Origin of the sequence: Lachnoclostridium sp. An181, from assembly GCF_002160325.1 — a bacterium.
In the GTDB taxonomy this organism is placed as follows: domain Bacteria; phylum Bacillota; class Clostridia; order Lachnospirales; family Lachnospiraceae; genus An181.
Genome location: NZ_NFKJ01000010.1, coordinates 57,672 through 105,471, shown reverse-complemented (window position 1 = coordinate 105,471; position 47,800 = coordinate 57,672). Strand labels below are relative to the sequence as shown.

Sequence of the window (47,800 nt, the reverse complement as noted above, 5' to 3'; positions counted from 1 at the left end):
CCATGACCTGTATTCACAGGATAATGATACGTCCCAGAGGTGGTTTTGCTCATAGGAATGAGATTGGTTGAGATACCAGCGGAGCTTTTCCAGAGCCGTCTGTCTGCTTATACAATGAAATACGCATATTGGATAAGCCATTTTGCGTATGCTGAAAATAGATAACCTTAGAAAGGAGAATAGTAAAAATTGGCAAAAAAAGAAGCAGTCCAATATACAGTTGAACGAGAATTTCTCTCTAAAATTACTGTAGAAGAATTACTTGTCCGTATCGTCAGAAAGCACTTGAAAAGCCCGTATTTATGGGAAAAATCGGTATGAAAGCAATAGGAAAATGCCGTGTTTTATGGTATAATATTACTATAGGTACGGCAGTTGAATAGGTGTAATAGATGAAACTTCAAAAGGTTTTAAACTTATTTAACGTAGCTATTTATATCAGATTATCAAGAGAGGATGGCGATAAGGAAGAAAGCGACAGTGTAGGAAATCAGCGAAAACTTTTAACAGAATATGTGAGCAGACATGACGACTTTATCTTATATGATATTTACATTGATGACGGCTATACAGGTACAAATTTTAATCGTCCGGCTTTCCAGAAAATGATTGCGGATATTGAAGATAAAAAAGTAAATTGTGTAGTCGTGAAAGACTTGTCTCGTTTTGGAAGAGATTATATCGACACAGGAAGATATCTGGAGAGAATATTTCCAGAATTGGGCGTCCGCTTTATATCAGTATCAGACAATATCGACAGTATCAAACAGGCATATGATATGTTGCTTCCTATTAAGAATATCTTCAATGAGCAGTATGCCAGAGATATTTCAAATAAAATTCAAGCAACTGTAAAATCAAAACAGAAAGCGGGAGAATTTATTGGAGCATTTACAAGCTATGGATATAAAAAATCTCCTGTGAATAAAAATAAGCTGGTAATTGATGAATACGCTTCGGAAGTTGTAAAACGCATATTTGCTATGTATGCACAGGGAATTGGAAAGCAAAGCATTGCAAAACAACTAAATGCAGAAGGTATTCTTTGCCCGTCGGAATATAAAAAACTGAATGGGGAGAATTACAAAAACTGTAATCGTCTGAAAACCACTTCTTATTGGACATATTCTACTATCAACACCATGTTACATAATGAAATGTATATAGGGAATATGATACAGGGAAAGAAACATCAACGTATGCGTGGCAAACAACACAAGGTCGATAAAGAGAACTGGGTACGGGTGGAAAATACTCATGAGCCGATTATAGATCGGGACACATGGGATAAGGTTCGAAAGCTCTTATCAAAAAAGCACCGAGATATAGATTTGGAAACAAACAAAAATATCTTTGCTGGCTTTATCAAATGTGGCGACTGTGGACGCTCCATGATGAAGAATTTCTGGCGACGTGCCGACGGAAGCAAGTCATATTCATTTTACTGTGGTACTTACAAAAGAAGCGGTAAAGACTACTGCACACCACACACTCTCCCGTTTCAAGTATTAAATGATATTGTTTTGGGTGATTTGAAAGCAATTATCCGCAATGTGGAGAATTTGCAGGAGCTTATAAAAAAGCAGTCTTGTACTGAATTGAAGATAAAGAACTCGACAAACACAGAACTGATAAAAGTAAAGGCAGAGCTTGAAAGAGTGAAAAAGCTGAAAAAATCAATCTACGAAGATTATAAAGACGAGTTGATTTCTAAAGAAGAATATCTTTCTTATCGAGAGGACTATCAACAAAAGGAAGCGCTTTATTCTAAACAAATTGAAACGCTGGAAGCGAAGAAAAAGGAAACTGTTACAGAAGATGTTTTTGAGACGCCATGGTTAAAACGATTGTTGGAACTGAAAGACATTGAAGAGCTTGACAGAGACATTGTGGTTGAGATGATAGACGAGATAACAGTATATGAAAACCGCAAAATAAAAATTCGTTATAACTTTGGAGATGAACTGGAACATTTATTTTCAAACGTGTACAGCGTTGACATGGAGAAAAAGGCTATCTAATTTCAGCACAATTCTTATTCCCTTTATTTTCTTAGGGAAAAATACAACACTTGCGCTAATAACAACCAGCACATGGAGGAAGAGATCCGGGGGCTGTATACAATGGACGGCAGGAAAAGGATGATGCACTTGCGCTTGTCCTGGCTGTTGGGCAGATACTTGAGGATCGCGGGCTGGATGTGGAATACACAAGGACAACAGATGTTTATGAGTCACCGTACGAAAAAGCAATGGAGGCTAACGAGTCTGGGGCGGACTTTTTTGTGTCCATTCACCGCAACTCAAATCCAACGCCAAATTCAGCATCAGGTGTGGAAACGCTTGTCTACAATAAAGATGGAATCAAATATGAAATGGCACAGGCTATCAATCAAAATATGGAGACACTGGGATTTCGGAATCTTGGAGTGAAGGAGCGCCCGAATTTGGTGGTGCTGAAACGGACGAAGATGCCTGCACTGCTTGTGGAGGCAGGTTTTATCAATTCTGATACGGACAATGAACTATTGGACGATAATTTTAATGCTGTTGCACAGGCCATTGCAGATGGAATTTTGCAGCCCCTCGGTATTTCGGCTGATGGCGTGGGAGGAAGGGCAGACTATGCTGTGCAGACAGGCGCTTTCAGAAATCGTAACTATGCAATGAATCTTTTGAATGAACTTTTAGAGGAGGAATACCCGGCCTACCTGGAGGAAGGAAACGGTCTTTACAGGGTTTTGGTCGGAAGTTATGAAACATTGGATGAGGCCGCTGCCATGGAAAGGCGCCTGAAACAGGACGGATTTCAGACAGTGATCGTGAATGTAGCGCAGTGAAACGTAATGTAACGTAAAAAAGGCGCATGCAAAGCAGCGGCAGAGCCTTTCTCCTTGCGCCGGGGCAAAAGGAAACGTATAATAGAACAAAAACAAAAGACAACGGAGGGAAATGGATGAAGGAACATTTGGACTTTAAACAAAAACTCTCGGAAGTACTGGAGTGTGCCAGAATAAACGGCGGCAGGATCACTACAGAAGAGGCCGAGAAAATATTTGAAAATGAAAACTTATCGGATGAGCAGATGGCGCTGGTGTTTGACTATCTCAATGCTCAGAAGATCATTGTCAAAGGATATGAGAAGAAAGGCGGAGTGATCCGGGAAACAGAAGAGATTTCCATGCAGCCGGAAGAGGAGGCGTTCCTTGCAAGATATATGCAGGAAGTTTTTCGGCTGCAGCCGGAGCAGGAGGGAGAAAAGGAAAAGTTGTTTTTGCTCTTAAAAGACGGAGATGAAAGTGCAAAAGAAAGACTTTTACAGTTGTACATGGGCAAGGTTGCAGACATTGCAAAAGAGCTGTATCAGCCGCAAATTTTCTTTGGGGATCTAGTGCAGGAGGGAAATATGAATCTTCTTTTGGCCCTTGAAAATGTGAATGACATTGATAAAGTCGACGAAACCATCTGTCAGGAGATACGCCAGGGAATTTTAGCGTTCATTGAAGAACAGACCGAGACTGGAAAGAAAGAGCGGAAAATGGTTCAGAAGGTAAAAGAGCTGGATGAGGCGATCACAAAACTTACAGATGAGCTTGGGAGAAAAGTCATGATAGATGAATTGATGGAAGAGATGCATCTGACGGAAAGGGAGATCAAAGATATTATGCATCTGACCGGGGAGGAGCCGGAAGAAGAACAATAAACGATAGAAAATTCACCAAAATCTCACAGAGTGGCAGGTGTCTGCAGTTATGGCGTGCTTGCGGACAAGGACACCGGAAAAACAGAAGAGCAGGCAGCGCAGGAACAGTGGGTAGAAGAAATTGAAGACCGGCAATAGAGACAAAAAAGAGGATGCAATTTAGGCATCCTCTTTTGTTTCGTCTGTTAATGGGGTTTTGAATCCTTCCGGAAGAAACACATGCACGCGCTCAACGCGGTTTTTGTCCAGTTTGTCAACTTTCAGGCGAATATGAGTTTCTGTTTCAATCTCGTCTCCTTCTTCCGGAAGACGATCAAGCTGCTCGATGATAAAACCGCCCAGGGAGTCATAATCTTCTGATTCAAGTCCCAGGCCAAGCTCATCATCCAGATCGTCCAGGTTCATGGAGCCTTCTACAGAATACTCCAAAGGTCCGATCTTTTTGATATATTCTTCTTCCTCTTCATCGTACTCATCGTGGATTTCACCAACCAGCTCCTCGAGGATATCTTCAAGGGTGATCAGTCCTGCAGTCTCTCCGTATTCGTCCAGAACGATCGCAATGTTGAAGGATGCATCCCGCATCTCCACAAGAAGTTCAGATATATTTTTATATTCATAAGTGAAATAAGGTTCGCGTAAAATATCACGAACATGAAAATCTTCCTTTTTATCAAAAAGAAGAAGGTCTTTCATGTTGATCGTTCCGATGACGTTGTCTGTTGTGCCTTCAAATACGGGAAGCCTTGTGAATTTGTCCTCCCGAAAGATATCGAGGAGTTCCCCGTAGCTGCTCTCCACATCCGCAAATGTGACGTGCACGCGTGGGACCATGACATCTTTTGCCTTTGCATCACCTAAATCGAAAACATTGTAGATCAGTTCTTTTTCTCCGGATTCAATGACACCATCTTCATGGCTGACGTCAAGAATGGTCCGAAGTTCTGTCTCAGTCATGGACGTGTTCCTCGCATTTGGATTAACGCGAAGGAGGAATAAAAGTCCTCTGGACATTCCATTGATAATGAATATAAACGGAGTCATGATCAGCATGATAAAATGAATGACCGGCGCGTAAGCAAGCGCGATTTTTTCCGCGTGGACAGTGGCCATGGTCTTTGGTGTGATCTCTCCGAAAAGAAGGATCAGCAATGTGATGATAAAGGTACCTGCACTCACCCAGACTCCGCCAAAACGATAGGCAACAGTGGCTGTGATGGAAGCTGCTGCAGTGTTGACAAGGTTGTTTCCGATCAGGATGGCACTGAGCATTTTTCCGGAATTGGCGGTGATGCTAAGCACAAGGTTTGCACGCTTATTTCCTTCCTCGGCAAGTGTACGCATACGAATCTGGCTGACAGATACAAGCGCGGTCTCTGAAGAGGAAAAAAAGGCGGAAAGCCCAAGCAAAATCACCAGAATAATAATTTGTCCGACGACACTCGAGTCCAATGATATATTCACTCCTTTTTAATAAAGATATACAGATTTACTATATCCTATTTTATACGATTTTGCAATTATTTTATCATGTCGTCCATCTGCGGTTGAATTTCACGGAACGTTGTTGTATTCTAAAGAACAGAAAAACAAAACAGGAGAGAAGGTATATGGTATTGGATTTTGAGCAGAGGCTGGCAGGCCTGATGGACGGGGAGAGAATCAAAAAGGATGAGCCCATGAAAAAGCATGTGACGTTCCGCGTGGGGGGAAACGCAGATTATTTTGTGACTGTGAAAAACGCCGATGAAATAGCAGCTGTCATCAATCTTTGTAAAGAAGAGAAGGTTCCGTATTTTATTATGGGAAACGGCAGTAATCTTCTCGTCGGGGACAAAGGCATCCGGGGCGTTGTCATCCAGATTGCAAAGGATATGAATGAGATTGAGGTGGATGGTGAGACTATCACGGCCATGGCAGGCGCCCTGTTGTCAAAGATTGCAGGCGCAGCATTAAATGCAGGGCTTACAGGTCTGGAATTTGCATCCGGCATCCCGGGTACACTGGGAGGCGCTGTGGTGATGAACGCAGGGGCTTACGGCGGAGAGATGAAGGATGTGCTTGACATGGTGCGTGTGCTGACACCTGAAGGAGAAATTCTGGAGCTTGGAAAGGATGCATTAAAGCTTGGATACCGGACAAGTGTGGTGGCAGAAAAAAATTATATTGTCCTGGATGCAAGAATTGTATTAAAAAAAGACGATAAGGAAAAGATCCGGGAATATATGGAAGATTTAAAGGGAAGGCGTACTTCCAAACAGCCTTTGGAATATCCAAGTGCAGGCAGCACGTTCAAAAGGCCGGAAGGGTATTTTGCAGGGAAACTTATTGACGATGCAGGACTTCGCGGGTTTGCACTTGGCGGAGCTCAGGTATCCGAAAAGCACTGCGGGTTTGTGATCAACAAGGATAATGCAACAGCCCTGGAGATCATCAAACTGATCGAAGAGGTTCAAAAAAGAGTGAAGGAAAACTCCGGTGTAGCGCTGGAGACAGAAGTAAAGAAAGTGGGAGAATTCTAAGGATGAAATTGGTGATAGTGACAGGGATGTCCGGAGCCGGCAAGAGTACGGCGCTGAAGATGTTGGAGGATGCAGGATATTTTTGCATCGACAATCTGCCGGTGCAGCTGATACCAAAACTTGCGGAAATCCTGTGTGTGCCGACAACAGAGATGAATAAAGTTGCCCTGGGAATTGATGTGCGAAGCGGAGCAGGCTTAAAAGAGATGGAGAAAACACTTGAGGGCCTGGAAAAATCTTCTTTGAAATATCAGATCCTGTTTCTGGATGCAAAGGAAGATGTGTTGGTAAAGCGATATAAGGAGACAAGACGCAGCCATCCGCTTGCAAAAGACGGGCGCGTGGACAAGGGCATTCAGGAAGAAAGGAAATTTCTATCTTTTTTGAAAGGAAAAGCGGATTATATCATTGACACGAGCCAGCTTTTGACAAGAGAACTCCGGAAAGAGATCAATCACATTTTTGTGGATGAAAAAAATTATAAAAACTTATACATTACGATCCTGTCCTTTGGGTTTAAATACGGAATTCCTTCGGATGCGGACCTTGTCTTTGACGTCCGTTTCCTGCCAAATCCATATTATATTGAAGAATTAAGACCGCTTAGCGGCAACGACGTTCCTGTACATGAGTATGTCATGAACAATGAAAAATCCAAACAATTTCTGGCGAGACTGACAGATATGGTAAATTTTCTCATTCCAAACTATATTGCCGAAGGTAAGAATCAGCTTGTCATCGCTGTCGGATGCACAGGAGGAAAGCACCGTTCCGTCACACTTGCCGATGAGCTGTATAAAAATCTTCTTGGCGAGGAAGACTTTGGACTGAAGATAGAACACAGGGATATAGAAAAAGATGCGATCACAAAAGCGAAGTAGGCTGCGGAGGGAACTATGTCATTTTCAGGAGAGGTAAAGGAAGAGCTGTCCAGACAATGGAACAGGGCAAGGCACTGTCAGATTGCAGAGCTTTCTGCTATCATCAGCATGTGTGGAAATGTAATTTTTGACAGCAGGAATCAGATGAGGTTAAAGATTCAAACAGAAAATCTCTCTGTTGCAAGAAAATGCTTTACTTTAATACAAAAAGGTTTTAATATAAGAACTGATGTCGCGGTTAGGTATAACTGTGAGAAAGGAAGTATTTCTTATCTGGTTGCTGTCGGAAATCCCCAGGATGCATCCCGCATCATCCAGGCAGTGAAACTGAAGGGGACGGACGGAGAAATCCGTGAGGAACTTTCCATTGTGCGCAATATTGTTATCCAAAATGCCTGTTGTAAGAGAGCGTTTTTAAGAGGGGCGTTTCTTGCAGGGGGCTCCATGAGTGATCCGCATAAAGCATATCATTTGGAGATTGTGTGCGCCAGCGAAAAGAAAGCTGAGCAGATTCAGCAGATCATGAAAAGCTTTGAGATGGATGCGAAAATCGTAAAGCGGAAAAAGGTATATGTTGTGTATTTAAAAGAAGGAACGCAGATTGTGGATGCGTTGAATATTATGGAAGCACATGTTGCACTGATGGAATTTGAAAATGTCCGCATTCTCAAGGAGATGAGAAACACAGTAAACCGTAAGGTGAACTGTGAGACAGCGAATATCAACAAAACTGTGTCGGCAGCTGTAAAACAACTGGAAGATATCAAATACATCCAAAATACAATTGGTTTTGAAAAATTGTCGGATGGATTGAGGGAGACGGCAATTGCCCGCCTTGGACATCCGGATGCAACTTTGAAAGAATTAGGGGCTTTACTGACTCCACCAGTCGGGAAGTCCGGAATAAACCACCGGCTTAGAAAATTGAGTGAGATTGCCGGAAAAGTGCGGGAAAGCAAGGAGGTACTATTATGATTAAGAAAGCAATTATGGTAAAAGGTGAAGAAGGACTTGATGCGAGACCTATAGCCTTGTTGGTACAGGAGGCAAGCAAATATACCAGCCAAGTCCACATTGAGATTGAAAATAAAAAAATCAATGCCAAGAGCATTATGGGAATGATGAGCCTGAAGTTGGCAGGCGGTGAAAATCTTACAGTAGTAACAGAAGGGACAGACGAAGAAGAGGCAGCACAGGGAATCGAAGCTTTTTTTGAAAAAGTAAAAAAATAGTGAAAACACGGGGTGGTGCAAACAATGAACAAGAGTTTTGCAGCGCCCTTTTCCATACAGGGGAGGAAGGAGGCTTATGAAAAAGTTACTTTTTGTGTACAATCCAAACGCAGGAACAGGAGCCCTGAAACAACATTTGATGGATGTAATCGATATTTTTGTGAAAGCAGGGTACGAAGTGACTGTTTATCCGACACAGAAATACCGGGATGGTTATCACAAAGTTAAAAATTTCGGAGATGAGTATGAGCTGCTCGTGTGCAGTGGAGGAGACGGGACTTTGGACGAGGCTGTCAGCGGAATGATGAGAAGAGATAAGAAGATTCCGATCGGCTATATTCCGGCAGGTACAACAAATGATTTTGCAAACAGTCTGCATATTCCAAAGGATATACGAAAAGCAGCGGATGTGGCTGTGAACGGAAAGGCGTTCCGGTGTGATGTAGGAAAATTCAATCACAATACATTTGTGTATATTGCGGCTTTCGGGCTTTTTACGGATGTCTCCTATCAGACAAACCAGCAGATGAAAAATGTCTTAGGTCATCTTGCGTATGTGCTGGAAGGGACCAAAAGGCTTTTTAATGTAAAGTCTTACCATATTAAGGTGAACTATGATGGGCATGAGCTGGAGGACAATTTTGTGTTTGGCATGGTGACAAATTCAAAATCTGTCGGGGGATTCCGCAATATGATAGGAAAAAATGTGGTCTTTGATGACGGTGTGTTCGAGGTGACACTCATCAAGATGCCGAAAAATCCGCTGGAACTGCAGGAGATCATTGCAGCCCTTCTTGTAGAACAGGTTAATACAAAGCATATGTATACATTTAAGGCCGCAAAAATCCATTTTGAATCTCTGGAGGAAATTCCCTGGACACTGGACGGAGAATTTGGCGGAGACCATGACACGGTTACCATTGAAAACGAGAAACAAAAGCTGGAGATCATGGTGGATCCGGAGGCAATGGAAGGTCTGAGTGCATATGCTGTGGAGAAACTGCAGGAAGAAAAATAAAAAATTAAAAAAAGTACTTGCATATTCGACAAAACTGTATTATAATATGCAAGTACGAGTGAGACGGCCCCATGGTCAAGCGGTCAAGACGCGACCCTCTCACGGTCGAATCAGGGGTTCGATTCCCCTTGGGGTCATTATATAACGCCGGCAATCTGAAAAAGATTGTCGGCGTTTTTTATATAAAAATAAGAGGAGATTTAACTTACTTTTGATATCCATTGAATCTGTCTTTAAAAATTCTCTGCTATACTTTTTGGGAATTAAAAGTTTAGGAGGGAAGAGATGGTTTCAATACAAAAACACAAAGCAGAGATCCTACTGGGTATCCTGGCCATTCTTTTTGTGGCAGGGGTGCTGGTTTGGAATGGGAGGATTCAAAAAAACTATAAACACTACAACAACACAGATATCACTTATGTGAAAGGAATTGTAAAAGAAGTGTCCAACGATGAGCTGGAGAAGGATAAGACAAATGACAACCGGTATCTTGGGGCTCAAAAGGTAAAGGCAGAGGTGCTGGAAGGGAAATATAAGGGCGAGATTGTCGAGATTGAAAATTATCTCACTGCGTCCAGCAATGTGTTTGTGGAGCCTGGGACAAGGGTGATTTTATCCCAGGATGATCCCAAGGGAAGTGAGCCGTATTTTTTAATATACAACTATTATCGTTCGCCGTTTATTTACGGTTTTGTGATCCTTTTCTTTCTTATGATGATCTTGATAGGAGGGTTCAAAGGCATCAGAGCTATATTGGGACTTGCATTTACACTGTTCACCATTGTCCTGTGGATGATTCCCATCATATATATGGGATATTCCCCGGTGTTGGCTGCAATTGCGACTGTAGTGATCACCACTGCGGTAACTTTATTGTTCCTCAATGGATTTAGCAGGAAAACATTGTCTGCCATTATTGGAACCGCGCTCGGCGTGCTGCTTGTAGGGGTGATTTTTGCAGGTATCTCCTATTTCCTGCATATTTCCGGGTATAATACGGATGAGACGGACTTTATGGTACTGATAGCGGGAAATACGAAACTTAAGATAGCGGAGGTACTCTTTGCGGGAGTGCTCATCTCATCGCTCGGCGCGGTCATGGACGTTGGCATGTCTATCGCATCTGCTATCTACGAGGTGCTCGAAGTGAACAGGGAACTTACGGCAAAACAGCTTTTTATGTCCGGCCTGAATGTGGGGAAAGACATGATCGGAACGATGAGCAATACGTTGATACTTGCTTTTACAGGAAGCGGGCTTTCCACACTTCTTGTGCTGACGGCATATGGGATTAAGTACCATCAGTTTATGAGTTCGGATTTTCTTGCCATTGAAGTGGGACAGGGCCTTTCCGGGACAATGGCGGTCATTCTGACTGTGCCGATCACATCTGTGGTATCATCTTTCCTATATAAAAGAAAAATAGGATAATGATAAAAAAGAAAGTAAAGTGGCCGGATTGGACATGTTTTACTTTCTTTTTTGATTTTTGGACTTATTTTACAGAAAAAGAAAAAAGAGGGAAAAGAATTAACTTACGTTTTACGGCGGGCAAATAAAACGATGACAATCATCCGGTACAATCCAGAGTGTAAGAAAAAACAAGTATACAAAAAAGGAGAGAAAATGGCGATGAAAAAGATGACAGTAAAGAAATTATGTGCCATTGTGCTGACTATGGCAACATTGACATCACTAAGCGGCCCATCCTTTGTACAGGCAGCGGACAATGTCCGGACTGTAAATGAGACAGGGGCAGGTGAATCACCCGAAAAGTCGCAGGAGACAATGGATGAACCTATGGCAGCCAACGGTATAATCGCTGAGGACGGAGAGACGGAAGACATTGTAAGCAGCCAGGCAGATGTAAGTTTTGGTGTTGTCTCAGACACCCATGTGACAGCCGCAAAAGCAACTGAGCAGGCAAGACTGAAAAAAGCGTTTCAGTTTTACAGCAACTCAGGTGTGGACAGTATGGTTGTGGACGGTGACCTGACAGACACAGGAGCGCAGTCCGAGTATGATACATGGAAAGAAATCAAGGACGAAAACCTGACCATTCCATTGATCGCAACCATGGGAAACCACGAGGGAAACAGTGCAGACAGATTTATCGCGACAACAGGAAATAAACCAAATGACCACAAGGTGTTAAATGGATACCATTTCATCACAGTGAGCCCGGGCAGCGGGACATTGGATGAGGAGACAGGAAAGGCAAGTTCTCACGGCGGCGGAAATTACAGTTATGTCACATCCTGGTTAAAGGAACAGATGGACGCCGCGTACGCGGATGACCCGAATAAACCAATCTTTGTATTCTTCCACCACCCTATCAAGAATACATTCTATGTGTCAAATGAATGGTATGGAAGCGGCCTGGATGATTTCTTTAAAGATTATCCGACAGCAGTGACCTTTTCAGGACATATCCACAGTCCGAACAATATGCCAACAAGTATCTGGCAGGACGGGGGATACACGGCAGTCAACACCGTAACCTTATCTTACATGGAGATGGAAACGGGAATGATTTATGGTAGTATCCCGCCTAATGCAAGCCAGATTGCGCAGGGACTTGTTGTGGAGGCAGACGGCAGCAGGGTGACGATCAAAAACTACGACTTCCTCGCAGACCAGTGGATTCCACAGACATGGACATTTGATGTAAAAGATACGCTTCCTTATACAGATGACAGGCAGGAGAACGCTAAGGCTCCATACTTTGACGAGGATGCAAAACTGACTGTCAGCAATGTTACGGACGACAGCGCTGATCTGACATTCACACAGGCAAAAGTAGCTGAGAACAATGTGGGAGATATCGTGCATTCCTACAGATATGATTTTATCAACACGAAGACCGGAAATGTTGACAAGACATTTAAGACATGGTCCAATTACTATTTACTTCCGATGCCGGAAACAATGGAGCAGACAGCGCCTGATCTGGAGCCGGGAACGTCTTATGAAGTGCAGATCCACGCGATCAATGCATATCAGCAGGTGAGTGAAAATTATCTTTCCGCCAATTTTACGACAACCGGACAGTCTGACAGTGAGCCGGGATTTGACGATATGATCTTGGGCGTCCCAAAAGCGGACATGCTGGATGTGGATTTCTCCGGCGGACAGGCTTTAGATCATTCAGAAAAAGCACATGCTCTGGAGGGCAGTGATGGCTCCAACATTGGTATGAGCGAAGAACTTGGAAAAGAGACAGCAGTATTTACCGGCAAGGCATCAGAGGCATTCCGGGCACCTTGGTCTGAACAGGACTATGACAAGATCAACGACGGATTCACTTTGGAATCTGTGTTTAAAGTAGATGAATTTTCCGGAAGTTACGTGGATTTATTCGGCAACATGGAGTCTGCGGGAATTGGCTTTGAGATTTCAAAGAGCAGCGAGAGTGGAAAAGCGAATCTGGAAGGATGGGTACATTTAAATGGTTCCTACAAAATTCCGACAGCATCCGCAGGGCTTGAGTATGGAAAATGGTATCATGCAGCATTGACATACGATGGCAAAAAAGTGACTTTGTACCTGAATGGCAAAAAAGCTGCCAGTATAAATGCGACAGGAGAAGTAAAAACTCCGCCTAATGCATCCAGATACTATGTTATCGGCGGAGACAGCGGTTCCAACGGAGGCGTACAATCTCCGATGGTGGGAGAAATTTCCACAGCGCGCATTTATGGCGAGCCATTGAGTGCAAAACAGGTAAACATGCTGGCAAACAGAGATCTGACAACCCTCGATAAACAGCAGCCGCTCATCCAGGTGGCAGCAGAGCCGGCGGCAAATGGAACAGAAGGAAGGGAGTATGTGATCCCGGCTGCAAAGGCAGCGGACAACAGCACGATCGTGACATTGAAAGCAGTGGTCACAGACCAGACATTAAATGAAGTGCTGGTGATCGGAGGAGAGAAAAACGAGACAGAAGAGACTACATTTGTGCCGGAGGCGGGAACATATAAGCTGACCTACACAGCAGTGGATAAAGCGGGGAATGTAAGAGATATGACTTATACCATCTCTGTGGATGGAAAAGAGGCGGATCAAGTGTCCACAGCAGTGCTGGAGTACGCGCTGGAACTTGCAGATAATGCAGACACACAGGGAGTGCTGCCTTCTGTAGTGGCAAAATTTGAGGCGGCCCGTGACAAAGCACAGGCGCTCCTTGAAAAAGCTCAGTCAGGGGATCCATCGATCACCCAGGAAGATATCGATGAAACCTGGAAGGAACTGATTACATGGATGCAGTATTTCTCGTTTAAACAGGGAGAAAAGACAGACCTCGCAAAAGTCATTGCACTTGCACAAGGGTTGAATCTTGACAACTATCTGGAACAGGGACAGGAAGAGTTTTTGACAGCGCTTGAGGCTGCAAAAAAAGTACAGTCTGATGAAAATGCTATGCAGGAAGAAGTGGATGCAGCCTGGAAGGAGCTTTTAAATACAATGGCGGATTTGAGGCTGAAACCAGATAAAAGTGCCCTGGAACAGTTGATCGGAAAAGCAAAGGATATGAGTATGGAAGGCTGTGAAGAAGAGATCGCAGACAGGTTTGGTGTGGTCCTTGCTAAAGCAGTTGCTGTGTATGACAATGAACAGGCAACAAAAGAAGAGGTGGACGGCGCAGTGAAAAACCTTGAGGCATCCATCAAAGAGGTGGAGGAATCAGGAGAGCTGACGGTCAAGGCAGAAAAAGAAGGGACAACAATATTGAGTGCAAATGTATCAGGAAACACAGAAAGTAGTGGAGAGGTAAATAATCAGAAAACTTCTGCGGTTAAGAGTGTAAAGACAGGGGACACCACTGCGGCAACGGCTGCCCTGGCAGTAATGCTGATGGCGGCTTTGGCAGCAGGATGGTCTTTCGCCAGAAAAAAGAGAGTATAACAGAAACAGGATATGAAAAAACAAAGAGGAGCCGTATCTGATACGGCATCCTCTTTGTTTGTTTCTTGACATTTTTTGTTACGTCTGTTACCTTATTGGAGATAAGGGTTAGAAATAGCTAACTACGGAGGAGAAAATGGATCAACTAAAATTGAGAGTACTCATCTGTTTTTTTGATTTGGAGGCCAAGGACTGCAGTGTGACAAATCTGGCACAGCTTTTGGGGGAAGAAAAATATACTATAAGCCGTACCATGGGCGCGCTGGAAAAATCCGGGTATCTGGACAGAACAAATCGAAGAAGACCGTTTTTGACAAAAGCAGGTGAGCAGGCGGCAAAACGATATAAAGACAGGCTTGACATTGCTCTTGAGTATCTGCTGCATGAGGGAATTGGGCAGGCAGATGCAAAAAAAGATGCAATTTTTATGGCTCTTTGTTGTACGGATGAAACCTTTCAAAGGCTCAGGGAAAAGGAAGGCTGTGGAAGGGTAAAGATGATGTTTCGTGACGGGACAACATTTGGCGGCGAAAAGCTGTGCAGGTACTGGGAGAATGGAGTATACCATCTGCCGTTTATGATGTACACAAATATAGAAAACGGACATATTTCCAGATGGAATCAGGAATTTGCACATCCGGGGCTTTTGGAGATCAAAAACAGGATTGGAATTGTCCAGATTCGGGTATCTTTTGAAAAAAGGTATACCAAGTTTTGGTACTGGGATGGAGAAAATTACAGAAATTTTGAGAGGAATGGTTCCGTCCTGCTGTTTCCTGCCAAGTTTCTTCGGTTTATCAGTATTGGAACTGAAAAGGGCAGAATGCTCCACGGTGAAGTGCAGGTAAAAGTGCAGGAACACGGTGCGGAAGAAGTTCTGAGCCTGACAGTGTTTATTTTTTGATAAATGTTGCACGGCTGCAACAATGAAAAGAGAGGGCGAAAAGTAAGTTGAAACTAACTTTCTGAGAAAATGTAGCAGCCCTGCAACAAAGTTGAGGTTTGACAGGGAACAAAAGTATGTTATACTACACATCGCTTAAAGGCAGCGGAAGGTTGCTTTTTTTAAACTACATAAGTTAGTGACAACAAACTACTCATATGTAAAGGAGGACAAATATGAGAAAGAGATTCATCAATAGCAGGCCCCTTAAAAGAATCTGTGCGGTTGCCATGGCGGCAGCGCTGACTGTGGGGATGTTCCAGGGGACAGGCGTAAAGGCTGCAGAAAAGGAAAGTAAAGGCGCAGCATTTAAGATGGAGGCTGCAATCACAAATCTGGAAGCAGACATGGGCAGTGCACCTCCGATGATCGCGGAGCAGGTGAAGGGACCATTTAAAAAGGCGCTCGGCGACACCGCAATCGTGGAGGTTAAGGCGGACGGCAGTAAGTCAGCTATTGTAACAACAAAAGAGATGAGCATTATGGGAATTGCCGTAAACATTTCCAATATCAAAGAAGGTACCGTACTTTCCGAAAAGACAAATGCATCAGGAACCCAGGTACCGGATCAAGTCTCTATTCCGCTGACAGACAACAGCGGAACATATGCTTTGCATGTCAATGTAGACTTTATGGGCTCTGTGAATATTACAGCCACATTAAGCCTTGATCTGTCAGCAGTTTTGGAAAAGGAAACATTGGAAAACAAACGTGTCGAGGCAAAGGCTGAACTTGAAAAGTTAAACAGCTTGAAAGAAGAAAACTATACTCCGGAAAGCTGGAAAAAAGCATGGAACATGATCAATGCGATGAAACAGCTTGCAGATTCAAAGGATGCAACTCTCAAAGATCTGGAAACGGTCATCACAGGGTGCAAGGTGGGGATTCCACAGATACTAGTTCCTGTTGGGAATGTGGATTTTACAGAACTTTTAAATGCTCTCAACAGTGTGCCGAATGATCTAAGCCAATATACGGATGAATCTGCAAAAAAAGTAAGCGATGCAAAAGAAACAGCACAGAAACTGTACGATGCAGGCGCAGATACCGTAAATCAGGAAGAAGTCAATGCAGCCGCAGAGGCTCTGAAAATGGCGATTGCAGATCTGCAGTACAAAGATGCCGACTACAGCAAAGTGGATGAGGCGCTCTCAAAGATCCCTGCAGATCTTAGCAAGTATACAGACGAGACAGTGAAAGCTGTAAACGATGCAAAGGCAGCGGTCAAGAGAGGCTTAAAGATCAATGAGCAGGCAAAGGTGGACAAAATGGCATCCGCGATCCGAAATGCAGTGAATGGTCTGAAAGAAAAAGAAACAGTGGATGATACAAAAAAACCACAGACAGACACAGGAAAGGTTGACAAAAACAATCTTTCTGACGGAATCTATGAAGTTCCGGTGTGGCTGTGGCATGCCACAAACAATGCGCCGTCAATGGCAGCAGACTCTGTAAACAGTACAGCCCGCATTGTTGTAAAAGGCGGGAAGGCGACCATGTATATCTACACAAAACAGATGACAATGGGAAATATCACCGCAAGTCTTCAGGAGATGAAAGTGGAAGGTAACAATGGAAACTACACAAGTGCAAAAGTGGAGAGTAAAGATGCAAATGGAAATCCGACTTGTTTCTCCTTTGCACTTCCTCACAAAAATGAGTACATCAAAGTGAAAGTAAATCCGCATGTGGCGATCATGGGAAACCAGGATATTGATGCGAGGATCCGTGTGGACTACACAGGCCTCAAGCTTGTATCCAAAGATGCGGAAGATACAAATGTAAATGTAAAAGAACCTGCAAAAGGCAGCGTTTACGGTGCGTCCAATGCTCCAAAGACAGCAGACGGTATGGATATGAGTATCCCGCTTGTGACCTTGCTTGCAGCAGGAGCAGTGCTTGTTGCGCTGGTGAAAAAAAGACAGGTTGGTTTGAGGTAAAGAGATGAAGAACAATATTGCAAAGAAATGGATAAAAAAATGGATTTGCAGTGCAGTTGCAGCGGCGGCCCTGATGGCGGCTGCTGTACCTGTTTATGCACTGGACGATGGAGCTTATACGGTGGGAAGGACAACCTCCTATGCCAATCCTGAGACTGGAAAGACTGTAGATGGGGGCACCAACATTGCGCTCGGCGACAGCATGTGTGCAGGCATTGTGGAGGAGACGGCCCTTGTAGAACAGTCTTGGGGCAAAACCTATGTGACATTGGGATTTGGGCTGATGTCGAATATTTCTAATGTTGCAGTACAGGTGCAGGATACGGATGGTACTTATAAAGATGTGGAGATCACAAAGACGGGCAGCTGTGAAAGAGATGGGGACAGGTGCGATCACTATCGGTTTGAAGTGGTTTCTCCTGATCTGTATATCAGTCCAAAACTGTTTGTGGATCCAATGGGAAGGGAAGTGCAGTTTTTTGTCAAACTGGACATGGCATCCGCATCAGCAGGGACCGGAAATTTTGTCAGTGAGATGGTGAAACCGGCTGGAGAAACAGAGACGACCGATACAAATCAGGCAGCGAAAATAAATGAGACAGAAGAACAAAAGCAAGAGCAGCCGGAAACAGAAACGCAGGAACAGGAAGACAAAGACACTGCCCAAAAACAGGAAGAGAAAAAAGAAAAGAACAAAAACACAGTCTGGCCAGCATTTGGAGCGGCAGTGGCAGTTGTTGCAGCTGCAGGCATTGTCCTGTTTGTAAAAAAGAGGAAATAGAAACATGAAGATACAATGGAAATGTGCAGTTTTGCTGGTCGCCGCGGTCGGGATGCTTTGCGGCTGTGTGGACCAGTCCAAGGGGAGCCAGGATGCAAAATCCAAGACAAGGATCGTGGCGACTTCGGTTGCAACATGTGAAATCCTGGATAAGCTTGGTGTGGACGATGTGGTGGGCATTCCAAAGACAGAGAGCTATACCATTCCGGAAAGGTATGAGGGAATTGACAATGTGGGATCTCCGATGGCTCCGGATATGGAGATCGTGAAATCTCTAAAGCCGACCATTATCCTGACTCCAAACTCCCTGGAGGGAGAACTGAAACCAAAATACGATAATATTGGCGTGGAGAGCTACTTTCTGGATCTGAAGAGTACGGAAGGTATGTATAAATCCATTTTGGAACTGGGAGACATGTTTGGGAAGAAAGAAGAGGCAAAAAAGCTGAACAAAACATTTGAGGAGTACAAAGCAAAGTTTCAGGAAAAATATTCCCAGACCAAGAAACCGAAAGTGCTCCTTCTCATGGGACTTCCCGGCTCCTATGTCGTGGCCACGGACAGCAGCTACAGCGGAAGTCTTGTCAAACTTGCCGGTGGCGTCAATGTGTACGGCGATGGGGATGGACAGGATTTTCTGAATGTGAATCCTGAAGACATGGTAAAAAAAGACCCGGACATCATTCTTAGGACTTCCCATGCCATGCCAAAACAGGTAAAGGCTATGTTTGCGGAGGAGTTCAATACAAATGACATCTGGAAACATTTCCGTGCGGTCCAGGAGGGAAAAGTCTATGACCTGGACAATGCAAAGTTTGGGATGAGCGCCAACTTTGCGTATCCGGAAGCACTGGAAGAATTAGAGACTATTTTATATCAGTAAGAAAAAGAGGTGTTGTATGAAGATTGTATACGTAGTATTAGGGTGCATTTCCCTTGGAATCGGGGCGATTGGGGCGGTGCTGCCGCTTTTGCCGGCATTTCCGTTTCTTTTGCTTGCAGCATGGTGTTTTGCCAAGAGTTCAAAGAGACTGCACGACTGGTTTGTGGGAACAAAGCTGTACAAAAAGAATTTGGAAAGCTATGTGAAAGGAAGGGGGATGACCATGCGCACGAAAATCAGGATCATTGTGGTCGTGACACTCACCATGAGCGTGGGATTTCTTATGATGAGCAGTGTGCCGGTGGGAAGGATCGTTTTGGCCTGTGTGTGGGTGTTTCACCTTTACTATTTCCTTGGCAGAGTGAGGACTCTTGAAGAGGAAACAGAGTAAACATTGGTCAAAATGCTGTGTTTTTTCTCTTATTCTTAAAAAAATCAAATTAATGTACTAAAGTTTTAATGTGTTTATAAAAAAAATGTGCTTTGTTTTGATTTTTGAAAGGTTATGAGTTATAATAGGAAACATGAAAACAGATTTTTAGATTTCAGGAATCGGAGGAGAAACATATGTTAGTATCAGCAAAAGAAATGCTTGAAAAAGCAAAAGCAGGACACTACGCAGTAGGTCAGTTCAACATCAACAACTTAGAGTGGACAAAATCCATTTTACTTACAGCTCAGGAGCTCAACTCACCGGTTATCCTTGGCGTTTCCGAGGGAGCAGGAAAGTATATGGCTGGATACAAAACAGTTGTAGGCATGGTAAACGGAATGCTGGAAGAATTGAATATCACTGTTCCGGTTGCTCTTCACCTTGACCACGGCAGCTATGAAGGATGCTTGAAATGTATTGAGGCAGGATTTTCTTCTATTATGTTCGACGGTTCACACTACCCGATCGAAGAAAATGTTGCAAAGACAAAAGAACTTGTAGCTATCTGTAAAGAAAAGGGAATGTCCCTTGAGGCAGAGGTTGGCTCCATTGGAGGAGAAGAAGACGGAGTTATCGGAAAAGGCGAGTGTGCAGACCCGAACGAGTGCAAGATGATCGCAGATTTGGGAGTTACGATGCTTGCAGCCGGAATCGGAAATATCCACGGAAAATATCCTGAAAACTGGGAAGGTTTAAGCTTTGAGACACTGGATGCAATCCAGAAACTTACAGGAGTGATGCCTTTGGTACTTCACGGAGGTACAGGTATTCCGGCTGACATGATCAAAAAGGCGATTGATCTGGGAGTATCTAAGATCAACGTTAATACAGAATGCCAGTTAGCGTTTGCAGAAGCTACACGTAAATACATTGAAGAGGGAAAAGATCTTCAGGGCAAAGGATTTGACCCACGTAAACTGTTGGCTCCGGGTGCTGAAGCTATCAAAGCAACTGTAAAAGAAAAAATGGAATTATTCGGTTCTGTTAATAAAGCATAATTTCATGAGATGCAAAGGGGCATTCCAAAGGCTTGGAGTGCCCCTTTTATTAGGTGGAGAAAGGATACAAAAAGTATGAGTGATATGACAAATGTAGCAAAAATTTTTGGGGAAAATGTGTTCAATGACACAGTGATGCAGGAGCGTCTGCCAAAAAAAGTCTACAAAGATTTGAAGAAGACCATTGAAGAAGGAAAAGCACTGGATCCGGTGACGGCAGATGTGGTGGCTCACGAGATGAAAGAATGGGCGATCGAGAAAGGGGCAACCCACTATACGCACTGGTTCCAGCCGCTCACAGGTGTTACAGCGGAGAAACACGATTCTTTTATCTCAGCTCCGATGGCGAATGGAAAAGTACTTATGAGTTTTTCGGGAAAAGAGTTGATCAAAGGGGAGCCGGATGCGTCCTCCTTTCCGTCCGGAGGGCTGAGGGCGACATTTGAGGCGAGAGGATATACTGCCTGGGATTGCACCTCCCCTGCCTTTGTAAAAAAAGACCAGAATGGATGTATCCTGTACATTCCTACCGCATTTTGTTCCTATACAGGAGAAGCGCTTGACCAGAAGACACCGCTTCTGCGCTCCATGGAAGCAATCAACACACAGGCGCTGCGCTTTATCCGCTTGTTTGGAAATACGACATCTAAAAGGGTGATTCCGTCTGTTGGGATTGAGCAGGAATATTTCCTTGTTGACAGAGAAAAATATTTGCAAAGAGAAGACCTCGTGTTTGCGGGAAGGACACTTTTTGGAGCAATGCCGCCAAAAGGCCAGGAGCTTGACGACCATTATTTTGGCAGCATCCGCGACAGGATTGCAAATTTTATGAAGGTGATCAATGAAGAGCTTTGGAAACTTGGTGTGACAGCGAAAACACAGCACAATGAAGTGGCTCCGGCTCAGCACGAGCTGGCACCGATTTATGTGGAGTGCAATGTTGCTGTGGACCACAACCAGCTGATCATGGAAACCTTGAAAAAAGTAGCTTACAGACAAGGACTCCATTGTCTGCTGCACGAGAAACCGTTCGCAGGCGTGAACGGATCCGGAAAACATGACAACTGGTCTCTTACAACGGATGATGGCAAGAATTTGCTTGATCCGGGGAAAACACCTCATGAGAATATCCAGTTCCTCCTCATGCTCATGTGTGTGCTCAGAGCAGTGGACAAGCATGCAGATCTTCTGCGGGAGTCAGCAGCAGATCCGGGAAATGACTGCAGACTTGGAGCTCATGAGGCGCCTCCGGCAATCGTATCTGTCTTCCTTGGTGAGCAGCTGGAAGATGTGATGGAGCAGCTGATCGCAACTGGTGAGGCCACGCACAGCTTAAAGGGCGGAAAACTGGAAACAGGAGTAAAAACCCTTCCGGGGCTTTCAAAAGATGCAACAGACAGAAATCGTACTTCGCCGTTTGCTTTTACGGGAAACAAATTTGAATTCCGTATGGTCGGCTCCAGAGATTCTGTTGCAGGGCCAAATGTCGTGCTCAATACAATCGTTGCAGAAGCATTAAGTGATGCATGCGATATCTTGGAAAAGGCAGAAGATTTCCCGATGGCGGTGCATGATCTGATCAAAAAATATGCGGCAGAACATCAGAGAATCGTGTTCAATGGCAACGGATATTCTGAGGAATGGGTTGAAGAGGCAGCAAGAAGAGGACTGCCGAACCTGCCGACAATGGTGGATGCTATCCCTTCGCTTGTATCTGAGAAATCTGTGGAAATGTTTGAAAAATTCCATGTATTTACAAGAGCAGAGCTGGAGTCCCGTGCGGAGATCAAATATGAGGCATATGCAAAGGCGATTAATATTGAGGCGAGAACCATGATCGACATGGCCAGTAAGCAGATTCTGCCGGTTATTGTAAAATATACAAAAGACCTGGCAGATACTGTGAATGCCGTAAAAGAAGCCGGAGTGGATGTAGATGTGCAGCTTGAACTTTTGAAAGAGACGTCAGAACTTCTTCGCGAGGCAAAGAATGCATTGGAACAGCTCAAAACAGTTACGGCTAAAGCAGGAGCAAAAGAGCAGAGCGAAGTACAGGCAAAAGCATACAGGGATGAAGTTGTGCCGGCAATGGAAGGTCTGCGCGCGCCAATCGACAAACTGGAAATGATCGTGAACAAAAATGTATGGCCGATGCCATCTTATGCAGATTTGATATTTGAAGTATAAAAAATTTGGGGGCGCCGGCTTTGCCGGCGTCTCCTTTTAGAATTTCTTAAGAAAAATTAGAATAACTTAAGGAGTGCAGGGCTTGGAATGAGGCAGTAAATATGATATTCTTTGACTATAAATTTACTGGGAGGAAAAATGATGACGCGCGCTGAATTTTTAAGCAAATTACAAGATGCACTTTCCGCAGAGCTTGATGCCGGTGCAGTAGAGCGAAATGTGAGATATTACGATGAATACATTTCAGATGAAATAAAAAGCGGAAAAAGTGAGCGGGATGTGTTGGACTCGCTGGGAGATCCGTGGGTCATTGCGCGCTCCATCATTGATGCTCCGGGGAATATGTATCAAAACGAAAGTGTATTTGAGACAGTGCAGCATGAAAAACAGGAGAAGAGTCATGCAGACAGGGGAGCCAAGATTTTCTTTTTTGACAAATGGTGGCATAAGGCTTTGCTGATACTTGTTATGATTTTCATTTTGATTGTTGTTGTGTCCGTGATTACAGGTTTGCTTGCGATTGCAGCGCGGGTTGCTCTTCCGGTGATCATGGTGCTGCTGATTGTGAATTTTGTGAGGAAACACAGATAAGGAAGACAGATGTTTTGTGCAAAGTAAAAGACCGATGGGGGAGCCATCGGTCTTTTGAGGGGAGTATAAATAATTAATAAGGGGTTGCAGAAAGAATACTTTCTACACGACTAAGTATAATATAGGGGACTAAAAAAAGCAAGCTTAAAATTCAAAAACTGGCAAAATGTTCAAAATATTACAAAATTTTTTTGTGAAAACAAAGGTTGAAGTGCATAAAAAGATTCCTTGTACACATACTAGCAGTGTACCAATTGATTAGGAGGAAATGAAAATGACAAAAAACAGTAATTCAAAAAACAGCACTTCAAATTCTTATTCATCTTATGCAGACGAGCAGAACAAAAACAAAACATCCAACAAGAGCACAAATGCATCAACAAGCAATAAAGCAAAGAACGCATCCAGAAATAAAGCGTCCAACTGCTATGATGCAAACGAGAACAGCAATTACTAAATAGGATTTATGCTGGAAAGACGGAGGCAGGAGAATCACTCTTCTGCCTCCGTCTGTTGTTGACAAGCGGGAGGGGGACACGTAATATAGATATTAAGTAAATCAAAGGAGAGCCATATGGAAAAAATAGAATTGATCGCGCCGTGTCATTTTGGACTTGAGGCGGTTTTGAAACGGGAGATTTGGGATCTGGGATATGAGGTTTCCTCTGTGGAGGACGGGAAAGTTGCGTTCACAGCAAATTATGATGATATATGCAGGGCCAATGTATTTTTGCGAACAGCGGAAAGAATCCTTTTGAAAGTGGGATGTTTCCGGGCAGAGACATTTGAGGAGCTCTTTGAAAAAACAAAAGAGATTCCGTGGGAGAAATACATACCAGAGGACGGGAAGTTCTGGGTGGCCAAGGCAGCATCTGTCAAAAGCAAGCTGTTCAGCCCTTCAGATATCCAGTCCATCATGAAGAAGGCTATGGTCGAGAGGATGAAACAGAAATACCGCAAAGAATGGTTTGAGGAGACTGGGGCGGCGTACCCGCTGCGGGTATTTATCATGAAAGATATTGTGACGGTTGGTATCGATACTTCCGGGATTTCCCTGCACAAAAGAGGTTACAGACAGATGACAGCCAAAGCGCCGATCACAGAAACGCTGGCAGCGTCCCTGATCATGCTCACGCCTTGGAAAAGGGACAGGATTTTAGTGGATCCTTTCTGCGGTAGCGGTACATTTCCGATAGAAGCAGCACTCATGGCGGCAAACATTGCCCCGGGGATGAGCCGTGAATTTACAGCCGAGCAGTGGACAAACCTGATTCCGAAAGACGCATGGTATGATGCGGTGGATGAAGCGAGAGAGATGGTGGACAAAAATGTGGAAGTGGATATCCAAGGATACGATGTGGATCCAGGAGTCATAAGAGCTGCAAGAGAAAATGCGAAAAGGGCAGGCGTGGATCATCTCATTCATTTTCAGCAAAGGGATGTAAAAGACTTAAATCATTCAAAGAAGTACGGCTTTATCATCACAAATCCGCCATACGGAGAGAGGATAGAAGAAAAAGAAAATCTCCCGGTTCTTTATGGAGCTTTTGGGGAGAGTTTCCGAAGGCTTGATTCATGGTCAGCTTACATGATTACTTCCTATGAAGATGCAGAGCGCTGGTTTGGAAGAAAAGCTGACAAAAACAGAAAAATATACAATGGAATGTTGAAGACCTATTTCTATCAATTTTTAGGTCCAAAACCTCCGAAGAGAAAAATGGATGCGGAAAGGCAGGGATAGAAGATGGGAAAGAGAATTGTTTTTGCGACAGGAAATGAAAATAAGATGAAGGAAATCAAAATGATCCTTTCTGACCTTGGGATGGAAATTGTTTCTATGAAAGAGGCAGGGGTGAATGCGGATATTGTGGAGGATGGCAGTACATTTGAGGACAATGCCATGATCAAGGCAAGTGAGATTGCAAAGTATCTGCCAAATGATATTATTCTTGCGGATGATTCCGGTCTGGAGATCGATTACCTGAACAAGGAACCGGGAATCTATTCGGCAAGATATATGGGAGAGGATACTTCCTACGATATTAAGAATAAAGCGCTGCTTGAAAGAATGGACGGTGTTCCGGATGAAAAGAGAAGTGCAAGGTTTGTCTGTGCCATCGCTGCAGTACTTCCGGACGGGACAAAAGAAGTGGTGAGAGGAACTATTGAAGGAAGGATCGGATATGAAATCGCCGGGGAGAATGGATTTGGATATGACCCGATTTTCTATGTGCCAGAGTATCAGTGCACGACAGCACAGATGGATCCTGAAATGAAAAACAGGCTGAGCCACAGGGGAAATGCGCTGCGTTTGATGCGGAAAGTATTGAAGGAAAAAATGAAATAGAAACGGATGATGAAAAAATGAGAGTGTTGATTGTCAGTGATACGCACGGAAGAAACCATAACTTAAGTCTTGCGCTTGACAAGGCGGGACAGATTGATATGCTGATACATCTTGGCGATGTGGAACATGGAGAGGATTTTGTGCGGGCTTCGGTGGATTGCCCGGTTCACATGGTAGCTGGGAACAATGATTTTTTCTCTGAGCTGCCTTTGGAAGAAGAGTTTATGATCGGGGATCTCAAGGTGTTGATTACGCATGGGCACAACTATTATGTTTCTCTTGGGCCGGAGCGTTTGAAGGAGGAAGCAAAGGAAAGGGGTGTGGACATTGTCATGTTCGGACACACCCACAAGCCGTATATTGAGGTGGACTGGGACATTACAGTGGCAAATCCGGGCAGTCTTTCCTACCCAAGACAGCAGGGAAGAAAGCCAAGTTATATGCTGATGGACTTGGATGAGAAAGGAAAACCAAGATTTGAGATCCTCTATTTATAGAAGGGTATCAGGAATTGGGAGCGGAAGAAAAGGAGGCAAGTCCTACAGTTCTGCCCCCAAATTCCTGCAAATTTTCATGGATTTTACATAAATTGAAAAAAATAAAAAAAAGTGTTGACATTTGTGGGGTGTCTGGATATAATATTACTTGTCTTAAGGACAAGAAACGCAAATCAATAACTACGGGGTGTGGCTCAGCTTGGCTAGAGCGCCTGGTTTGGGACCAGGAGGTCGCAGGTTCGAATCCTGTCACCCCGATTCATGCGGGTGTAGTTCAATGGTAGAACACTAGCCTTCCAAGCTAGATACGTGGGTTCGATTCCCATCACCCGCTTTCTTAAAGCCTTTTTGCTTTGAGAGAAATGTGTTTGTAGCTCAGTTGGATAGAGCAACGGCCTTCTAAGCCGTGGGTCGGGGGTTCGAATCCCTCCAAGCACGTTTTTTTATGTCGTGGTAGTTCATGCCAAAGACATAAAAAATCCTTTGGGAAATGCCCCTTCCAGAAAGGGGAGTTAAGCTGGAATTTTCCGCTTTATGATTGGTGTGGTGGGTATAGCGCAGTTGGTTAGCGCGCCAGATTGTGGCTCTGGAGGCCCAGGGTTCGAATCCCTGTATCCACCCTTTTTTTATTGGGCTATCGCCAAGCGGTAAGGCACAGGACTTTGACTCCTGCATTCGTTGGTTCGAATCCAACTAGCCCAGCTTATAATAATACGGAGCATTAGCTCAGTCGGTAGAGCACTTGACTTTTAATCAAGTTGTCCGGGGTTCGAATCCCCGATGCTTCACTGAAAAGAACAAGCAATGCTTGTTCTTATATTTTGCGGATGTGGCGGAACTGGCAGACGCGCCAGACTTAGGATCTGGTGGGAGACCGTGCAGGTTCGATTCCTGTCATCCGCACTTTAAAAACGCCCTGTTAACGGGCGTTTTTTCTATGCCGTTTATGATCAACTTTGAGATTTGAATATTATAAAATAAGAATTTGATGAGGTAAGTAATATGAGAACGGTCAGTTTATTTATTGCGATGAGTCTTGATGGATACATTGCCGATAACAAGGGCAGAGTCGATTGGCTCAAAGGACAAGGCGATGATAATGAGAATATGGATACTTATTCCGAGTTTGTAAAAAACATTGATACGATTTTGATGGGATGGAATACTTATCATCAAGTAGTTACTGAACTCTCTCCGAATGAGTGGATATATAGAGATTTTACAACTTTAGGTTCTGGTATTCGACTTTTTGAAAACGGGAAACATGAGGTTAAGCTGAGATTACTGAATTCACGATCATATAATGGTATGACAGATTTGGTCTATACACGAAGATAAGTCACTATGAAAATTATAAGAGGGTATCCTTAAGTTTGTTCAAACTTTTGGATACCCTTTTGAGGAAAAGTATGAAAAAGAAAATTTAAAAAGGTTTTATCCTTTGTTCAATTATTAATATATTACTCTTCTGTGATAAAAATGTGATGAAAGAATAAAAGAATTGTGAAAGAAGGCCAGCTCCTGGGACTAATCGGGCCGGAAAGAAAAATGGATACATAAGTGTGCATAAATAGTATTAAAAAGTGTTGTATTTGCGTGAAAAAGCAAAAAGATAAAATGCACACTTGAATTTTTATGCATAAAGGTGTATATTATTACGTATCACTTTTACGTGGTAAAGTATAGTTACAAAGATTCACAAAAAGCATAGGAGAGAAAAGATGAAAGGGAAAAAATTAGAAAAGATGGTAAAGACAGTTGCTGCGTCCACAGCATGTCTGTCCATGGGCATTACCCTTGTCCTTCCGGTACAGGCGCAGGATACAGCAGTGCAGGCGATTCAGTTTGACAATACTGGTGAAGGTGAAGATGCGATTTCCCTCACAGAACCAAGAAGTTTTACCGCATCTATTGAGCTTGATATGTCAAAAGAAGATGTACAGAAACTGGTAGATGAGGGGCAAATTCAATGGGCTCTGACAAGAGCGGAAGGAATGCAGGATACAACTTATTTTCCTTATCAGTATCTTGGGGAGAATTTGGAAAGCTGGAAAACTGTAAAGTCCGCTATCCAGGATGAGCAGCCGATGTTTACAGATATTCAGAATACAGTCAGTGAAGGGCAGAACGGAAAAACGCTGTTGACATTGACTTTCAACAGCAAAGCGCTCTTTGGGTACAATGGAATTGACAACCGCGACAGACAACTCGTGCGAGACACAATTCTGGATTATACAGGAGAATATGAGCTCACCTGTAAAGCGCAGGATGAGGTGCTCGGCACAGCGAGCGTGGATGTTCGCCCATATGATTCTTTTCATACGCAAAGCGAGATTGACAAAGAGCTTTTTGCCCTGGCCGAAAGAGCAAACAAAGCCGGCATCTATGCCAAAGTAGAAGAAATCGGACAGTCCGCAGATGGCAGACCGATCCGCGCCATCTTTATCGCAAAAGATGAAAAGACTTTGGAGGAATCAAAAAAACTGTCTGAGCGTGCGGAGACAGAGCCGGAGAAGGTAGCAAAGGAAGTAAAAGCAGGAACTCTTGACTATAAAGTGCCGGTAATGTACAGCAATGTTCATGCGGACGAGATCATTGGTTCTGACGGATGTATGGAATTCCTCGAGGCGATCGTGTCTGCAGCAGAAAACGGAGGTAAACTTACATACAACAAAATCACTGGAATGACAAAGACGGGCCAGGAGACTCTTGAAAAAGAGATGCAGGAGGACGGGACAGTCTGGTCTGATCTGATCAAAGATAAAGGAGTTACCGGAGTAGGATATATTCAGGGAGAAGGAAAGTACGAAACTACAGACCCTAGCACGGATGTGGAGAACAATACCAACGGAAATGCTGATGCAGCTGTGGATATGACTGAAGAAGAGATGAGTCAGTATTATAATATAGAAGAAACGGAATTTGACTTAAACGAAGTGTTGAGCAACGAGTTCTTCATCGTAGTACCTTCCGAGAATGTGGACGGGAAGACGTACAATACGAGAACAAACGGCAACAGCTTTGACTTGAACCGTGACAATACATTCCAGACACAGCCGGAAACACAGGCTATGACAGCTCTTATCGCAAAATGGAATCCGGTTTCCTTCCATGAGATTCACGGTTATTACACACAGTTCCAGGTAGAGCCTTGCTCACCGACACATGAGCCGAATGTGGAGTATGACCTTTTCATTGAAAATGCGATCAAGCAGGGAGAAAATTTCGGTGCATCCGCAATTGCGAACAATGACAGCATCAACAGTTTCCAGATGCCAATGCGCGATTACCTGAAAGTGTCTGATTCCACGAGCACAGGAAAGAACTGGGATTATCCGTTTGACGATATGTCTACAAGCTACACTCCGCAGTATTCTTTTCTGCACGGAGTGAATGCCTACACCGTGGAGCTGCCATATGGAAGTGCGGATGCGGCAAAGGCGATCAAATACGGATTTATTGGAAATGCCGATTATATAGCCGAGGAGAAAGATTCTTTCTTCTTAAATCAGCTGGAAGTATATGAGCGCGGGATTAAAAATATCGATGAAGAGGGGATACGTCAGTACTACGTAAGCCAGGCAGATGAGCCGGGCGCTGAGGCGGATGTGTTCCGCAAAAAATATGAAGAAAACGATAATTTCTTCCCGGAATATTATGTGATCCCAATGGATGCGGATTCTCAGCAGGATACACAGTCCGCATCAGATATGGTGGAATATCTTCTGCGCAATGATGTAAGGCTGAAAGAACTCAAAGAAGATACAACTGTAAACGGAAAAGAATACAAAAAAGGTACGATCATCGTTGATATGCACCAGGCAAAGAGAAATATGGCAAATGCAGCGCTGTACTCCAATATCGTGATCGCAGACTGGACAGATTTGTACTCTGAGCCGCTGACTGCGTTTTCACAGCTGAGAGGTTTTGATATGGATGTCATCACCACAGTTGGTGCATTTGCAGATGCAGCTATGGACCGTGTTGAGAGTGCAGAAAAATTAGAGACATCAGTGAGCGGAGAGGGTAAGGCAGCGATTTTGTCAAACAACAGTGTACATGCAGTGCAGGCAGTCAATGATCTTCTCAAAGAGGGCAGGAATGTCGGCTATATTACACAGGGAGAGGAAAAAGGAAACTTTGTGATATCTGCTGATGATTTTGAGCTGGTAAAAGACAACTATATTTTGAAAGCACGGCTGACAGACGATGTTCCGGTGGCAAAAGAGATTTCCAAATCTGTAAAAGTTTATATTCCTGGAAAAGTGGCAGAGTTTAAGACAGACTCCGATGGAAATCCTTACGGAGTAAAAGATTATAACAATCTCCTGAACTATGAATATGGATGGGACCTCTTTGCATTTGGAGAGCAGCTTGGATTTGAACTTGTGGACAATGCCAAGGATGCGGATGTGATAGTGGGAAATGAAACTCCTTCCTCTGACGAGATGGCCTTGATCCAGAACGGAAAACCATACATTGGATATACAGCAGAGGCTTTGTATGCGGCCAAAGCAATGGGTGTAGACATTGGATATGTATCGAACGGCATGTACGATGCGCTGACAACAGTTACCTATCCGGAAGAAAGCCTTATCACGGATAAATATGTGCAGGAAGGCGACTATATCATGTATGGACATGACGGTGCTTATATCACAAATGTTCCGGAGGGAGCAAAGGTGCTCATTCAGACAACCGATGATTATCCGATCGAAGGATTTATGTCTTCCGAGCACATTGAGAAATATAAAAATTCCGTTCAGGCAATCGACTATGTGCAGAATGGATTCAACATGACATTGTTTGCAAATACAATGACAAACAAAGCGCACCAGCAGGATGACTACCGTTATGTCACCAATGCAATCTATACAAAGATGCTTGGAGAAGACTTTGAGATTGGAGAGGAGAAATCCTTATCCACAGCGGTTCTTGAATATGCTGTGGAACTTGCAGGAAAAGCAAGTACAGACGGAGTGGTTGCGTCCGTGGTTGAAAAGTTTGATGCAGCACTCGCAAACGCAAAAGATCTGCTCGGAAAAGTAAGCGCGGGGGATGAGACGGTTACCCAGAGTATGATCGACAAATCCTGGCAGGATCTGATCACTGTAATGCAGTACTTGAATTTTAAACAAGGCGACAAGACAGATCTTCAGAAGGTTGTCGAGATGGCCCGGTCGATTGAGCTTAATAAGTATTACGAGGAAGGTCACGATGCGTTTAACACAGCCTTGGCATCTGCAATAAATACATTGGCGGATGGAGACGCAATGCAGGATGAAGTGGACGCATCATGGAAAGCCCTTTTGAAAGCAATGAGCGAACTCAGACTGAAACCAGATAAGAGCGCTTTGGAGACATTGATCGCAAAAGCGGAAGAACTTGAAGCGAAAGCTTATAGTGCAGTTTCATACGCTGCCATGGAGGAGGCTTTGGCATCTGCAAAAGCAGTGTTTGCGGATGATGCGGCAAGCCAGGAAGATGTGGACAATGCAAAGGTAGCCCTGGGAGATGCGATTGCCAAGTTGGAGAGTGCAGAGAAGACAGAGGGGATCAAGGAAGAGCAAACGGATCTGGCGGCATCTGGTTCCAACACAGATCAGACCAAGACAGATATGAAGGCTGATGCCAAAATAATATCCGATGAAAAGAAGGCAGTGCCTTCAAAGAAAGCGGCAAAAACAGGGGACAATGCAGATATAGCGGTACCTTTTGCGGGAATGTTGACAGCAGCGGCGGCAGCAATTCTTTTTAAAAAGAAAAAATAGAAAGTGATGAAAAGACATCCGGGTGCGAGCGCATTCGGATGTTTTTTGCTGCATACAAAAGAAACTATATGTAAAAACGTACCGGAGAAATTCAGGCTGTCGTGTTAAAAAAGTTCAAAATAACCAAGAAAATTGACAGAATATAATGCAGTGTGATATAATGTGTATGTATCTATAAAATATTTTATATATGAGAGGGTAGAAATGGAAACAAACAGAAGATTCAAAAAAGCCGTCAGCTTGGAATCCTTCATCTTCCTTGCAGTACTTGCTCTGCTTTTCGGGTACATGGGCTCGAAAATGGGAGGCGTGAATATGATGAACACGCTGATGGCGACAGCTTACCAGCTGCTTTTGGACACCGTGTTCAACATTATGGCAATTGCGGTTATTGCGGGGGCACTTTCCGGACTTTTGTCAGAGTTCGGTGTAATCGCAATGCTGAACAAGGTGTTGTCTCCACTGATGAAACCGCTCTACAACCTTCCGGGCGCGGCAGCGATTGGTGTCATGACGACATACCTTTCCGATAACCCGGCAATCCTTGGTCTTGCGGAGGATAAGAATTTCCGTAAATACTTTAAGAAATTTCAGCTTCCTGCATTGACAAACCTTGGAACTGCATTTGGCATGGGATTGATCGTAACTTCTTTTATGATCGGTCTTCATGCTCCGGGCGAGGATATAGGAATCGCAGTACTTATCGGTAACATCGGAGCGATCATAGGAAGTATCATCAGTGTGCGGATCATGATGATCTTCACAAAGAAAGAATACGGTACAGAAGAGTACTGTATTCCGCTCAAAGAAGGCGAGTCAACCGATGATCTGCTCAACAAGCGTGAGATCCGAAACGGCGGAATTGGCGGAAGAGCCATCGAAGCTATGCTGGAAGGCGGAAAAGGCGGCGTTGAAGTTGGTCTTGCGATCATCCCTGGTGTTCTTGCTATCTGTACTATCGTGCTCATGCTCACAAACGGCCCGGCTGAATCCGGAGCGTACACAGGAGCAGCGTACGAAGGTGTAGCATTACTTCCATGGATTGGCGAGAAGATTGACTTCATCCTCAAACCATTATTTGGTTTTTCAAGCGCATCTGCCATCGCAGTGCCGATCACAGCTCTTGGAGCTGCCGGAGCAGCGATTGGTCTTGTGCCAAACATGCTGAAAGAAGGCATTGTACATGCGAATGACATTGCAGTATTTACCGCAATGTGCATGTGTTGGAGCGGATATTTGAGCACCCATGTGGCTATGATGTCTGCATTGAAGTCGAGCAAACTGACTGGAAAAGCGATTATGAGCCATACGATCGGAGGATTGTGTGCGGGAATTGCAGCGAACTTCCTGTTCAGGATTGTGTCGATGATCATGTAAGTAAAGAATGCTGCAGATCAAAAAAGATCTGCAGCATTCTTTTTTAGAATATTTTTATACTTTTTTCTGCATTAGTTCATTGCTTTTTCACACAAAACAATTAGAATAAATTCAGGTATACTTTAAAGAGGTGAGGATGATGAAAGAAAAACTGATTCGTTTTATGTACGGAAGATATGGGGTAGACCAGTTCTCGAAATTCCTTGTAGGAGCGGGAATTGTGTGCCTGATCCTGAATCTTGTGTCTGATGGAATGCTTTTTTATATTGCAGCATTTGCATTATTGATATATGCCTATTTTCGTGTCTTTTCAAAGAACCATGCGAAAAGATATAAAGAGAATCAAAAATTTCTCGCCATGACAGCCGGGATTCGCGGCAGAATTTCAAGTTTTCCAAAACAGATGGAGCAGAGAAAGAATTATCATATCTATAAATGCCCAACATGTAAACAGAAAATCCGTATTCCAAGGGGGAAGGGGAAAATTGAGATTACGTGCCCGAAATGTCATTCGAAATTTATAAAGAGGAGTTGAGCACGATGAAATACGATAGCATGATCATATTTTCCAGCCGTACCGGCAATACGGAAAAACTTGCGGAGAAAATCTTTTTTTCGCTTCCAAAGCATAAAAAAGATATTGTACGCGCAGCGCAGTGGGATGCAAAAGTGGAAGCGAATATCTATTTTGTGGGATTTTGGGTCGATAAGGGAGACTGTCCGCCGGATATTGCAGGGATACTTCAGGCATTGCACGGAAAAAAGGTCGCTCTTTTTGGAACATGCGGAGAGGGCGACAATCCCGGGTATTATGAAATGCTTGAGGGAACGGTGAAGAAACATTTGTCGGAAGATAATGACTATCTGGGCTGTTTTCTCTGCCAAGGAAAGATGCCCATGGCAGTGCGAGCAAGGTATGAGAATATGTTGGAGAATGCACAGGATAAGGCGATTGTGCAAAAGATGCTGCACAATTTTGACGAGGGACTTTTGCATCCGGATGAGAGAGATTTAAAAAATTTGGAGAGATTCGTACAGGAGTGTATGGAAAAAATCACAGGAAAGTAATGTGAGTCTGCTTTGGCAGGCTCAATTTTTTTGGAGCAGAAAGTTTCTGTTTATAAAACAAAAAAGATGTACATCATTTCGATGTACATCTCTCCATAATCAGCAAATGCGGAAGATGGGACTTGAACCCACACAGCATTGCTGCCACTAGAACCTGAATCTAGCGCGTCTGCCATTCCGCCACTTCCGCTCGACAAAAAAGATTATATCATAAATTTTGAAAAATGCAAACTATTTTTTACAATTTGAAAAAAATATTTTTTTGAGATAAATTCTTGACAATCTCTTCACAGATGATATACTTTGAATATCAAAATATTTTACCTTCAAATTTAATTATCAATAAAACAGATAGATGGAGATAGAGCGATGGTAGGACGAATATGCGGAACGGGTTCCAGTATCCCTTCCAAAATAGTAGAGAACGATGATCTGGCAAAAATCGTGGACACCAACGATGAGTGGATCAGAGAACGCACCGGGATTGCCAGAAGGCATATTGCTGACACAGAGACGACAAGTTCTCTGGCAGCGGATGCGGCAAAGAAGGCGCTTGAAAACGCGGGTATGTCGGCGGAAGAGATTGACCTGATCCTTGTGGCGACGATTTCTTCCGATAAAGTATTCCCGTGCACTGCCTGTGAAGTGCAAAAGAACATAGGGGCTGTCAATGCCACTTGTTTTGACCTGGGCGGTGCTGCCTGCAGTGGATTTGTGTTTGCATACAACACAGCCCAGATGTATATTGCAGGCGGCATGTACAAGAATATACTTGTTATAGGAGCTGAAAATTTGTCCAACCTTGTGGACTGGACAGACAGAGGAACCTGTATTTTATTTGGAGACGGCGCAGGAGCTGCTGTCGTATCCGCGGTTTCGGATGGAATGTTTTTTGCATCAACCCATTCAGACGGCGAAAAAGGTGTGGCCATGGAATGCGAGAGCAGATGCCAGAAGAACTGGAAGGAAAAATGTCAGGGAAATGACACTTGCATGAAGATGGACGGACGGGCAGTTTTTCAGTTTGCGGTGAGAAAAGTCCCGGAAGTGATCAAAGAGACACTGGAAAAAGCAGGACTAGATCTGCAGGATGTGGATTATTTTGTGCTCCACCAGGCAAATCGGAGAATTGTGGAATCGGTTGCCAAGAGATTGAAAATAGATGTAGAAAAATTTCCAACCAATATTGAACAGTATGGAAACACTTCAGCTGCCAGCATCCCAATCCTATTGGATGAGATGAACAGGGATGGAAGATTGAAAAAAGGCCAGACAATTGTGATGGCAGGATTTGGCGCAGGGCTTTCCTGGGGAGCCACAGTAATCAAATGGTAATTGCCAGAACGTGATTTCTGGATTACATACATATAAGAACAAAAAATGATTTAAAAGGAGAAGAAATTCATGTTAGAAGAAGTAAAAGAAATTATCGCTGAAAACCTTGGAGTAGACGCAGACACGATCACAGAAGAATCCTCTTTCAAAGATGACCTGGGAGCAGACTCTCTTGATCTTTTTGAGCTTGTGATGGCTTTGGAGGAAAAATACGGAAAAGAGATCCCAAGCGAAGACTTGGAGCAGCTGACAACAGTTGGAGATGTTATTGAGTACTTAGAAAAATAAAACTTACAAAAGCGGCTTCCGAAAATATTTTTCGGAAGCCTTATAGTTAAGAAGGGAAAGGTTGTTATATGAGAACAGAAATCACAGAATTGTTAGGAATCGAATACCCGATTGTTCAGGGAGGTATGGCATGGGTCGCAGAGTATCATCTTGCGGCAGCAGTGTCAAATGCCGGCGGGCTTGGACTTATCGGCGCCGGCGGAGCTCCTGCAGAGTGGGTAAGAGATCAGATAAAGAAAGCGAAAGAACTGACAGATAAACCGTTCGGAGTGAACATCATGCTGATGAATCCTGAGGCTGACGCAATCGCGAAGGTTGTGGCGGAAGAAGGAGTTAAAGTGGTGACAACAGGAGCGGGAAACCCTGAAAAATATATGGCGATGTGGAAAGAGGCTGGAGTAAAAGTTATTCCTGTTGTTGCCTCTGTAGCTTTGGCAAAACGTATGGAGCGCTGCGGTGCGGATGCACTTGTGGCAGAAGGATGCGAAGCCGGAGGACACATCGGTGAGAATACAACGATGGTACTTGTTCCGCAGATCGTGGATGCTGTGAGCATTCCGGTGATCGCAGCGGGCGGAATTGCCGACGGAAGAGGAATCGCAGCTGCGTTCATGCTTGGAGCAAGAGGAGTGCAGATGGGAACCAACTTTGTAGTGACAGACGAATGTCAGGTACACGAAAATTATAAAAAATGCATCATCAAAGCAAGGGATATTGATTCTAGAGTGACAGGCCGCTCCACAGGACATCCGGTTCGTGCTCTCAGAAACAAGATGACAAGGGAATACCTCCGCCTGGAGCAGGAAGGTGCTTCTTTTGAGGAATTGGAAAAACTGACACTTGGCGGACTGCGCAAAGCAGTTGTAGATGGCGATGTGGAAAATGGCAGTGTAATGGCAGGACAGATTGCCGGAATGGTAAAAGAAGAGTGTACATGTAAGGAACTGATTGAGCGTCTCGTAAAGGAGACAGACGCGCTGATAAAAGGAGCAGGATTTTATGAGTAAGATTGCATTCATTTACCCGGGACAGGGTGCACAGAAGGCAGGAATGGGAAAGGACTTTTACGAGCAGTTTGATGAGGTAAAAGAAATCTACAAAAAAGCCTCCGAGGATCTTGGATTTTCGATGGAGGAGCTGTGCTTTGAAAAGAACGACAGACTGGATTTGACAGAATATACACAGGCAGCCCTTGTGACAACCTGCCTTGCCATGACAAAAGTGGTGGAAGAAAAGGGACTGAAACCGGATGTGACTGCAGGACTTAGTCTTGGGGAGTACTGTGCCATCGCCGCTGCAGGCGGAATGAGCACACAGGAGGCTATCCGTACAGTGCGCATAAGGGGAATCCTGATGCAGAACACAGTGCCGACGGGTGTAGGAGCCATGGCGGCTGTTCTTGGGATGGAGACAAGGGATATCGAAGAGGTTGTGGAAAAAATCGAGGGAGCGGAAGTCGCAAATTATAATTGTCCGGGCCAGACTGTCATTACAGGCGTGGCTGAAGTTGTTGACAGAGCCAGTGTGGCTTTAAAAGAAGCAGGGGCAAAGCGTGTCATGAAATTGAATGTGAGCGGACCTTTTCATTCTTCCATGCTTAAGCCTGCAGGGGAGAAATTGGGCGAAGAGCTGGAAAAAGTAGAGTGGAAAGCATTGAAGATTCCTTATGTCACAAACGTGACGGCAGACAAGGTTGAGGATATCAATGACACGAAAGAATTGTTGGAAAAACAGGTGTCATCATCCGTGCGCTGGGAGCAGAGTATGAGGAATCTCATCGCAGACGGTGTGGACACATTTGTTGAGATTGGACCTGGAAGAACATTGGCGGGATTTTTAAAGAAAATTGACCGTGATGTGAAAGTATATAACATTCAGACTGTAGAGGATATGGAGTTAGTGATAGGAGAGCTTGTATGTTAGAAGGAAAGATAGCGGTAGTGACAGGCGCGTCCAGAGGGATTGGCAGGGCCATTGCAGAGAAACTTGCATCCATGGGCGCCATGGTCGTGATCAATTATAACGGTTCTGCAAAAAAAGCAGAGGAAGTAAAAGCAAAGATTGAAAGTAATGGCCAAAAAGCAGCAGTCATGCAGTGTAATGTGTCTGACTATGCTGCTTGTGAGGCATTTATCGGAGAGATCATCAAGACTTACGGAAGAATCGATATACTGGTGAACAATGCAGGAATCACAAAAGACGGACTTTTGATGAAAATGTCAGAGGAAGATTTTGACAATGTCATCAATGTGAATCTGAAAGGCACATTTAACTGCGTGCGCCATGTGGCAAGGCAGATGATCAAACAAAGAGCAGGAAGGATTATCAACCTTTCTTCCGTGGTGGGTGTGACAGGAAATGCAGGACAGGTCAATTACGCAGCGTCAAAAGCAGGCGTGATCGGTCTTACAAAATCAACGGCAAGAGAAGTTGCAAGCCGCGGAATCACTGTGAATGCAGTTGCTCCGGGTTTTATTGAGACAGATATGACTGAGGTTTTATCTGATAAAGTAAAAGAGGCGTCTGCTGCACAGATTCCGCTTGGACATTTTGGAAAAGCAGAGGATGTGGCAAATACAGTAGCATTTTTGGCATCAGATGATGCGGGATATATCACAGGACAGGTCATCCATGTAGATGGCGGTATGGTAATGTAGGAGGATCATATGAAGAGAAGAGTTGTAGTAACCGGAATGGGAGCCATCACTCCGATTGGAAATTCCGTGGAAGAATTTTGGAATTCCGTTAAGGAAGGGCACGTGGGAATCGACAAGATTACAAAATTCGACACAACAGAATATAAAGTAAAGCTGGCAGCAGAGGTAAAAGGCTTTGTTGCAAAAGAACATATGGATTTTAAGTCTGCAAAACGTATGGAGGCATTTTCACAGTACGCAGTTGCAGCAGCAAGGGAAGCATTTGAGGATGCAGGTCTTAACATGGAAAATGAAGATCCGTACCGTGTGGGCGTGATTGTCGGCTCCGGTATCGGCAGTCTTCAAAGAGTGGAGCAGGAATACTCAAAAATTTTGGAAAAAGGGCCTTCAAAAGTCAATCCTTTGATGGTGCCGCTCATGATCTCCAATATGGCTGCAGGTAATGTGGCGATCAATTTGGGGCTCAAAGGAAAATGTACGAGCGTGACAACAGCATGTGCTACAGGAACCCATTCTATCGGGGATGCGTTGAGGGCGATCCAGTATGGGGATGCAGAAGTGATGCTGGCAGGAGGAACAGAAAGTTCTATCTGCCCGACAGCAGTTGCCGGATTTACAAACCTGACAGCACTCACCACAGCGGAGGATCCAAAGCGTGCATCCATTCCATTTGACAAAGACAGAAGCGGATTTGTCATCGGAGAAGGCGCAGGTGTGGTTGTACTGGAAGAGCTGGAACATGCGAAGAAACGCGGAGCAAAAATTTATGCGGAAGTTGTGGGATACGGTGCAACATGTGATGCATACCATGTGACATCACCGGCTGAAGACGGCAGCGGTGCAGCCAAAGCCATGGAGCTTGCAATGGAAGAAGCAGGTGTGGAGCCAAAGGATGTGGATTACATCAATGCACATGGAACAAGTACACACCACAACGATCTGTTTGAGACAAGGGCCATCAAAAGAGCGCTTGGTGATGCAGCAGGGGATGTAGTGATCAACTCCACAAAATCTATGATCGGACATCTTCTTGGAGCAGCGGGCGGAGTGGAATTCATCACATGTGTGAAATCCATCCAGGATGGCTTTATCCATCAGACAATGGGCAGCGAGACGCCGGATGAAGACTGTGATTTAAATTATGCGATCGGCGCTCCGGTAGAAAAAGACATCACTTATGCGATGAGCAATTCTCTTGGATTTGGCGGACACAATGCAACAATTATGGTGAAAAAATTCGAAGAATAAGAAGAGGAAGTAAAAATGGAATTTGAAAATCTCTTAAAATTGATCAAAGCGGTTTCCGACTCATCGCTTACAGAGTTTAAGTATAAGACTGAAGATGTGGAAATCAAGATGGGAAAAGGACAGAAAACATCCGGGGCTGTGGTTGTTCAGTCCGATGTTCCGCAGACAGCTATGCCGGCAGCAGCGTCTCAGCCAGTGCAAGGCCAGGCAAGCGGGGCTGTGTCAGCAGAGACTGACAATGAAGTTTCCGGAAAATATGTGACATCTCCTCTTGTTGGAACTTTCTATGCAGCTCCTGCAGAGGATGCGGATAATTTCGTGGTAGTCGGCGACAAGGTAAAAAAAGGACAGGTGCTTGCGATCATTGAGGCGATGAAACTGATGAATGAGATCGAGAGTGAATTTGACGGTGAGATCGCAGAAGTACTTGTAGAGAACGGAGAGGCAGTGGAGTACGGCCAGCCGTTGTTCAGAATCATATAGGAGGCGGCAGAAGATGAACAGATTGGACATCAACCAGATAAAAGAGATCATTCCGCACAGGCATCCGTTCCTTTTGGTGGATTACATAGAGGATTATGAGCCGGGACAGTATGCAGTGGGATATAAATGTGTGACTTACAGGGAAGATTTTTTTAAAGGTCATTTTCCACAGGAGCCGGTAATGCCGGGTGTTCTCACTGTGGAGGCTTTGGCACAGGTCGGAGCAGTGGCGATCCTAAGCCAGGAATCTGCAAAAGGAAAGACTGCGTACTTTGGAGCCATCAATAAATGTAAGTTTAAAAGAAAGATCGGACCTGGCGACAAAGTGCGCCTCGAGACAAAGATCATCAAACAGAAAGGTCCGGTTGGAATCGGAGAGGCAGTGGCAAGCGTGGACGGTCAAGTGGCTGTGAGCGCAGAATTAACATTTATGATTGGATAGGTGACAGGCATGATAAAAAAAGTATTGATTGCAAACCGCGGTGAGATCGCGGTAAGAATTATACGTGCATGCAGAGAGCTTGGAATCGCAACTGTGGCTGTGTACTCCGAGGCAGACAGGGAGGCTTTACACACGCAGCTTGCGGATGAGGCCATCTGCATCGGGCCGGCACCATCTTCAGAAAGCTATCTTAGAATGGACAGGATTTTAAGTGCCACTGTTGTGTCCGGAGCTGACGCTATTCATCCGGGCTTTGGATTTCTTTCCGAGAACAGCAAATTTGCAGAGCTCTGTGCAAAATGCAACATTACCTTTATCGGACCAAGTGCAGAAGTGATGCGAAAAATGGGGGATAAAGCCCAGGCAAGAAGGACGATGATCGAGGCAGGGGTGCCGGTCATTCCGGGCAGCAAAGAGATCATCACAGATGTGGAATTCGGAAAGAAGGTTGCGGAGGAGATCACTTACCCTGTCATTGTCAAGGCAGCGCTTGGCGGCGGCGGAAAAGGGATGCGCGTGGCGTATACACCTGAGGAATTTGAAAATGCATTCCTCACAGCCCAAAAGGAAGCAAAGATGGCGTTTGGAGATGACACCATGTACATGGAGCACTTTGTGGAGCATCCAAGGCATATTGAATTCCAGATTCTTGCGGATAATTACGGAAATGTGGTGCATCTTGGGGAGAGGGACTGCTCCATCCAGAGAAATCATCAGAAGATGATCGAGGAGTCTCCGTCCGCAGCACTCTCCGATGAACTTCGGGCAAAGATGGGAGAGGCAGCGGTAAAGGCGGCAAAGGCGGCAAACTATACCAATGCAGGTACGATTGAGTTTTTGCTTGAGAAGAACGGCAATTTTTACTTTATGGAGATGAACACGAGAATCCAGGTGGAACATCCGGTAACAGAGTGGGTGACAGCGCTGGATCTTGTAAAAGAGCAGATCAAGATCGCGTCCGGTCTTCCGCTTAGCGTGACTCAGGAAGATATCAAATTGACAGGACATGCGATTGAATGCCGCATCAATGCAGAGAATCCGGAAAAGAATTTCCGCCCGTCTCCGGGAACCATCACAGATTTATATCTTCCGGGAGGAAACGGCGTGCGCATTGATACTGCAATTTACAGCGGCTATACTATTCCGCCTTACTATGATTCCATGATCGCGAAACTCATTGTGCACGGATTTTCGAGGGAAGATGCGATCGCAAAAATGAGAAGCGCACTTGGTGAAGTGATCATAGAGGGCGTGGATACCAATATTGATTACCTGTATGAGATTCTCCAGCACCCGGATTATCAGTCAGGGGACATTGATGTGGAGTTTATTGAGAAATTGTAGAGGGGGATAAATAGATATGAAGTTAGGCAGCATGTTTAAAAAAACAAATTATATTTCATTGAAAAATATCCCGGACACAGACAGATATGTAAGAGATCGCAGAAGGCCGGAGGTGCCGGAAGGACTTTTGAAAAAATGTAATGTCTGTAAATCTGCGATCATCACCGAAGATGTAAAAAAAGGGTATTACATCTGTCCGAAATGCCACAGTTATTTCCGTATGCATGCTTACCGTAGAATTGAGATGATCGCGGACGAGGGCAGCTTTGAGGAGTGGGACAAAGGGCTGTCTTCCGGAAATCCGCTGAAATATAAAGGGTATGAAGAAAAGCTGGAGGCTTTGAGGGAAAAGACAAAGCTTGACGAGGCAGTCATCACAGGAAAGATTTCCATCAATGGAAGCGAGGCAGTAGTCGGGGTGTGCGATGGGCGTTTCATGATGGCCAGTATGGGAAGGACTGTTGGAGAGAAGATTGCCCGTGCAGTGGAGAGAGCCACAGAGCAGAAACTTCCGGTGATCATCTTCACCTGTTCGGGCGGAGCAAGAATGCAGGAGGGGATTGTATCCCTGATGCAGATGGCAAAGACGAGCGCAGCCTTAAAGCGGCACAGTGAGTCAGGCCAGCTTTACATCTCTGTGCTGACAGATCCTACAACCGGAGGGGTGACAGCAAGTTTTGCCATGCTTGGAGATATTATCCTTGCAGAACCAAATGCACTGGTCGGATTTGCGGGACCGCGTGTCATTGAGCAGACCATTGGCCAGAAACTGCCAAAAGGATTCCAGCGCTCAGAATTTCTTTTGGAGCATGGGTTCGTTGACAGGATCGTGGAGCGTGAAGAGCAAAAAGAAGTATTGTCAAAGATTTTAAAACTCCACAAAAAATCGGAAAGAGAGAAAACCAAGAAAGTGGAAACACCGGAGACAGAGATCAAAAATGAGCTGGCGAGTGCCTGGGACAGAGTTCAGATTTCCAGGATGAAAGACAGACCGACAGGTGAAGACTATATCAGAACTCTGTTTACAGATTTTATGGAATTCCACGGCGACAGATATTTTAAAGATGATAAAGCCATCATCGGTGGAGTAGCAAGATTCAAAGGAATGCCGGTGACAGTCATTGCCCAGGCAAAAGGCGGAACCACAAAGGAAAATATTGAGCGTAACTTTGGAATGCCGTCCCCGGAAGGATACCGGAAGGCGCTAAGACTGATGAAACAGGCTGAGAAATTTGGAAGACCAGTGATCTGCTTTGTGGATACACCAGGTGCATTTTGCGGCCTGGAGGCGGAGGAGAGAGGACAGGGCGAGGCCATTGCCAGAAATCTGTTTGAGATGTCGGATATGAAGGTGCCGATTCTTTCCATTGTCATTGGAGAGGGCGGCAGCGGCGGCGCGCTTGCACTTGCTGTTGCAGATGAAGTATGGATGTTGGAAAACTCCATTTATTCTGTCCTTTCCCCGGAAGGGTTTGCCTCCATCCTCTGGAAGGATGCAAAGCGTGCCCAGGAGGCGGCAGGTGTTATGAAACTGACATCCAGGGACTTAAAACGTCTGGGAATTATTGAACGGATCATTCCGGAGCCGGGACATCTGACTATCAATAACCTTTCAGAGGTTTGCGGGCAGCTGACCAGTTACATGGATGAGTTTTTTGACCGCTATGAAACAATGAATGAAGAAGAAATAAAAGAGCATCGATATGAACGTTTCCGCAACATGTAGCGGAGTGTTTAAGTAAGGGAATAAAATGGAAAAAAGAGCGTTGAAAATTGGAGACAAGACGGCACGTCTTCCGCTGATCCAGGGCGGAATGGGCGTTGGGGTAAGTCTTGGCCGTCTTGCCGGAACTGTTGCAAAAGAGGGCGGAGTGGGTCTGATATCCACCGCTCAGATTGGATTTCTTGAGCCTGATTTTGATACAAATCCGATAGAAGCAAACTTGCGCGCCATGGGGAAAGAGCTGAAAAAGGCGAGAAAGATTGCAGGTGACGGAATTGTGGGATTTAACATCATGGTTGCCACAAAGGATTATGAAAGGTACGTAAGAAAGGCGGTGGAAGAGGGAGCGGACATCATTGTGTCAGGGGCAGGGCTTCCGACAGAGCTCCCTTCTTATGCTGAAGGAGGAGAGACTGCGATTGCCCCGATCGTTTCCACAGAGAAATCTGCAAAGGTAATCCTGAAATTTTGGGACAGAAAGTACCACAGGATTCCGGATCTGCTTGTGATCGAAGGACCTCATGCGGGAGGGCATCTTGGATTTTCAAACGAGCAGCTTGTCTCCTATGAAGAGCCGGGGGCGTATGAGGAAGAAGTGAAAAAGATTATATGCACAGTGAGGGAGTTTGAAGAAAAGTACGAAAAAGAGATTCCGGTCGTCCTTGCGGGCGGGATTTCTGACAAAGGGAAAGTAAGAGAAGCATTTGCCCTTGGAGCAGATGCTGTGCAGGTGGCTACAAGATTTGTGACCACAGAGGAATGCGATGCCGATATCCGCTACAAAGAAACGTATATACATGCCAAAAAAGAAGACATTATTATTGTAAAAAGTCCGGTGGGAATGCCGGGAAGAGCCATCAAAAATGCTTTTATGGAAAAGGTGATGAGGGGAGAAAAGATTCCCCATGGATGCCACCAGTGCCTGAAACACTGCAATCCGGCCGAAATTCCATACTGCATCACGGATGCGCTTATTCATGCGGCAAAAGGAGAGGTTTCGGAAGCTCTGCTTTTTTGCGGTGCAGATGCGTATAAAGCGGAAAGAATAGAAACTGTCAGAGAAGTCATAGAATCCCTTTTGGGATCAGCTTAAGCCTTGGATGGATTAGAAAAATATAAAGAAGGAGAAACTGCTTTGAACACATATGATACGATTAATGATATTCTTGTAAATCTGTTTAATGAAATTTTGAAAAAGGAAGAAGCCGCGATCATTACGGAAGAATTTAAAGATATCAGCAATAATGATATGCATGTGATAGAAGCAGTGGGCCTTGGCGAGGGAAATAATATGTCGGCGATCGCTAAAAAGCTTAACATTACAGTTGGTTCTCTCACGACTGCCATGAACAGCCTTGTCAACAAAAAGTATGTGGTAAGGCAAAGAAGCGAGCTTGACAGGAGAGTTGTGAACGTAAAACTTACGAAAAAAGGAGAGCGGGCATATAGGCACCATCAGGAGTTTCACCGCCAGATGACAGAGGCAGTCATCAAAGAGCTGAGTGAGGAAGAGATTCCGGTACTTTTGAAAATGCTTGACGGACTGAGAGATTTTTTTAGAAATTATGGGCATACAGAACAATAAAAAACTGTGGGAAATGCTGTGTGAAAAACAGGATTTTCTGCAGCTTTTTTATTCTATAGGAAAGTGCTTATGCCTCACCCATAGAATAAAGGCCCTCCGGGCAGGATGCACACGCCGCAATAAGGTATTTTACCGCTCTGCGGTATTGCGGCGGCGCGCAAAGCGGAGGGCCCCTCATGAATGAGGGGAAGGGGGAGTTGAAGTGGGCTTGCCCACTTTGTTACTTCGATATAAAAAAGTATACTTTGTTATTGCATGGCAAAAAAAAGAGGTGTATCTTTAAGCATAAAGAAAGAAGGGATCACAAATGGAGAAAAGAGAGGAGAGGCTGGAAAAGCAGCTTTCTTTTATTTTGGAGATTGACAAAGTGAAACAGATTTTCCGCCAGACTTATCTGGCGGACGGGGAGAGAAAGGAAAACGATGCAGAGCATTCCTGGCATATAGCTCTGATGGCCATTCTTCTAAAGGAGTATGCAAATGAAGAGGTGGATATTCTTCATGTTGTCACAATGCTTTTGATCCATGATCTGGTGGAGATCGACGCCGGGGATACGTATGCATATGACCGGGAGGGAGAGAAGACAAAAAGGGAGCGGGAGGTTGCAGCTGCAAAGAGATTGTTTGGAATGCTTCCAAAAGACCAGGGAGAATATTTCAGAGATCTTTGGGAAGAATTTGAGGCATGGGAAACTCCCGAGGCAAAGTTTGCCCATGTGATGGACAATTGCCAGCCTTTGTTTTTGAACGATGCATCGGATGGCAAGAGCTGGAGGGAACATGGTGTGAAAAAAAGCCAGATATACAGAAGAAATGAAAAGACGGGCAATGGATCCACGGTAATCTGGGAAAAGATGCAGGAACTTGTACAGCAGAATATCGAGAAAGGAAATGTGCAGGATAACCAATATGTTTGATGTTTGTATTACCGGTGCCGGACCGGCCTGGATCAGCGTTTCTGTGTATGCGGCCGGAGATGTCTGTGCCAAGCAGGTGCGCCAGGCAGCGACCGCAGTGTCCGACGGTGCAGTGGCAGCTGTCAATGCAGCGGCTTATATCAAACAGTTAGAACAATAAAGGCAAAAAAGAAAGATACTGACAGGGATTAAGACCATCCCTCAGTATCTTTTTTTATGCTGTATCTACATTCTGTCATGATAAATATAATGGTTGCAATGACATATATGACCATCAAAATCCAGCAGACTCCTTGGGCAAGTGCAAAAATACGCCCCTGTAACCTGCCAAGATAAGAACCGTAATAAAAAATGACTGCAAGACCTACAGTGGCCAGAGTCAAAAATAAAAACATCCAGCCAAGACTTAGGCAGACTCCTCTGGGGCTGAATTTTTTTCCTTTTTTGGAAGGAACCTGGCTTACCAGTTTTTTGCCGTTGCTTTGAAAAAAGATGACTGTAAAAATCAAAAATATAACAGCCAAAAATCCAAGGGTAACAATTTCATCCATTCAGTCAGCGCTCCTTTATCCATACATTATCTATTATTATACACCTTTACAAACGAAATGAACAAGGAAAAATGTAAATATTTGACATTCTTTGTAAAAACTCTTTAGAGTGTGGTGAGAAAATTCAAGGAGCCGGAAGGGTTTTCTGTGCCCTTTTCCAAAAGGGAGACCAGTCCCATGATGGTATTTTCGATCTCGTCTTTTGTGGACGGGACGAGTGTATTGTCCAGCTTTACGGAGAGGACGATGAGTACAATCTCAGATAGCGCATCCGGATTGTCGAAATGTATCTGGCCTGCAGCAATGCCCTGACGGATGATTTCGGATAATTCCGGTTTCAGAGCACAGATCAGGTGATTGAGATATCTGGAATGGATAAATGACTTTTCTTGTGCGCTTGAAAGCGATGAGGTATTTTCAGATCTTAAAAACTCCGCGGAGGAGGTCCGACATGCTTGAAAGAGCATTGCCATTCTTGTAAAAGGAGAAATATCTGATTGGGATGCCAGGTTTCTTGCAGTGTTTAAAGGTTTTTCATAATTCCGCTCTATCAAAGCCTCAAGAATGGCATCTTTGGAAGGAAAATAATAGTAGATACTTCCTTTTCCGATACCGGCAGTCTGCGCGATTTCGCTGACAGATATGCTTTGTATGTTTTTGCTTACCAGGAGGTGCTCAAGAGCATCCAGGATCTTTTCGTATTTCAGTTGCTTTGCCATGGTTACCGCCTTCTTCTAAATGATGTATAAATTTTTCCAACGAATTACACTTCAGTATAACATAGGAAAACGGTAGAAAACAGACGGGAAAATTCACGAAAATGAAAAGGGAATTTATCCCATTTTTCATTAAGTATTCGTGTTGACCACTGGTCGAAAAAATGATAGCCTTTAATAAAAGACTGTTGACTGACGGTCGAAAATAATTGGAGGATTTTGAAATGACATACGCAGAAATGTTTGCACAAGTAAAATCAAAACTTATGGATGTGGATGTGAGCAATATCCATGAACATTTGGCATACCAGTTTCAGATCACCGGCGAGGCTGAGGGGATTTTCTATGTGGAAGTAAAGGCTGGGAAACTTTATGTGGAGCCGTATGAGTATTTTGACAGGGATGCGATTTTTATCTGCTCTGCGCAGACGCTGGA

Annotated in this window: 44 protein-coding genes, 9 tRNA genes and 1 pseudogene (1 of these 54 running past the window's edge); 50 read left to right on the top strand and 4 right to left on the bottom strand. The window is 44.4% G+C overall.

Annotated features, from left to right (window positions below):
* Positions 1–392: 392 nt before the first annotated feature.
* From B5F18_RS08015 to B5F18_RS08005, 3 genes and pseudogenes are all read left to right on the top strand, one after another.
* Positions 393–2,021 (top strand): recombinase family protein, encoded by a 1,629-nt coding sequence (locus tag B5F18_RS08015; RefSeq protein WP_087157152.1) that lies wholly within the window; start codon positions 393–395, stop codon positions 2,019–2,021.
* A 71-nt stretch (positions 2,022–2,092) separates the two neighbouring features.
* Positions 2,093–2,839 (top strand): annotated as a pseudogene (locus B5F18_RS12990) (N-acetylmuramoyl-L-alanine amidase); the annotation flags it as partial.
* A 116-nt stretch (positions 2,840–2,955) separates the two neighbouring features.
* Positions 2,956–3,702 carry a hypothetical protein gene (locus B5F18_RS08005; RefSeq protein ID WP_143468391.1) on the top strand — a complete coding sequence of 249 codons (747 nt, stop codon included), beginning with the start codon at positions 2,956–2,958 and terminating at the stop codon, positions 3,700–3,702.
* Between the two features lie 159 nt (positions 3,703–3,861).
* Here B5F18_RS08005 and B5F18_RS08000 read toward each other — a convergent pair whose 3' ends face one another.
* Entirely contained in the window at positions 3,862–5,154 is a 1,293-nt protein-coding gene (locus B5F18_RS08000; protein WP_087157150.1) for an HlyC/CorC family transporter, read from the bottom strand.
* Between the two features lie 158 nt (positions 5,155–5,312).
* On the opposite strand from B5F18_RS08000, the gene murB reads away from it, so the two are divergent.
* From murB to bilS, 32 genes are all read left to right on the top strand, one after another.
* A complete protein-coding gene (gene murB, locus B5F18_RS07995; RefSeq protein WP_087157149.1) occupies positions 5,313–6,224 on the top strand; it encodes a UDP-N-acetylmuramate dehydrogenase in 912 nt (303 codons plus the stop codon).
* Between the two features lie 2 nt (positions 6,225–6,226).
* Positions 6,227–7,105: an RNase adapter RapZ gene (gene rapZ / locus B5F18_RS07990; protein WP_087157148.1), complete on the top strand. Its 879-nt coding sequence runs from the start codon at positions 6,227–6,229 to the stop codon at positions 7,103–7,105.
* A 15-nt stretch (positions 7,106–7,120) separates the two neighbouring features.
* The gene (gene whiA, locus B5F18_RS07985; protein WP_087157147.1) at positions 7,121–8,080 is read left to right on the top strand and encodes a DNA-binding protein WhiA; all 960 of its coding nucleotides are present in this window, start codon (positions 7,121–7,123) and stop codon (positions 8,078–8,080) included.
* Complete coding sequence (locus B5F18_RS07980) at positions 8,077–8,337, top strand: HPr family phosphocarrier protein (protein ID WP_087157146.1); 261 nt, start codon at positions 8,077–8,079, stop codon at positions 8,335–8,337. The genes whiA and B5F18_RS07980 overlap by 4 nt, the downstream gene beginning before the upstream one ends.
* 76 nt (positions 8,338–8,413) lie before the next feature.
* On the top strand, positions 8,414–9,355 hold the full coding sequence (locus B5F18_RS07975) for a diacylglycerol/lipid kinase family protein (RefSeq protein ID WP_087157145.1): 942 nt from the start codon (positions 8,414–8,416) through the stop codon (positions 9,353–9,355).
* A 65-nt stretch (positions 9,356–9,420) separates the two neighbouring features.
* Positions 9,421–9,492: transfer RNA gene (locus tag B5F18_RS07970), tRNA-Glu, on the top strand.
* A gap of 148 nt (positions 9,493–9,640) precedes the next feature.
* On the top strand, positions 9,641–10,786 hold the full coding sequence (locus B5F18_RS07965; RefSeq protein WP_087157144.1) for a YibE/F family protein: 1,146 nt from the start codon (positions 9,641–9,643) through the stop codon (positions 10,784–10,786).
* A gap of 201 nt (positions 10,787–10,987) precedes the next feature.
* A complete protein-coding gene (locus B5F18_RS07960) occupies positions 10,988–14,260 on the top strand; it encodes a LamG-like jellyroll fold domain-containing protein (RefSeq protein WP_162607565.1) in 3,273 nt (1,090 codons plus the stop codon).
* Positions 14,261–14,396: 136 nt separating this feature from the next.
* Positions 14,397–15,164 carry a hypothetical protein gene (locus B5F18_RS07955; RefSeq protein ID WP_087157142.1) on the top strand — a complete coding sequence of 256 codons (768 nt, stop codon included), beginning with the start codon at positions 14,397–14,399 and terminating at the stop codon, positions 15,162–15,164.
* 215 nt (positions 15,165–15,379) lie between these two features.
* A complete protein-coding gene (locus tag B5F18_RS07950) occupies positions 15,380–17,143 on the top strand; it encodes an NEAT domain-containing protein (RefSeq protein ID WP_242955825.1) in 1,764 nt (587 codons plus the stop codon).
* 4 nt (positions 17,144–17,147) lie between these two features.
* Positions 17,148–17,924 (top strand): heme-binding Shp domain-containing protein, encoded by a 777-nt coding sequence (locus B5F18_RS07945; protein ID WP_204217097.1) that lies wholly within the window; start codon positions 17,148–17,150, stop codon positions 17,922–17,924.
* A gap of 4 nt (positions 17,925–17,928) precedes the next feature.
* Positions 17,929–18,807, top strand: coding sequence for a heme ABC transporter substrate-binding protein IsdE (gene isdE, locus B5F18_RS07940; protein ID WP_087157141.1), 879 nt, complete (start codon positions 17,929–17,931; stop codon positions 18,805–18,807).
* Between the two features lie 16 nt (positions 18,808–18,823).
* Positions 18,824–19,198: a YbaN family protein gene (locus B5F18_RS07935; protein ID WP_087157140.1), complete on the top strand. Its 375-nt coding sequence runs from the start codon at positions 18,824–18,826 to the stop codon at positions 19,196–19,198.
* 176 nt (positions 19,199–19,374) lie between these two features.
* Entirely contained in the window at positions 19,375–20,238 is an 864-nt protein-coding gene (gene fba, locus B5F18_RS07930; protein ID WP_087157139.1) for a class II fructose-1,6-bisphosphate aldolase, read from the top strand.
* Positions 20,239–20,313: 75 nt separating this feature from the next.
* Positions 20,314–22,425, top strand: coding sequence for a glutamine synthetase III family protein (locus B5F18_RS07925; protein WP_087157138.1), 2,112 nt, complete (start codon positions 20,314–20,316; stop codon positions 22,423–22,425).
* A 138-nt stretch (positions 22,426–22,563) separates the two neighbouring features.
* Entirely contained in the window at positions 22,564–23,016 is a 453-nt protein-coding gene (locus tag B5F18_RS07920; RefSeq protein ID WP_087157137.1) for a DUF1700 domain-containing protein, read from the top strand.
* 274 nt (positions 23,017–23,290) lie between these two features.
* On the top strand, positions 23,291–23,473 hold the full coding sequence (locus B5F18_RS07915) for a hypothetical protein (RefSeq protein WP_087157136.1): 183 nt from the start codon (positions 23,291–23,293) through the stop codon (positions 23,471–23,473).
* Positions 23,474–23,590: 117 nt separating this feature from the next.
* Positions 23,591–24,757, top strand: coding sequence for a THUMP domain-containing class I SAM-dependent RNA methyltransferase (locus tag B5F18_RS07910; protein ID WP_087157135.1), 1,167 nt, complete (start codon positions 23,591–23,593; stop codon positions 24,755–24,757).
* Between the two features lie 3 nt (positions 24,758–24,760).
* Positions 24,761–25,363, top strand: coding sequence for an XTP/dITP diphosphatase (locus B5F18_RS07905; RefSeq protein WP_087157134.1), 603 nt, complete (start codon positions 24,761–24,763; stop codon positions 25,361–25,363).
* A gap of 17 nt (positions 25,364–25,380) precedes the next feature.
* Positions 25,381–25,860 (top strand): metallophosphoesterase family protein, encoded by a 480-nt coding sequence (locus tag B5F18_RS07900; protein ID WP_087157133.1) that lies wholly within the window; start codon positions 25,381–25,383, stop codon positions 25,858–25,860.
* 183 nt (positions 25,861–26,043) lie between these two features.
* Positions 26,044–26,118, top strand: a tRNA-Pro gene (locus B5F18_RS07895).
* A 5-nt stretch (positions 26,119–26,123) separates the two neighbouring features.
* Positions 26,124–26,194, top strand: a tRNA-Gly gene (locus B5F18_RS07890).
* Positions 26,195–26,224: 30 nt separating this feature from the next.
* Positions 26,225–26,298 (top strand) — tRNA-Arg (locus B5F18_RS07885).
* A gap of 108 nt (positions 26,299–26,406) precedes the next feature.
* Positions 26,407–26,480, top strand: a tRNA-His gene (locus B5F18_RS07880).
* Positions 26,481–26,490: 10 nt separating this feature from the next.
* A tRNA-Gln gene (locus B5F18_RS07875) sits at positions 26,491–26,562 on the top strand.
* Between the two features lie 13 nt (positions 26,563–26,575).
* Positions 26,576–26,648 (top strand) — tRNA-Lys (locus B5F18_RS07870).
* 35 nt (positions 26,649–26,683) lie between these two features.
* A tRNA-Leu gene (locus tag B5F18_RS07865) sits at positions 26,684–26,763 on the top strand.
* Positions 26,764–26,862: 99 nt separating this feature from the next.
* Positions 26,863–27,198: a dihydrofolate reductase family protein gene (locus B5F18_RS07860; RefSeq protein ID WP_087157132.1), complete on the top strand. Its 336-nt coding sequence runs from the start codon at positions 26,863–26,865 to the stop codon at positions 27,196–27,198.
* Positions 27,199–27,581: 383 nt separating this feature from the next.
* Positions 27,582–31,631, top strand: a complete 4,050-nt coding sequence (locus B5F18_RS07855) for a M14 family zinc carboxypeptidase (RefSeq protein ID WP_143468387.1) — start codon at positions 27,582–27,584, stop codon at positions 31,629–31,631.
* 204 nt (positions 31,632–31,835) lie between these two features.
* Positions 31,836–33,008 carry a CD0519/CD1768 family membrane protein gene (locus B5F18_RS07850; RefSeq protein ID WP_087157131.1) on the top strand — a complete coding sequence of 391 codons (1,173 nt, stop codon included), beginning with the start codon at positions 31,836–31,838 and terminating at the stop codon, positions 33,006–33,008.
* A gap of 139 nt (positions 33,009–33,147) precedes the next feature.
* Positions 33,148–33,543 carry a Rab5-interacting family protein gene (locus B5F18_RS07845; protein ID WP_087157130.1) on the top strand — a complete coding sequence of 132 codons (396 nt, stop codon included), beginning with the start codon at positions 33,148–33,150 and terminating at the stop codon, positions 33,541–33,543.
* Positions 33,544–33,548: 5 nt separating this feature from the next.
* On the top strand, positions 33,549–34,076 hold the full coding sequence (bilS, locus tag B5F18_RS07840; RefSeq protein ID WP_087157129.1) for a flavodoxin family protein BilS: 528 nt from the start codon (positions 33,549–33,551) through the stop codon (positions 34,074–34,076).
* A 107-nt stretch (positions 34,077–34,183) separates the two neighbouring features.
* On the opposite strand, the gene B5F18_RS07835 is transcribed toward bilS, so the two are convergent.
* A tRNA-Leu gene (locus B5F18_RS07835) sits at positions 34,184–34,266 on the bottom strand.
* Between the two features lie 179 nt (positions 34,267–34,445).
* Between B5F18_RS07835 and B5F18_RS07830 the strand changes: the two genes are divergently transcribed.
* The 14 genes from B5F18_RS07830 (at position 34,446) to B5F18_RS12415 (ending at position 46,257) form a co-directional block, all read left to right on the top strand.
* Complete coding sequence (locus B5F18_RS07830) at positions 34,446–35,411, top strand: beta-ketoacyl-ACP synthase III (protein WP_087157128.1); 966 nt, start codon at positions 34,446–34,448, stop codon at positions 35,409–35,411.
* A 69-nt stretch (positions 35,412–35,480) separates the two neighbouring features.
* Positions 35,481–35,699 carry an acyl carrier protein gene (gene acpP, locus B5F18_RS07825; RefSeq protein WP_087157127.1) on the top strand — a complete coding sequence of 73 codons (219 nt, stop codon included), beginning with the start codon at positions 35,481–35,483 and terminating at the stop codon, positions 35,697–35,699.
* 68 nt (positions 35,700–35,767) lie between these two features.
* Positions 35,768–36,706: an enoyl-[acyl-carrier-protein] reductase FabK gene (gene fabK / locus B5F18_RS07820; RefSeq protein WP_087157126.1), complete on the top strand. Its 939-nt coding sequence runs from the start codon at positions 35,768–35,770 to the stop codon at positions 36,704–36,706.
* Positions 36,699–37,622: an ACP S-malonyltransferase gene (fabD, locus tag B5F18_RS07815; RefSeq protein WP_087157125.1), complete on the top strand. Its 924-nt coding sequence runs from the start codon at positions 36,699–36,701 to the stop codon at positions 37,620–37,622. The genes fabK and fabD overlap by 8 nt, the downstream gene beginning before the upstream one ends.
* On the top strand, positions 37,616–38,356 hold the full coding sequence (gene fabG, locus B5F18_RS07810) for a 3-oxoacyl-[acyl-carrier-protein] reductase (RefSeq protein WP_087157124.1): 741 nt from the start codon (positions 37,616–37,618) through the stop codon (positions 38,354–38,356). The genes fabD and fabG overlap by 7 nt, the downstream gene beginning before the upstream one ends.
* Before the next feature lie 9 nt (positions 38,357–38,365).
* Positions 38,366–39,604 (top strand): beta-ketoacyl-ACP synthase II, encoded by a 1,239-nt coding sequence (gene fabF / locus B5F18_RS07805; RefSeq protein WP_087157123.1) that lies wholly within the window; start codon positions 38,366–38,368, stop codon positions 39,602–39,604.
* A gap of 15 nt (positions 39,605–39,619) precedes the next feature.
* Positions 39,620–40,087 (top strand): acetyl-CoA carboxylase biotin carboxyl carrier protein, encoded by a 468-nt coding sequence (gene accB, locus B5F18_RS07800; protein ID WP_087157122.1) that lies wholly within the window; start codon positions 39,620–39,622, stop codon positions 40,085–40,087.
* Positions 40,088–40,100: 13 nt separating this feature from the next.
* Positions 40,101–40,529, top strand: coding sequence for a 3-hydroxyacyl-ACP dehydratase FabZ (gene fabZ / locus B5F18_RS07795; RefSeq protein WP_087157121.1), 429 nt, complete (start codon positions 40,101–40,103; stop codon positions 40,527–40,529).
* 9 nt (positions 40,530–40,538) lie between these two features.
* Positions 40,539–41,873 (top strand): acetyl-CoA carboxylase biotin carboxylase subunit, encoded by a 1,335-nt coding sequence (locus B5F18_RS07790; protein WP_087157120.1) that lies wholly within the window; start codon positions 40,539–40,541, stop codon positions 41,871–41,873.
* Positions 41,874–41,889: 16 nt separating this feature from the next.
* Positions 41,890–43,599, top strand: a complete 1,710-nt coding sequence (locus B5F18_RS07785; RefSeq protein WP_087157119.1) for an acetyl-CoA carboxylase carboxyltransferase subunit alpha — start codon at positions 41,890–41,892, stop codon at positions 43,597–43,599.
* 25 nt (positions 43,600–43,624) lie between these two features.
* Positions 43,625–44,689, top strand: a complete 1,065-nt coding sequence (locus B5F18_RS07780) for an NAD(P)H-dependent flavin oxidoreductase (RefSeq protein WP_087157118.1) — start codon at positions 43,625–43,627, stop codon at positions 44,687–44,689.
* Between the two features lie 42 nt (positions 44,690–44,731).
* The gene (locus B5F18_RS07775; RefSeq protein ID WP_087157117.1) at positions 44,732–45,181 is read left to right on the top strand and encodes a MarR family winged helix-turn-helix transcriptional regulator; all 450 of its coding nucleotides are present in this window, start codon (positions 44,732–44,734) and stop codon (positions 45,179–45,181) included.
* 307 nt (positions 45,182–45,488) lie between these two features.
* Positions 45,489–46,097: an HD domain-containing protein gene (locus tag B5F18_RS07770; protein WP_087157116.1), complete on the top strand. Its 609-nt coding sequence runs from the start codon at positions 45,489–45,491 to the stop codon at positions 46,095–46,097.
* Positions 46,090–46,257, top strand: a complete 168-nt coding sequence (locus tag B5F18_RS12415; protein ID WP_275532817.1) for a hypothetical protein — start codon at positions 46,090–46,092, stop codon at positions 46,255–46,257. Before B5F18_RS07770 ends, B5F18_RS12415 begins: the two co-directional genes overlap by 8 nt.
* Before the next feature lie 28 nt (positions 46,258–46,285).
* On the opposite strand, the gene B5F18_RS07765 is transcribed toward B5F18_RS12415, so the two are convergent.
* Together B5F18_RS07765 and B5F18_RS07760 are read right to left on the bottom strand one after the other, a co-directional pair.
* Entirely contained in the window at positions 46,286–46,648 is a 363-nt protein-coding gene (locus tag B5F18_RS07765; protein ID WP_087157115.1) for a hypothetical protein, read from the bottom strand.
* Between the two features lie 104 nt (positions 46,649–46,752).
* Positions 46,753–47,367 carry a TetR/AcrR family transcriptional regulator gene (locus B5F18_RS07760; protein ID WP_087157114.1) on the bottom strand — a complete coding sequence of 205 codons (615 nt, stop codon included), beginning with the start codon at positions 47,365–47,367 and terminating at the stop codon, positions 46,753–46,755.
* Between the two features lie 221 nt (positions 47,368–47,588).
* Between B5F18_RS07760 and B5F18_RS07755 the strand changes: the two genes are divergently transcribed.
* On the top strand, positions 47,589–47,800 hold the 5' portion of the coding sequence (locus B5F18_RS07755) for an SCP2 sterol-binding domain-containing protein (protein WP_087157113.1). It continues 115 nt past the right edge of the window; the window shows 212 of its 327 coding nt (coding positions 1–212); the start codon lies at positions 47,589–47,591; its stop codon lies off the right edge, out of view.

What these genes read in the sequence shown, in the direction of transcription:
- B5F18_RS08015 (WP_087157152.1), top strand. Translation starts at nt 393, where the DNA reads ATGAAACTTCAAAAGGTTTTAAACTTATTTAACGTAGCTATTTATATC.
- B5F18_RS08005 (WP_143468391.1), top strand. Translation starts at nt 2,956, where the DNA reads ATGAAGGAACATTTGGACTTTAAACAAAAACTCTCGGAAGTACTGGAG.
- murB (WP_087157149.1), top strand. Translation starts at nt 5,313, where the DNA reads ATGGTATTGGATTTTGAGCAGAGGCTGGCAGGCCTGATGGACGGGGAG.
- rapZ (WP_087157148.1), top strand. Translation starts at nt 6,227, where the DNA reads ATGAAATTGGTGATAGTGACAGGGATGTCCGGAGCCGGCAAGAGTACG.
- whiA (WP_087157147.1), top strand. Translation starts at nt 7,121, where the DNA reads ATGTCATTTTCAGGAGAGGTAAAGGAAGAGCTGTCCAGACAATGGAAC.
- B5F18_RS07980 (WP_087157146.1), top strand. Translation starts at nt 8,077, where the DNA reads ATGATTAAGAAAGCAATTATGGTAAAAGGTGAAGAAGGACTTGATGCG.
- B5F18_RS07975 (WP_087157145.1), top strand. Translation starts at nt 8,414, where the DNA reads ATGAAAAAGTTACTTTTTGTGTACAATCCAAACGCAGGAACAGGAGCC.
- B5F18_RS07965 (WP_087157144.1), top strand. Translation starts at nt 9,641, where the DNA reads ATGGTTTCAATACAAAAACACAAAGCAGAGATCCTACTGGGTATCCTG.
- B5F18_RS07960 (WP_162607565.1), top strand. Translation starts at nt 10,988, where the DNA reads ATGAAAAAGATGACAGTAAAGAAATTATGTGCCATTGTGCTGACTATG.
- B5F18_RS07955 (WP_087157142.1), top strand. Translation starts at nt 14,397, where the DNA reads ATGGATCAACTAAAATTGAGAGTACTCATCTGTTTTTTTGATTTGGAG.
- B5F18_RS07950 (WP_242955825.1), top strand. Translation starts at nt 15,380, where the DNA reads ATGAGAAAGAGATTCATCAATAGCAGGCCCCTTAAAAGAATCTGTGCG.
- B5F18_RS07945 (WP_204217097.1), top strand. Translation starts at nt 17,148, where the DNA reads ATGAAGAACAATATTGCAAAGAAATGGATAAAAAAATGGATTTGCAGT.
- isdE (WP_087157141.1), top strand. Translation starts at nt 17,929, where the DNA reads ATGAAGATACAATGGAAATGTGCAGTTTTGCTGGTCGCCGCGGTCGGG.
- B5F18_RS07935 (WP_087157140.1), top strand. Translation starts at nt 18,824, where the DNA reads ATGAAGATTGTATACGTAGTATTAGGGTGCATTTCCCTTGGAATCGGG.
- fba (WP_087157139.1), top strand. Translation starts at nt 19,375, where the DNA reads ATGTTAGTATCAGCAAAAGAAATGCTTGAAAAAGCAAAAGCAGGACAC.
- B5F18_RS07925 (WP_087157138.1), top strand. Translation starts at nt 20,314, where the DNA reads ATGAGTGATATGACAAATGTAGCAAAAATTTTTGGGGAAAATGTGTTC.
- B5F18_RS07920 (WP_087157137.1), top strand. Translation starts at nt 22,564, where the DNA reads ATGATGACGCGCGCTGAATTTTTAAGCAAATTACAAGATGCACTTTCC.
- B5F18_RS07915 (WP_087157136.1), top strand. Translation starts at nt 23,291, where the DNA reads ATGACAAAAAACAGTAATTCAAAAAACAGCACTTCAAATTCTTATTCA.
- B5F18_RS07910 (WP_087157135.1), top strand. Translation starts at nt 23,591, where the DNA reads ATGGAAAAAATAGAATTGATCGCGCCGTGTCATTTTGGACTTGAGGCG.
- B5F18_RS07905 (WP_087157134.1), top strand. Translation starts at nt 24,761, where the DNA reads ATGGGAAAGAGAATTGTTTTTGCGACAGGAAATGAAAATAAGATGAAG.
- B5F18_RS07900 (WP_087157133.1), top strand. Translation starts at nt 25,381, where the DNA reads ATGAGAGTGTTGATTGTCAGTGATACGCACGGAAGAAACCATAACTTA.
- B5F18_RS07860 (WP_087157132.1), top strand. Translation starts at nt 26,863, where the DNA reads ATGAGAACGGTCAGTTTATTTATTGCGATGAGTCTTGATGGATACATT.
- B5F18_RS07855 (WP_143468387.1), top strand. Translation starts at nt 27,582, where the DNA reads ATGAAAGGGAAAAAATTAGAAAAGATGGTAAAGACAGTTGCTGCGTCC.
- B5F18_RS07850 (WP_087157131.1), top strand. Translation starts at nt 31,836, where the DNA reads ATGGAAACAAACAGAAGATTCAAAAAAGCCGTCAGCTTGGAATCCTTC.
- B5F18_RS07845 (WP_087157130.1), top strand. Translation starts at nt 33,148, where the DNA reads ATGAAAGAAAAACTGATTCGTTTTATGTACGGAAGATATGGGGTAGAC.
- bilS (WP_087157129.1), top strand. Translation starts at nt 33,549, where the DNA reads ATGAAATACGATAGCATGATCATATTTTCCAGCCGTACCGGCAATACG.
- B5F18_RS07830 (WP_087157128.1), top strand. Translation starts at nt 34,446, where the DNA reads ATGGTAGGACGAATATGCGGAACGGGTTCCAGTATCCCTTCCAAAATA.
- acpP (WP_087157127.1), top strand. Translation starts at nt 35,481, where the DNA reads ATGTTAGAAGAAGTAAAAGAAATTATCGCTGAAAACCTTGGAGTAGAC.
- fabK (WP_087157126.1), top strand. Translation starts at nt 35,768, where the DNA reads ATGAGAACAGAAATCACAGAATTGTTAGGAATCGAATACCCGATTGTT.
- fabD (WP_087157125.1), top strand. Translation starts at nt 36,699, where the DNA reads ATGAGTAAGATTGCATTCATTTACCCGGGACAGGGTGCACAGAAGGCA.
- fabG (WP_087157124.1), top strand. Translation starts at nt 37,616, where the DNA reads ATGTTAGAAGGAAAGATAGCGGTAGTGACAGGCGCGTCCAGAGGGATT.
- fabF (WP_087157123.1), top strand. Translation starts at nt 38,366, where the DNA reads ATGAAGAGAAGAGTTGTAGTAACCGGAATGGGAGCCATCACTCCGATT.
- accB (WP_087157122.1), top strand. Translation starts at nt 39,620, where the DNA reads ATGGAATTTGAAAATCTCTTAAAATTGATCAAAGCGGTTTCCGACTCA.
- fabZ (WP_087157121.1), top strand. Translation starts at nt 40,101, where the DNA reads ATGAACAGATTGGACATCAACCAGATAAAAGAGATCATTCCGCACAGG.
- B5F18_RS07790 (WP_087157120.1), top strand. Translation starts at nt 40,539, where the DNA reads ATGATAAAAAAAGTATTGATTGCAAACCGCGGTGAGATCGCGGTAAGA.
- B5F18_RS07785 (WP_087157119.1), top strand. Translation starts at nt 41,890, where the DNA reads ATGAAGTTAGGCAGCATGTTTAAAAAAACAAATTATATTTCATTGAAA.
- B5F18_RS07780 (WP_087157118.1), top strand. Translation starts at nt 43,625, where the DNA reads ATGGAAAAAAGAGCGTTGAAAATTGGAGACAAGACGGCACGTCTTCCG.
- B5F18_RS07770 (WP_087157116.1), top strand. Translation starts at nt 45,489, where the DNA reads ATGGAGAAAAGAGAGGAGAGGCTGGAAAAGCAGCTTTCTTTTATTTTG.
- B5F18_RS12415 (WP_275532817.1), top strand. Translation starts at nt 46,090, where the DNA reads ATGTTTGATGTTTGTATTACCGGTGCCGGACCGGCCTGGATCAGCGTT.
- B5F18_RS07765 (WP_087157115.1), bottom strand. Translation starts at nt 46,648, where the DNA reads ATGGATGAAATTGTTACCCTTGGATTTTTGGCTGTTATATTTTTGATT.
- B5F18_RS07760 (WP_087157114.1), bottom strand. Translation starts at nt 47,367, where the DNA reads ATGGCAAAGCAACTGAAATACGAAAAGATCCTGGATGCTCTTGAGCAC.